This is a genomic window from Burkholderia sp. DN3021 (assembly GCF_049805555.1).
GTDB lineage: Bacteria > Pseudomonadota > Gammaproteobacteria > Burkholderiales > Burkholderiaceae > Burkholderia > Burkholderia pyrrocinia_C.
In genome coordinates, this window is record NZ_JBNCAB010000009.1 from 1 (window position 1) to 56,504 (window position 56,504).

Sequence of the window (56,504 nt, forward strand, 5' to 3'; positions counted from 1 at the left end):
ACACACGCATCCCCGCGTTGCGCAGCACGTCGAGCGCGGCGGCGGCACCGCCTGCGCGCGATGCCGGACGCGCGGCGGGCTCGGGCGGCGCAGCACGCGGCACCGGTTCGGCCGGCGCAGCCGATTCGTCGTTTCGTTGCGCAACGGCAGCAGCGGCAGGTGGCTCGGGTTCCTTGCGGGCCGGTGGCGGCATATCGCCGGCCGGCGCCGCTTGCGGCGCCGCATTCGCTTCCGGCTGCGGCGCCTCGACAATTTGTGCATCAACCGGAGCCGGCGCGGATGCCTGAGCTGCAGCCGGCTTCACGGCCGGCCGGCTCGCTTCGGCGCCGGACTGCGCCGGCGCTGAACGCACGACCGGCGCGACCGGCGCAACGGGGGCAGCCGGCGCGGCAGCCTGTGGACGCACTGCGTCGGCGGCGGCAGCCAATACCGGCTTCGCCGCAGCGGCCGAAGCCGCGGCAGCGCGCGGCCCCGGCACTGCACGCGGCACGGACGGCTGGCCGCCCGGCGCACTGCCGGCGGCAACGGCCGGCTCGAACGCGAGCATCCGCAGCAGCGTCATCGTGAAACCGGCGTACTCGTCCGGCGCGAGGCCGAGCTCCGCGCGGCCGACCGTCGCGATCTGGTAGAACAACTGCACCTGCTCGGGGCTCAGCGTCTCCGCGAAGCGGCGCAGATCGGCCGCTTCCGGCCATTCGTCGAGCACCGAGCCCGGCGCGAACTGCGCCCATGCGATCCGGTGCAGCAGGCTCGCGAGATCCTGCAGCGCGGTCGAGAACGACAGGCTGCGCAGAGACATCTCGTCGGCAATCGCGAGGATTTCCGGGCCGCCGCCGGCCGCGAGCGCGTCGAGCAGGCGCACCATGTAAGTCTGGTCGAGCGCGCCGAGCATGCCCGACACGGCCGACTCGGTCACTTCGTTCGCCGAATAGGCGATCGCCTGGTCGGTGAGCGACAGCGCGTCGCGCATGCTGCCCTGCGCGGCACGCGCGAGCAGGCGCAGCGCCTGCGGCTCGAACGTGATCCGCTCTTCGCCGAGGATGCGTTCGAGATGCGACACGATGTGCCCGGCCGGCATCTGCTTCAGGTTGAACTGCAGGCAGCGCGACAGCACGGTGACGGGAATTTTCTGCGGATCGGTCGTCGCGAGGATGAACTTGACGTGCGGCGGCGGCTCTTCGAGCGTCTTCAGCATCGCGTTGAACGCGTGGTTCGTCAGCATGTGCACTTCGTCGATCATGTAGACCTTGAAGCGCGCATCGACAGGCGCGTACACCGCGCGCTCGAGCAGCGCGGCCATTTCGTCGACGCCGCGGTTGCTCGCGGCATCCATCTCCACGTAATCGACGAAACGCCCCTCGTCGATCTCGCGACAGGCACGGCACACGCCGCACGGCTGCGACGTGACGCCGGTTTCACAGTTGAGTGCCTTCGCGAAGATCCGCGACAGCGTCGTCTTGCCGACACCGCGGGTTCCGGTAAACAGATAGGCGTGATGGAGACGCCCGCCGTCGAGCGCGTGCGTGAGCGCCCTGACGACGTGCTCCTGGCCGACGAGCGAAGCGAAATCCTTCGGACGCCACTTGCGTGCGAGAACTTGATAGGTCATCGGGAAATTGTATCAGTAACGCTGCGTTGCGCCGACACGCGAAACGGTGCGAAAGACGGGCAAAGTGCAGGTAAAACGGACTGTGACGCGGAAATAAAAAACGCCCTGCGAACGGGGCGAGAAGGAAGGTGACGAGCCCGACCCTCGGCACTGGCGGAAAACGATTGTGGCTGCTTCGTTCCCGACCTGACCAGGTTCACCGCCCCACCATGCGAGGAGGCCCGTCACGGCATATTCTATCACCGCTTGCGGATGAATGCGACCGTTTGTTCGCACCAATGCGAACAACCCTGCCAGCCGGCGCGTGTCCGGCGCCCCGAATCGCTACATATATGCCACCCCCTTGTAATTCGCGAGCCGGCCTCCACCTGCGGGGCACAACGGTCGAACGTCGCGTCGTACCCCTACTCGCGTAGCGGCTACTATCGCTGCCCGCAGCAGATAGCAATTTAGGCTAATATGACGCCCGAACGACCCGCGAGCCGCGGCATGCAGCGCTTACGCCCCCTCCTTTCCGGGAGCGGAGTGACCTGCCGCAGCGGCCGGCAGCCTACGGCGGCCGGTACGCCGCAACGCGCAAGCAGGCAGTCCCCGAACCGTAAGAGGTATTGACCCAATGAGCGAACAGATCAAACACATCAGCGACGCATCGTTCGAACAGGACGTCGTCAAGTCCGACAAGCCCGTGCTCGTCGATTTCTGGGCCGAATGGTGCGGCCCGTGCAAAATGATCGCCCCGATCCTCGACGAAGTCGCGAAGGACTACGGCGACAAGCTGCAGATCGCGAAGATCAACGTCGACGACAACCAGGCCACGCCCGCGAAGTTCGGCGTGCGCGGCATCCCGACGCTGATCCTGTTCAAGAACGGCGCGGCCGCCGCGCAGAAGGTCGGCGCGCTGTCGAAGTCGCAGCTCACCGCATTCCTGGACAGCCACCTGTAATACCGGCAGTTCCGCGGACGTGTTGTCAACCGGCAACACGTCCGTCGTCAAGCCGCCGATCGGCCGCTCAAGCGCGAATCGGCCTATGCTAGAATTAAAAAACGTCTACAAGACGCATTTAAGTCTCTGAGCGCTTCCGCTCGCCCTCCTCCCTTATTTCTTTCGTCGCTTCTCCTCCCTGGCGGGTTCTCCGTATGCATTTATCCGAGCTCAAGTCTCTGCACGTGTCCGAACTGATCGAAATGGCCAATGGCCTCGAGATCGAAAACGCGAACCGCCTGCGCAAGCAGGAGTTGATGTTCGCCATTCTTAAAAAGCGCGCCAAGACGGGAGAGACGATCTTCGGCGACGGTACGCTCGAAGTGCTGCCGGACGGCTTCGGCTTCCTGCGCTCGCCGGAAATGTCGTACCTCGCGAGCACCGACGACATCTATATCAGCCCGTCGCAGATCCGCCGCTTCAACCTGCACACCGGCGACACCATCGAAGGTGAAGTCCGCACGCCGAAGGACGGCGAGCGCTACTTCGCGCTGGTGAAGGTCGACAAAGTCAACGGGCAGCCGCCCGAGGCCTCGAAACACAAGATCATGTTCGAGAACCTCACGCCGCTGCACCCGAACAAGCCGCTGGCGCTCGAACGCGAGATGCGCGGCGAAGAGAACGTCACGGGCCGCATCATCGACATGATCGCGCCGATCGGCAAGGGCCAGCGCGGCCTGCTGGTCGCGTCGCCGAAGTCGGGCAAGACCGTGATGCTCCAGCACATCGCACACGCGATCAAGCAGAATCACCCGGACGTCGTCCTGTTCGTGCTGCTGATCGACGAGCGCCCCGAAGAAGTGACCGAAATGCAGCGCTCGGTCGCCGGCGAAGTCATCGCGTCGACGTTCGACGAACCGGCCACGCGTCACGTGCAGGTCGCCGAAATGGTGATCGAGAAGGCCAAGCGCCTCGTCGAAATGAAGCACGACGTCGTGATTCTGCTCGACTCGATCACGCGTCTCGCACGCGCATACAACACCGTGATCCCGGCATCGGGCAAGGTGCTGACGGGCGGTGTCGACGCGAACGCACTGCAGCGTCCGAAGCGCTTCTTCGGCGCGGCGCGCAACATCGAGGAAGGCGGCTCGCTGACGATCATCGGCACCGCGCTGATCGAAACCGGCAGCCGCATGGACGACGTGATCTACGAAGAGTTCAAGGGCACCGGCAACATGGAAGTGCACCTCGAGCGCCGCCTCGCGGAAAAGCGCGTCTATCCGTCGATCAACCTGAACAAGTCGGGCACGCGTCGCGAGGAAATGCTGATCAAGCCCGAGATCCTTCAAAAGATCTGGGTGCTGCGCAAGTTCATCCACGACATGGACGAAGTCGAGGCAATGGAATTCCTGCTCGACAAGATTCGCCAGACGAAGAGCAATTCCGAGTTCTTCGACCTGATGCGTCGCGGCGGCTGATCGCCCCGCCCCGCAACGAACGGCCGCCCGCGCATCCTGCCCGGCGGCCGTTTTTCGGCCCCAACCTGAACGTGAACGTACAGGTTGATCTATAATCGCGTCATCGCCCCGATCGAATCCCCCGCCTCCCGATGCCGAACGACGCCTCCACCCCGCTGCTGACCGTGAGCGACGCCGCGTCGCGGCTCGGCGTCACGCCGCGCACGCTGAAGTATTACGAAGAGCGCGGGCTCGTCACGCCGTCGCGCAGCGAAGGCCGCTACCGCCTCTACGACGAAGCCGACCTCGAACGCTTCGCGCGCATCCTGCGGCTGCGTGCGCTCGGCTTCTCGCTGCACGGCATCACCGAAATGCTGAAGCGCCCGCTGGAAGAAACGGGCGACGGACGACGCCGCTATTCGGATGCGTCGCTGCGCGACATCCGCACCGGCCTCGCCGAGCAGATCGACACGCTCGACCGGCGAATCGCGGCCGTCCAGCGCGAACTGAAGGAAGCCGTCGCGCTGCGCAAGGAACTGCAGCACGACATCGATTACGTCGAGCGGCGTCTCGCCGGCGAAAACCCCGATGCGCTGATCGCGCAGCGGCGGGCCGAAGCCGCCACGCGGCGCACTCGCAAGGATCGCGAATGAACGCGGTGCCCGGCCGCTCGCCGCTGTGGAGCCGCGCGAACCTGCGCGCGGACCTGTTCCCGTGGGCGCTCGCGCTCGTCACCGGCATCGACTACTTCGACAACGCGGCCTTCTCGTTCTTCGCGAGCTACATCGCGGGCGGCATCAACGCATCGCCCGACGAACTCGTGTGGTCGTCGAGCGCGTACGCGGTCACGGCCGTGCTCGGCATCCTGCAGCAGCAATGGTGGGTCGACCGGCTCGGGCATCGCCGCTACGTCGCGGGCTGCATGCTGATGTTCTCGTTCGGCGCGATCGCGGCCGCGCTCGCCGACACGTCGCTGGAACTCGCGTTCGCGCGAGGTTTCCAGGGCTACTTCATCGGCCCGATGATGGGCGCGTGCCGGATCATGATCCAGATCAGCTTCAAGCCGCGGGAACGGCCGCCCGCGACGCGCGCGTTCCTGATCATGATCCTGCTCGGCAGCGCGCTCGCGCCGATCGTCGGCGGGCTGCTCGTCGCGCATTCGACGTGGCGCGCGCTGTTCGCGTGCACGGCGCCCGCCGGCATCGCGTTCGCGATCCTCGCACTGCTCACGCTGCCCGATTCGGGCAGGACGCCCGACGACGAACGCGGCTCCGGGCACTTCTGGCCGTATGTCGTGTTCGCGCTCGCGCAAGGAGCGCTGCAGATCGTGCTGCAGCAGGTGCATTACCAGCTCTACAGCGGCTCGCCGACGCTGATCCTGCTGACGATCCTGGGGATCGGCGCACTCGCATGGTTCGCGTATCACCAGTGGCATCACCCGACGCCGCTCGTGCGGCTGCATGCGTTCCGCGAAAGGACGTTCCAGGTCGGGCTGCTGCTCTACATGTTCTATTACTACGAGACGACGGGCTTCAGTTACCTGACATCGCGGTTCCTCGAAGGCGGGCTCGGCTATCCGGTCGAGAACGCCGGGCGCCTGGTCGGCACGATGTCGCTGATCTCGGCCACCGCGCTGTTCGCGTACCTGCGCTACGCGAAATTCGTCACGCACAAGAAGTGGTTCGTCGTGCCGGGGTTCGCGATCGCCGTCACGGCCGCGCTGTGGATGACGCGGATGACGCCGCAGGTCGGCGAAGCCGCGTTGATCGTCCCGCTGCTGCTGCGCGGGCTGCTGCTGCTCTTCATCGTGCTGCCGGTGGCCAACCTGACGTTCCGGATCTTCGCGATCGACGAGTACACGCACGGCTACCGGCTGAAGAACATCGTGCGGCAACTGACGATCTCGTTCGCGACGTCGTCGGTGATCATCGTCGAGCAGCATCGCGTGGCCGTGCACCAGACGCGGCTCGTCGAGCGCGCGAACGTGTTCGACCCGATGTTCCAGCAGACCGTCGACGCCCTGACGCGCAGCTATGCGGCCGCCGGGCACGCGCTGAACGAAGCGCACGGCCTCGCGATCGCCGCCATCGCCCGCATGGTCGCGCAACAGGCATCGTTCCTCGCGTCGCTCGACGGCTTTTACTTCCTGGCGGGGGTCGCGCTCGTCGGCGGCCTCTTCGCGGCATGGCAAAAAGAGATCGATTGAGTTAAAAGACAGGCTTTGGATTTCCGTCCGCAGCCTCCATGCTCTCGAAACTGACCCGCTGGTTCGACGACCGCCGCCGCGACCGCGCGCTGCGCAGCCACCCGATCCCCGACGCGCTGTGGCAGGACACCGTCGCGCGCCTGCCGTTCCTCGCGACGCTGGCGCCCGACGCGCTCGGCCGGCTGCGCGAGCTGACGAGCCTGTTCATCGCGAAGAAATCGTTTTCGACCGCGCACGGGCTCGAACTGACCGACGCGATGATCGTCGCGATCGCCGCGCAAGCCTGCCTGCCGGTGCTGAATCTCGACCTGTCGCTGTACGACGGCTGGGTCGGCGTCGTCGTGTATCCGGGCGAATTCGTGATCCGCAAGACCGTGCAGGACGAGGACGGCGTCGTCCACGAAGTCGAACAGGATGCGAGCGGCGAGGCATGGGAAGGCGGCCCCGTGATCCTGTCGTGGGAAGACGCGCAGATGACGGACGGCCATGACGCGTACAACGTCGTGATCCACGAGTTCGCGCACAAGATCGACATGGTCAACGGCGCGGCCGACGGCTATCCGCCCCTTTTTCGCCGCTGGCACGCGCCGCACCTCGACGCGCAGGCGTGGGCCGACGTGTTCGAGCATGCGTACGACCAGTTCTGCGCACGCGTCGACGCGGTGCCGGACCGCGCGTGGGCGCGCTTCGAGCGGGAATCGCTGATCGATCCGTATGCGGCAGACCACCCGTCGGAATTCTTCGCGGTATGCAGCGAAGCGCTGTTCGTGCGGCCGAAAGCGTTCGAGTCCGAATTTCCGGAGCTGTACCGGCTGCTCGCCCGCTATTACCGGCAGGATCCGGCGGGCACCGGCGCGCTCGACGCACCGTGAAAATTATTCGTCAACCATCTGATTTTCTGGCATAATCGCCGTTTTTCGACCTTAGGCAAGTGGCTCGCGCCGGGCTTGGCGTCGTCCGGTATGCGCAATGTGCGCGCTCCGGCACGGCAAGCGGCGGGTTGGCTACCGCTCTCACCAAGGAAAGACCATGAAAGAAGGCATCCACCCGAACTACCGCGAAGTCGTCTTCCAAGACATGTCGAACGGCTTCAAGTTCATCACGCGCTCGACGATCCAGACGCGCGAAAACATCGAACTCGACGGCAAGACCTACCCGCTCGCCAAGATCGAAGTGTCGTCGGAATCGCACTCGTTCTACACGGGTCAGCAAAAGATCATGGACACGGCAGGCCGTGTCGAGAAGTTCAAGAACAAGTTCGGCGTACGCGCCAGCGGCAAGGCGAAGTAAGCTTCGCACCGCATCCGGTGGTTGCAACGCACCGGTATCGCACAAAAAGGGCAGCCCAGGCTGCCCTTTTTTGTCTCTGCTCGCCGGAAAAGCGCCGGCCGGCGTCCGGGCAACGACCTGACGCGCAACAGCCGGCGCGTCTACAATGCCGGATGCTCGAAACCGGCTCGACCGCGCGCACCCGCGCCGGCCGCCCGCCCATAACAAAACGCTCATCTGCATGAAGCCTGTCGTCCGTCTCACCGCCTCCGCCACGCGTGCGCTGCCGCGCTGGCTGCTGCTCACGCTCTGCTTCGTCTACGCCGCGTTCGGCCTGTTCGGCCGCGACCCGTGGAAAAACGAGGACGCGGCGGGCTTCGGCGTGATGTGGACGATGGCCAAGGGCGGCTGGCACGACTGGCTGCTGCCGAACCTGGTCGGCAAGTTCATCACGACCGACGGGCCGCTCGGCTACTGGCTCGGTGCGCTGTCGATCCGCGGCCTCGGCCCGTGGGTCGATGCGAGCAACGCGTCGCGCGTCGACACGGGCGTGCTGTTCTGCGTCGCATGCGCGTTCGTCTGGTACGCGGCCTACCTGCTCGGCCGGCGCGCCGAGGTCCAGCCGTTCAAGTACGCATTCGGCGGCGAGCCGGAACCGCGCGACTACGGCCGCACGCTCGCCGACGGCGCGCTGCTGGTCCTCGTCGCGTGCTTCGGCCTCGCGGAACGCGGGCACGAGACGACGCCGCAGCTCGCGCAGTTCGCGTGGATCGCGATGCTCGTCTATGGGATCGTGCGCGGCATCGACAAGCCGATGCAGGGCGCGCTGTGGTGGGGCCTCGCGATCGGCCTCGTCGCGCTGTCCGGCAACCCCGTGCTGGTCGTCGCGCTGCTCGCCGGCACCGCCGCGCTGTGGCTCGTCACGCCCGAGATGCGCAACCTGCGCCTGCCGCTGGTCGGCGTGCCGCTCGCGGCCGCGATCTTCGCGCTGTGGCCGCTTGCCGCGTTCGTCGCGGCGCCCGACGACGCCGCGTGGTTCTTCAACCAGTGGATCCACGGCAGCCTGATGCGCTTTTCGGGCCCGCCGACCGCCGTGCTCGCGTATGCGGCGAAGAACCTGCCGCTGTTCACGTGGCCCGCGTGGCCGCTCGCGATCTGGGCGTGGTGGAGCTGGGCCGGCATGCGCCGCCGCGCGCACATCGCGATTCCGCTGTCGGTCGCCGTGCCGCTCGTCGCGCTCGTGATCCTGCAGAGCCAGCAGTCGAACCGCATGTACATGCTGCTGCTGCCGCCGCTCGCGGTGCTCGCGACGTTCGCGCTGCCGACCCTCAAGCGCGGCGCAATCAACGCGTTCGACTGGTTCGCGGTGCTGAGCTTCACGATCCTCGGCACCTTCGTATGGCTCGTATGGCTCGCGTCGCTTACGGGTTTCCCGCATCCGCTCGCGCGCAACCTCGCGCGCCTCGTGCCGGGCTACGAACCGCATTTCAAGATCCTGTCGTTCATCTGCGCGGTGATCGTCACCGTGTGCTGGTGCGTGCTCGTGCGCTGGCGCGTCTCGCGGCAGCCGAAGGTGCTGTGGCGCAGCGTCGTGCTGTCGGGCGCCGGCACCACGCTGATGTGGGTGCTGCTGATGACGCTGTGGCTGCCGATCGTCAACTACGGCCGGACCTATCGCGATGTCGCGCAACAGATCGCGCTGCACCTGCCGTCCGACTACGAGTGCATCTCGCCGGTGCGGCTTGGCGATGCGCAGATCGCGACCTTCGCGTACTTCGGCAACATGCACTTCGATTTCTCAGGCGACTGCGACGTGATCCTGCGTCAGGACCGTTCCGACTTCGGCGAACCGAGCGCGATGTCGCAATACGTGTGGCGTCTCGTGTGGGAAGGCCGCCGCGTCGCCGACCGCGACGAACGTTTCCGCCTGTACGAGCGCATCGAACGGCCGAAGACGCCCGTCAAGCGGCGCCCGCCGCGCCGCCAGGCAGCCGATTGACGATGTTCGGCGACATCCGCCGGATCGTCGGTCTCGCGTGGCCGGTGCTGGTCGGCCAGCTCGCGATCATCGCGTTCGGCGTGATCGACACGGCGATGGTCGGCCGCTACTCGGCCACCGATCTCGCCGCGCTCGGGCTCGGCTCGTCGATCTACGTGTCGATCTACATCGGCCTGACAGGCATTCTGTCCGCACTGCAGCCGATCACCGGGCAACTGTACGGCGCGCGGCGCTATGCCGAGATCGGCGAGGAAGTCCGCCAGGCGCTGTGGCTCGCGCTGCTGCTCGCGGTACCCGGCTTCCTGCTGCTGCATTTTCCCGAGCCGCTGCTGCGCGTCGCGCACGCGCCCGCCGCGCTGCACGAGCGCACCGTCGACTACCTGCGCATCCTGTCGTACGGGCTGCCCGCCAGCCTCGTCTTCCGCATCTACAACGCGCTGACCAACGCGGCCGGCAAGCCGCGGCTCGCGATGACCCTGCAGATCGGCGCGCTGCTGCTCAAGTTTCCGCTCAACGTGTGGTTCATCTTCGGCGGGTTCGGCGTGCCGGCGCTCGGCGGCCCCGGCTGCGGGCTTGCCAGCACGCTGATCAACTGGGCGCTCGCGCTGATCGGCTATACGCTGCTCGCGAAGCTCGACGTGTTCGCGCCGCTCGCGATCTTCTCGCGCTTCTGCTGGCCCGTCTGGGAGCGCCAGAAGGCGATCCTGAAACTCGGCGTGCCGATGGGCCTGTCGTACCTGATCGAGGTCACGTCGTACACCTGCATGGCGCTGTTCATCGCGCAGTTCGGCACGACGACGCTCGCCGGCCACCAGATCGCCGGCAACATCGGCGCGGTGCTGTACATGACGCCGCTGTCGATCGGCGTGGCGGCCTCGACGCTGGTCGCGCGCGCGCTCGGCGCCGGACGCCCCGAGGAAGCACGGCTGCTCGGCCGGCACAGCATGATTTTCGCGTGCGGCGTTGCCGCGACATACGGCGTGCTCGTCTTTACGCTGCGCCCACTGATCGTCAGCGGCTATACGCCGAACCCGGCCGTCGCCGCGGCAGCGATGCCGCTCGTCGCGATCGTCGCGTGCTACCACGTGTTCGATGCGCTGCAGGTCACGTCGGCGTTCGTGCTGCGTGCGTACAAGGTCGCGATCGTGCCGACCGTGATCTATGCGGTCGCGCTGTGGGGCGTCGGGCTCAGCGGCGGCTACGTGCTCGGCTTCGACGTGGGCGGCATCGCGCCCGCATGGCTGACCGGCGCGCGCGGCTTCTGGTTCGCGAACACGGTCAGCCTGATGCTCGCGGGCGCCGGGCTCGTGTTCTACCTGCGCCACGTAAGCCGCGCACACGTATCGGCCCAGGCCTGACGCACCGCCCGCTACGCATCCGCCAGCACGTCGGCCGCGTGATAGGACGACCGCACGAGCGGACCGGCAACGACTTCCCTGAAACCGAGCGCCAGCGCCTCGTCGCGCCACGCGGCGAATGCGTCCGGGCTCACGTAGCGCCGCACCGGCAGATGGTGCTCGGACGGCGCCAGATACTGGCCGAGCGTCAGTACGTCGACTTCGTGCGCGCGCAGGTCGCGCAGCGTGTCGCGCACCTCGTCGTCGCGCTCGCCGAGCCCGAGCATCAGCCCCGACTTCGTCACGAGCGTCGGCCGCGCGGCCTTCGCCTGCACGAGCAGTTCGAGCGAGCCGCGATAGTCGGCGCCCGGCCGCGCCGCGCGATACAGCGACGGCACCGTCTCGATGTTGTGGTTGAACACGTCCGGCCAGGCCGACGACAGCGCGTCGAGCGCGCGCGCCACACGGCCGCGGAAGTCAGGCGTCAGCACTTCGACGCCGATACCCGGCGCGCTCGCGCGCACCGCCGCGATGCACGCGGCGAAATGCGCGGCGCCGCCGTCGCGCAGGTCGTCGCGGTCGACCGACGTGATCACGACGTAGCGCAGCCCGAGCGCCGCGGCCGCATCGGCCAGCCGCGCGGGCTCGTCGGGATCGAGCGGCTCGGGACGGCCGTGCGCGACGTCGCAGAACGGGCAGCGCCGCGTGCACAGCCCGCCCATGATCATGAAGGTCGCGGTGCGCTGCGCGAAGCATTCGCCGATGTTCGGGCACATCGCCTCCTCGCAGACGGAATGCAGCCGATGGTCGCGCAGCACGGCCGCCATGTCGGCCACCGCCGCGCTCATCATCGGCCGCGCGCGCAGCCACGGCGGCTTCGGCAGCGCCGCGCCGGCCGCGGGCTCGACGCGCACCGGAATGCGCGCGAGCTTGTCGCGGCTTCTCGCGCCCGGCTGGCCGAGCGCCGTGAGGCTGGGTCGTTCGAGCGCGGCGGCCATCGTCAGTCTCCGAGAAACGCGACGATCAGGCGGTTCACGTCGGCGGCCGCCTCCATCTGCACCATGTGCCCGCTGCCGGCGATCACCTCGGCGCGCACGCCGTCCGGCAAGCCCCGCGCGTGCTGCGCGGGGATCACCTGGTCGCGCTCGCCCCAGATCACGAGCGTGCGCGGCGCGAGCGACGCGAGCCGGTCGCGGAACACGCGCCGCTGCGCCGCGCCGTCGAACGCGGCGTTCGCGATTTTCTCCAGCGCGGCCTGCACGCCTTCGAGCCGCTTGTACTTGACGAGATCCTCGACGAGCTGCCGCGTCACGAGCGCGTTGTCCGCGAACAGCGCACCGAGGTGCGGCTTCAGCGTGTTGCGGCTGTTGCCGGCGACGAAGCCGTCGATATAGACGCGGTTGATGTCGGTGCCGAGCCCGGCGCTCGCGATCAGCGTCAGCGACGCGACGCGCTGCGGCGCGCGTTCGGCCGCGGCCATCGCGACCGCGCCGCCCATCGAATGGCCGATCAGGTGCGCGCGGTCGATGTGCTGCGCATCGAGCAGCGCGAGCACCGCGTCGGCCAGCTCGTCGAGGCTGCCCGTGTCGACCGCCTTGCCCGACTCGCCATGACCGGGCAAGTCGAGCGCCCATACGGGCCGGTGCGCGGCGAGATCCGCGTGATTGAACAGCCAGTTGTTCAGGTCGCCGCCGAAGCCGTGGATCAGCACGGCGGGCGTGCCCGCGCCGTCGCCGAGCTTCAGGAAGCGCACCGTACGGCCGCCGATCTGCGCCTTCTCGGGCTGCGGGCCCGCCGCTTCGTCTGATGCCGCGCTCGGCACGAAATCGCGCTGGAACTCGGCGATCGCCGCATCGATGTCGGCATCGCTCGCGTCGGCCGCCGCGACGACGCCGAGCAGCGCGCCGACCGGCAGCGTTTCGCCTTCCTGCGCGACCTGCCGGCGCAGCGTGCCGTCGAACGCGCATTCGACGCCCGACGAGATCTTGTCGGTCTCGACGTCGAGCACTTCGTCGCCCTTCGTCACGCGTTCGCCGATCGCCTTCAGCCAGCCGTTGACCTGCCCCTGCTCCATCGACAGCCCCCACTTGGGCATCGTGATCATGTGAATCGACATCGTGTCAGCTCCTCGTCTTCAGGACCGCCTGCGCAATCGCATCGGCGGACGGGATATACAGGTCTTCCAGCACGCTCGCGAACGGCGCGGGCGTATGCGGCGCGGTCACGAGCTCGATCGGCGCCTTGAGCGTTCGGAACGCGCGCTGTGCGACGAGCGCGGCGATGTCGGTCGCGATCGAGCAGCGCGGGTTCGCTTCGTCGACGACCACCACGCGCCCGGTGCGCGCCGCGCTTTCGAGAATCGTTTCCTCGTCGAGCGGCGACGTCGTGCGCAGGTCGATCACGTCGACCTGGATACCGTCCTTCGCGAGCTTCGCGGCCGCATCCATCGCGAGATGCACCATCCTGCCGTACGTGACGATGGTCGCGTCGTCGCCGTCGCGCATCACGTTCGCCTCGCCGAACGGAATCGCATAGGACTCCTCCGGCACGTCGCCCTCGCGCGTGTAAAGCAGCTTGTGCTCGAGGAAGATCACGGGATCGTCGTCGCGGATCGCCTGGATCAGCAGCCCCTTCGCGTCGTACGGCGTCGACGGGCACACGACCTTCAGCCCCGGGATGTGCGTGAACAGCGACGTGAGCATCTGCGAGTGCTGCGCAGCCGCGCGCAGCCCGGCGCCGTACATCGCGCGGATCACGACCGGCGTCACCGCCTTGCCGCCGAACATGTAGCGGAATTTCGCGGCCTGGTTGAAGATCTGGTCGAAGCACACGCCCATGAAATCGATGAACATCAGTTCCGCGACGGGCCGCATCCCGCACGCGGCCGCGCCGACCGCCGCGCCGATGTAGCCGCCTTCGGACAGCGGCGTATCGAGCACGCGCCCTGGAAACTTGTGGAACAGCCCCTTCGTCACGCCGAGCACGCCGCCCCACGCGTCGTCGTCGCCCGGCGCACCCGCGCCGCCCGCATTGTCCTCGCCCATCACGATCACGCTGTCGTCGCGCGCCATCTCCTGCGCGAGCGCCTCGTTGATCGCTTGCGAATAAGTGATCTTCCTTGCCATGTCTGTCTCCTGGAATGTTCGGTTCGCCGTGCCGGTTGCGGTGTCAGGCCGCGCTCACGGGTACGACACGTAGACGTCGGTCAGCAGGTCGGCCGCGTCGGGCAGCGGTGCGGCCTTCGCCTGCGCGACCGCATCGTCGATCAGCGCCTTCACCTGGGCGTCGACCGCGCGCAGATCGTCGGTCGTCAGCGCTTCGGCGCGCACGACGCGCGTCTCGAAATGCTTCAGGCAGTCCTTCTCGTCGCGCAGCTTCTGCACCTCGCCGGGTGCGCGATAGGTCTGCGCATCGCCCTCGAAATGCCCGAAATAGCGCGTGAACTTCACCTCGACGAGCGTCGGGCCGCCGCCGTTGCGCGCACGCTCGACGGCCTCGCCGAGCGCTTCGTGCACCGCGAAGAAGTCGAAGCCGTCGACGATCACGCCCGGCATCCCGAACCCGTTCGCGCGATCGGCGATGTTGTCGGTCGCGACCGACCAGCTCGACGACGTCGCTTCCGCATAGCCGTTGTTTTCGGCGACGAAGATCGCGGGCAGCCGCCACACCGACGCGAGGTTCATCGATTCGAAGATCACGCCCTGGTTCGACGCACCGTCGCCGAAGAAGCACACGCCGACGCCGCCGGTCTTCCGGTGCTTCGCCGCGAGCGCCGCGCCGCACACGAGCGGACCGCCCGCGCCGACGATTCCGTTCGCGCCGAGCATCCCCATCGACAGGTCGGCGATGTGCATCGAGCCGCCCTTGCCGTGGCAGACGCCGGTCTTCTTGCCGTAGATCTCGGCCATCATCCCGCGCACGTCGACGCCCTTCGCGATGCAATGGCCGTGGCCGCGGTGCGTGGTCGCGACGTAGTCGGCGAGGCCGAGGTGCAGCATCGTGCCGACCGCGGACGCCTCCTCGCCCGCGTACAGGTGAACGAAGCCGGGGATTTCTCCGGTCGCGAATTCGACGTGCAGGCGCTCCTCGAATTCGCGGATCGTGCGCATCAGCCGGTATGCGTCCAGCAGCTTGTCCCTGCTGAGCTGGGTCGAAACGGTCATGTGTGTCTCCTGGGTAGGTCTGACTGCGAATGCCGCCGCGGCCGTGCCGTGGCGACGGATTGCACGGCCCGCGGCCGTCAGTGGAACGTGAAGCTGCCGTCGGCGGCCTGCGTGACGTCGACCTTCGCGACCGCCGCCCGGCGGCCGAGCGCGCGTACCTCGCTCGCAGCGGCATCGAGCGCGTCGTCGAGCAGGTCGGCCAGCAGGATGTCGGCGCCCGCGCCGGCGAGTGTCAGCACAATGCCGCGGCCGATGCCGCGCGCGCCGCCCGTGACAATGGCGACCTGTCCTTCGAGTGGGGCTGTCATGGCAATGTCTCCTTGATGTTCGTTATGGATGTCGAAATGTCGTTCGGAAAAACGGAGGCTCAGTCGCGCCATGCGCCGGCATCGCGCAGCAATTGCCGCGAAGACGCGTAGCGCAGCGTGCGGCCGACATCGACCGTCAGCGGCCCGCGCCAGTCGAGCGAAATCTCGTAGCGATCGCCGCGCGCAACCTCGATCTCGCGCTCGCCGTCGAACGCCAGCGTGCCGCGCTCGAACGGGATCGTCTGCCACGCGCCCGGTTCGAGCCGCTCGCAGCTGCGCATCACGACGCGGTCGACGCGGCCCGGCGCAATCGGCGCGACGAGCGGCGTGCCGGCCGTCGTGCCTTCGTCCGCGAAGCGCATCGCGAGCCCGTGCGGCGCGCTGCGCTCGAGCGGCGCCCACGCGCCGCCGAGCGCGGACAGGCCGATGCCGTCCGGTTCCGCGAACGTCAGGTAGAGCGAGTCGATGTCGTCGGGCCCCGAAATCGCGCGGGCGCCGATGAAGCGCTGTCGCGCCGCGCACACGTCGACGAGCGCAATCTCTTCGCGCCCTGGCTGTGCACCCGCCACGCAGCGCACGACGAGCCGCTTGTTGCGCGTGAACGCAACCTCGGCCGGCACGGCGCCGGTCGCGGCGAGTCCGGCCGCGACGCCTGCGACGGTCGCCTCGCGATGCTCGGGAAAGGCGTTGTTGGTGCCGGTGGACAGCGCGACGAGCGGCGTCGCGCCGCAAAACGCGGCAACCGCGCGATGGGTGCCGTCGCCGCCGAGCACGACGATCAGCGCCACTTCCATCCGGTGCAGGTACGCGGCGCCGGCCTGCGTGTCGGCGACGGTATCGGTGATCGGCAGGTCGACGAACTCGACCTCGGGCCAGCGCTCGTGCGGCGCGACCGCGCGATGCGTGTCGAGCGCGCGCAGCAGCAGCGTCGCGATGCCCGTCCGGTCGCGCAGCGTCAGCACGCGCTCGACGCCCATCGCGCCGAGGCCGGCCAGCAGGCGCACGATCATGTTCGCCTTCTCCGCCGTCGGAAACACGGATGCATGCGTCGTGAGGCGGCGAATGTCGCGCCCCGATGCGGGGTTCGCGATCACACCGACGGTAACGGGCGTCGTCACGGGTTTGTCTCCATCCAGTTGACCGGCACCGGCGCATTGGCGCCCGCTCCGGCCCTGCCTGTTTCGTCCGCTGCCATCGACGGGCTGCGGATCGTCGTCGCCGACGCGACTGCGCCGAACTTGCCCGTGATCTCTGCAAGCGGCGTGCCATCGTGTATGCAATGACCGCGAAACCCGCGCGCACGCTGGCGCGGCGGGCATGCACGTGTTCTGGATTCGCGACTGCGACAAAGCAGCGCGCGCCCAATCCGCCTCCGCGTCTCACGTCGTCGTCGCGACGACGCGCTCGTCGCGGCGCCTGCGCAAGCGTGCCGCGCTGCCTGCAAACCCTGCGTTGATGCGGCGTGGCGCATGCCGCGACAAGCCGGACGACCGCTGCGCGCCACGCATGCGGGCGTCTCAACCGCGCGAGACCGGGCGAGAGACACATGAGACGAACGTCTCACGCGTGCTGCGTGCTGCGATGCAATGTGATCCGCCGGACCGGATGTGCTACAAGAACATCGAATTCCCCGCCGTACGGAACCGGAGTCGACCATGCCCTACGCCGTCCCCCAGGCCCAGCACGCCGACCGTGTACTCGGCGCGCTCGCCGGACGCCTGCCCGCGCCGGCCGATTCCGCGCGCCTCGTGTCGTCGTGGCAACGTTCGCTGGAGCGCTACTGTCTCGATCCCGCTTCGTCGATCGGCCCGCGCGTGCTGACCGCGTCCGAGCTGCGCGAAGTGCGCGACAAGGAGGAAGCTTTCCTGCGCGCGTCGGGCCAATGCCTGACGCGGCTGCACGACATGATCCGCGTCGCCGACTACTGCGTGATGCTGACCGACGCGCACGGCGTGACGATCGACTACCGGATCGACCGCGAGCGCCGCAACGACTTCCGCCATGCCGGGCTGCACATCGGCTCGTGCTGGTCGGAAAGCGAGGAAGGAACGTGCGGCGTCGCGAGCGTGCTGACCGATCTCGCGCCGATCACCGTGCACAAGACCGATCACTTTCGCGCGGCGTTCACGACACTCACCTGCAGTGCAGCGCCGATCTTCTCGCCGGGCGGCGAACTGATCGGCGTGCTCGACGCGTCGGCCGTCCATTCGCCCGACGGCCGCGACAGCCAGCGCCTCGTCTACCAGCTCGTGCGGCAAAGCGCGGCGCTGATCGAGGACGGCTACTTCGTGCACAGCACCGCGCAGCACTGGATATTGTTCGGGCATCCGAACCGTCACTACGTCGAAGCGCAACCCGAGTGGCTGATCGCGTTCGACGAATGCGGCAATATCGTCGCCGCGAACCGGCAGGCCCGCGACGCGCTGCCGGCGCTGCGCGAACCGCGCCATATCGACGAGATCTTCGACGCAACCGAGATGCCGCTGCGCGATGCCGCGCGGCTCGACACGATCGTCGCGCTGCGGCTGCGCGCGACCGGCGCACCGCTCTATGCGCGGCTGCGTGCGCCGCTACGACGCGCCGGCCGCGAGCCCGGCACGGTATCGCGGCGCGCGGGCACCGCGCCACGCCACGTCGGCGCGCTGACGCCGTTCCTGCACAGCAGCGACGCGCACATCGCGCAACAGGCGGAGCTCGTGCTGCGGGTCGCGAGCAAGCGGCTGCCGATTCTCGTGCTCGGCGAGACCGGTGCGGGCAAGGAAGTATTCGCGCGCGCGATCCACGACGCCGGTGCGCGGCGCGCGCGGCCGTTCGTCGCCGTCAACTGCGGCGCGCTGCCGGAAGCGCTGATCGAGAGCGAACTGTTCGGCTATGCGGCCGGCGCGTTCACCGGCGCACGCAAGCACGGCGCGCGCGGCAAGATCGCGCTTGCCGACGGCGGCACCCTGTTTCTCGACGAAATCGGCGACATGCCGCTCGCGCTGCAGACACGGCTGTTGCGCGTGCTCGCCGGCGGCGAGGTCGTGCCGCTCGGCAGCGACACGCCCGTGCGCGTCGACCTCGACGTGATCTGCGCGACGCACCGCGATCTCGCGCGCATGGTGGCCGACGGCACGTTCCGCGAAGATCTGTATTACCGGCTGAGCGGCGCGACGTTCGAACTGCCGCCGCTGCGCGAGCGCGCAGACGTGCGCGACGTGATTGCCGCCGTGTTCGCCGAGGAAGCGCAGGCGACCGGCCACGTACTCACGCTCGACGCGACGCTCGCCGAACAGCTCGCCGCCTATCCGTGGCCCGGCAACGTACGGCAGCTGCGCAACGTGCTGCGCTATGCGTGCGCGGTGTGCGACACAGCGCGCGTGACGCGGCGCGACCTGCCGGCCGACCTCGCCGCACAGCTCGGCGGCGCCCCGGCCGGCGCACTGCCCGACGACGAGCGCGGCCGCATCGTCGCGGCGCTCACCGCGCACCGCTGGCGGCCCGACGCGGCCGCGCAGGCGCTCGGCATCTCGCGCGCGACGCTGTACCGGCGGATCGCGAAACACCGGATCGTCGCGCCGCACCGCGCTTGACGCGCGGGCGCGACCGGCATCATGCCGCGTGCGCGGCCGCTTCGCTTGCGTTCCCGGCCCCACCGGCCGCTTCGTCGCGCCGCGCGAACACCTCGTGCGCGGCGAACAGCGCGTTGAGCGCGGCCGGGAAACCGGCGTAGACGGCCATCTGCATGAACACCTCGACGATCTCGTCGCGCGTGCAGCCAACGTTCAGCGCGGCCTCGATATGCACCTTCAACTGCGGCTGCGCATTGCCGAGCGCGGCCAGCGCCGCGATCGTCGCGATCTCGCGCGCTTTCAGATCGAGCTGCGGCCGGCTATAGATGTCGCCGAAACCGAACTCGACCAGGAGCCGCCCGAAATCCGGCGCGATCGGTGCAAGCGCCGCGATCACGCGTTCGCCCACTTCGCCGTCGATTTCCTTCAGTTTGTTCCAGCCGCGCGTATAACGATCTTCAACGAGTTGTTCCATCGTGTCCGTCCTGTTCCGATTGAGAGTGAGAAGGTGTCGCCCGTCGTTCCGTATCGCGTTCCCGCGCCTCGTAGTACGCGATCTTGTCGCCGATCGCGTCGAGGCTCGCCTGCAGTTCCGCGATATGCACCCGCACCGCGTCGCGATGCGCAACCAGCAACCGGCGCCGCGCACCGAACGTCGGCTCGCCTTGCGCGCGCAGCGCCGCGAACTGCTGCATCTGCGCGATCGGCATGCCGGTCGCCTTCAGGCGCATCACGAACGCCAGCCAGTCAAGGTCGGCCGGCGCATAGAGCCGGTGCCCGGCCGCCGTGCGCGAAATCGCGCGCAGCAGGCCGGCCTGCTCGTAATACCGCAGCGTATGCGTCGACACGCCGGTCAGCTCGGCGACTTGCCCGATCGTCAGCGGACCGGCGGCGGAAGGTTTGGATACGGTTTTCGACATGGCAGGAACAAGGTTAGGAGTTAGAGTTCACTCTAAGTCAAGCCCTGTCGAACAGCCAGCGTCGCGATAACCCGCGATTCCCCCTCGACACCGTAAAGAATGGTCAAAAACGCCGCCCGGCGCGGCTCTCGGCCTTTACAGCGACGCAAGCCTTCAGCAAGATTCGGTCAGCCTGTCTTAAAAAGGGCACGCATTTGTCCTATGCTTAACGGCGACGCCCGGCCAGGTCTCGCCCCGCCGTCCGTTGCAACAGCCACCATCCGTCAGAACCAGGGAGCCTTTGCCATGCTGAAAAAGCTGCTGATGCTGTTCGTCGCGCTATCGCTGTCGCTCGCCGCAGGCTTTGCCGCGGCCGTCGAAGTCAACACGGCCGACCAGGCCGCGCTCGAAGCCGTGAAGGGTCTCGGGCCCGTCAAGTCGAAGGCGATCATCGACGAACGCACCAAGAACGGCCCATTCAAGGACGCCGACGATCTCGCAAATCGGGTAAAGGGCCTCGGCACGAAATCGGTCGGGCATCTCGAGGAAAACGGCCTGACGATCGGCGGCTCGTCGACGCCGCCGAAAGGCGTGAAGCTGTCGAAGCCGGCCGCGACGACGTCGGCCACCACATCGGCAACGACGTCGGCAGGCACCGCATCGACGTCCACGACCGCGACCGCCGGCACGGCGGCTACGGCGCCGGCCCCGGCGGCAAGCGCGCCGGAAGCGGCAACGAAGCCGGCGAAGACCAAGCGCGCGTCGAAGAAGGAAAAGGCGGCAGCGGCCGCAGCGGCATCCGCCGACGCGGGTGCGAGCGCACCGGCCGCAGCGTCGTCCGCGAAGGCGGCGAAGGGTTCGAAGAAAAAGAGCAAGAAGGACAAGGCAGCCTCCGCCGCCGCGGCGTCGGGCGCCTGATGTGCGCCGCGCGCGCGACGGCGTGCGCGCGGCATTCGTTCAACGGGCGCCCTTATTGCGGCGCCCTTATCGGTAAAGGTGAAGAACCATGGGTCTCCTCGACATCGTAGGCGGTCTGATCGGCGGCCAGGCCGGCGGCAACTCGCAAAGCGCGCTCATCGCGACCGCGCTCGAATTCATCAACAACCAGCCGGGCGGCCTAAACGGCCTGATCGAGAAGTTCAAGGCAGGCGGCGCCGGCGACATCATCGGCTCGTGGGTCGGCACCGGCCAGAACCAGCCGATCTCGCCGGACGCGCTGCAGAACGTGCTCGGCTCGGACGCGATCGGCGCGCTGGCAAGCAAGTTCGGCGTCGACCCGTCGATGGCATCGACCGTCCTCGCGCAGGTGCTGCCGCACGTCGTCAACCACGCGACGCCGGACGGCGCGGTGCCGGCCGATGGCCAGGCCCAGGTCGACCCGTCGAACGTACTCGGCTCGCTGTCGCAGCTCGCGGGCATGTTCGGCGGCAACAAGCAGGGCTGAAGCAGCACCGCTTCACGGCCCAATCGGGCCGCTCCATATGCAAACACCCCGCCGAGGCGGGGTGTTTGTTTTTGCGCGCCCGGCGCGAACCGGGCGTGCGGCCAGTGGCCGGCGTTCAGTGAACGACGCGGTCGAACACGAACTTGCCGTCGTTGATGTCGACCGGAATCACGTCCTTCGGACCGAAGCGGCCCGCGAGGATGAGCTTCGCGACCGGGTTCTCGATCTCCTGCTGGATCGCGCGCTTCAGCGGCCGCGCGCCGAACAGCGGATCGTAGCCGACCTTCGCGATCTGCTCGAGCGCCGCTTCCGACACGTCGAGCGCCATGTCGAGCTTCGCGAGCCGGTCGTGCAGGCGCGCCAGCTGGATCTTCGCGATCGACTCGATGTTGCTGCGGTCGAGCGCATGGAACACGACGACGTCGTCGATCCGGTTCAGGAACTCGGGGCGGAAATGCTGCTTCACCTCGAGCCACACCGCGTCCTTGATCTCGTCCTGCGGCGCACCGGTCATCGCCTGGATCACCTGCGAGCCGAGGTTCGACGTCATCACGATCACCGTGTTCTTGAAGTCGACCGTGCGCCCCTGCCCGTCCGTCATGCGGCCGTCGTCGAGCACCTGCAGCAGCACGTTGAACACGTCCGGATGCGCCTTCTCGATCTCGTCGAGCAGGATCACGCTGTACGGCTTGCGGCGCACGGCTTCCGTCAGGTAGCCGCCTTCCTCGTAGCCGACATAACCCGGCGGCGCGCCGATCAGCCGCGCGACGCTGTGCTTCTCCATGAACTCGCTCATGTCGATGCGGATCAGGTGCTCTTCCGAATCGAACAGGAACGACGCCAGCGCCTTGCACAGCTCCGTCTTGCCGACACCCGTCGGGCCGAGGAACAGGAACGAGCCGTACGGACGGTTCGGATCGGCGAGACCCGCGCGCGAACGGCGGATCGCATCGGCCACCGCGCTGATCGCCTCGTCCTGGCCGACCACGCGCTCGTGCAGCTTTTCCTCGATGTGCAGCAGCTTCTCGCGTTCGCCCTGCATCATCCGCGACACGGGAATTCCCGTCGAACGCGACACGACTTCCGCGATTTCCTCGGCGCCGACCTGCGTGCGCAGCAGGCGCGGACGCGTCGGGTTGTGCTGCTCCTGCTCTTCGGCCTGCGTGACCTGCTTCAGTTGTGCCTCGAGCTGCGGCAGCTTGCCGTACTGCAGCTCCGCGACCTTCTCCAGCTTGCCTTCACGCTGCAGCCGCGCGATGTCCGCCCGCGCCTTCTCGATCTCTTCCTTGAGCTGCGCGCTGCCCTGCACCGCGGCCTTCTCGGCGGTCCAGATTTCCTCGAGATCCGAATACTCGCGACCGAGCCGCTCGATCTCTTCCTCGATCAGCTGCAGGCGCTTCTGCGACGCTTCGTCCTGCTCCTTCTTCACGGCTTCGCGCTCGATCTTCAGCTGGATCAGCCGGCGGTCGAGCTTGTCCATCTCTTCGGGCTTCGAATCGATTTCCATCTTGATCTTCGAAGCGGCTTCGTCGATCAGGTCGATCGCCTTGTCGGGCAGGAAGCGGTCGGTGATGTAGCGGTGCGACAGCTCGGCCGCGGCAACGATCGCCGGGTCGGTGATGTCGACGCCGTGGTGCAGTTCGTACTTCTCCTGCAGCCCGCGCAGGATCGCGATCGTCGCCTCGACGCTCGGCTCGTCGACGAGCACCTTCTGGAAACGGCGCTCGAGCGCGGCATCCTTCTCGATGTACTTGCGGTATTCGTCGAGCGTGGTCGCGCCGATGCAGTGCAGCTCGCCGCGCGACAGCGCCGGCTTCAGCATGTTGCCCGCATCCATCGCGCCTTCGGCCTTGCCCGCGCCGACCATCGTGTGGATCTCGTCGATGAAGACGATCGTCTGGCCTTCGTCCTTCGCGATGTCGTTGAGCACGGCCTTCAGGCGCTCCTCGAACTCGCCGCGGTACTTCGCGCCGGCGAGCAGCGCGGCCATGTCGAGCGACAGCACGCGCTTGCCCTTCAGCGTCTCGGGCACTTCGCCGTTGACGATCCGCTGCGCGAGCCCTTCGACGATCGCCGTCTTGCCGACGCCCGGCTCGCCGATCAGCACCGGGTTGTTCTTCGTGCGGCGCTGCAGGATCTGGATCGAGCGGCGGATTTCGTCGTCGCGGCCGATCACCGGATCGAGCTTGCCCGAACGGGCGCGCTCGGTCAGGTCGACCGTGTACTTCTTCAGCGCCTCGCGCTGGCTTTCGGCATCCTGGCTGTGCACCTGCGAGCCGCCGCGCACCGCCGCGATCGCGGCTTCGAGCGCCTTGCGCGTGAGGCCGTGCTGACGCGCGAGCTTGCCGGCGTCGCCCTTGTCGTCGGACACGGCGAGCAGGAACATCTCGCTCGCGATGAACGTGTCGTTGAGCTTCTGCGCTTCCCTGTCGGCCTGGTTCAGCAGCCCGGCCAACTCGCGGCCGATCTGGATGTCGCCGCCCGTGCCCGTGACTTGCGGCAGGCGCGAGATCGCTTCGTTCAGCGCGCCTTGCAGCGCCTGCACATGAACACCCGCGCGCGACATCAGCGAACGGGCGGAACCGTCGTGCTGCGCGACCAGCGCCGCCAGTACGTGAACGGGTTCGATGTATTGATTGTCGCGGCCTGCCGCAAGGCTTTGCGCGTCCGAGAGTGCTTCCTGGAACTTGGTGGTGAGCTTGTCGATTCTCATTTTGTCGAGACCTCCAATTTTCGATTAACACCAAGATGAGGATGGTTATGCGGCTTTCAAGCGAAATTCGGGTTGATTCAGCGCAAAAATCGCTGGATGGCAATGCCGCGGCCCAGAGGCGGGACGCGGCCGGATCGCGGGACGCGGTGCTCGCGTGTCAGCCGGCCGTCGACGGCGGCTCGACGGGCGCAGGCGATTCGTCCGGTGACGGTGCGGTGCGCACGAGCGCGACCGGGCGGATGCCGAGCAACGCAGCAAGCGGCGACGCGGGTTCGACCAGTTCGCCGAGCGTGTGACGATCGAGCTCGGCGAAGAACGCATCGCGCGCGGCCGCCAGCACCCCCTTCAGGCGACACTGCGGCTCGATCACGCAGCCGCGCGACTCGCTGCCGTCGGTCGAAAAACAGCCGACCAGCGCGAAGTCGTTCTCGGTCGCGCGCACGACCTGGCCGACCGTCAGCAGCAGCGATTCGGGGAACAGCCGCAGCCCGCCGTTGCGGCCGCGGACCGTGTCGACCCATCCCAACTCGCCGAGCTGCTGCACGACTTTCATCAGATGGTTCTTCGAGATGCCGTAGGCGTCCGAGATCTCCTGGATCGTCGCGAGCCCCTCGCCGCGCACGGCAAGGTACAGCATCACGCGCAGCGAATAATCGGTGTAGTCGGTGAGTCTCATGGGCGAATACGGAAAAGATCGATCGTGCCCCGATTGCGCGGGCCGGGCCGGCCGGGACGCGCGCCGGGCCGGCTGACGGTCCCGTTCCGCGGCCCCGGGTTGCCCGGATGGCGCGAGCACAATAAGATGCGTTGCATCCGCACGTTTTCCAGGGGTTGTTGGACGCTATTTTGCGTCAAAATCCTGCCGGCGTCCTGCGCGTTGCCCGCGCCGCCGCTTCGTCGTTGCCTCGATCTCCCGGCCCTTTTTGCCATGACCGCCCTGCCTGCCTCGCCCGAAACCGCCCCGGCCCGCCCTCGCGATGCCGAGCCGACCGAAGACAACATCCGCGATCTCGTCTACGCGTTCTACGACCGCGTGCGCGCCGATCCGCTGCTCGGGCCCGTGTTCGACGCGAAGCTGGCCGGCCGCTGGGACGACCATTTGCCGAAGATGGTCACGTTCTGGTCGAGCCTCGTGCTCGGCACCAAGGGCTATCGCGGCAACGTGCAGCAGGCGCACCAGCCGCTCGACGGGATCGAGCCGGCCCATTTCAGCCGCTGGCTGTCGCTGTTCCTGAAGACCGTCGAGGCGCGCTACGCGCCGCCTGCGGCGATCCGCTTCATGGAACCCGCGCTGCGGATCGCGCAAAGCCTGCAGTTGAGCCGGTTCGGCTGGGATTACCGGATTCCGCCCGAGCAGCAGGCGCTGCTCGATGCGATCGCGCCGCGCCGCCGCGACGCGGGCGACGATCCGCACGCATTGCCGTCGCGTGCCCGCGGCGAACCGTTTCCGACGAAGATCATCGGGCGCAGCGCCGATCCGGACGCGTAACGCGCACACATCGCGCGCGACGTTTGCGCACATGCGGCACATCGCCGCACCGCGCGGACGCCGCGCTCAGCGCGGCGTGTTGCCCGATTCGACGCCCCAGCGCGCGAGCGCCGCATCGTCGGTGCTGCGCGCATCGACCCAGCGCTCGCCGTCAGGCGTCGTTTCCTTCTTCCAGAACGGCGCTTCGGTCTTCAGGTAGTCCATCACGAATTCGCACGACGCGAACGCATCGCCGCGATGCGCGGCGACCGTCGCCACCATCACGATCTGGTCGAGCGGCAGGAGCCTACCGACCCGATGCACGATTGCGACGTCGACGCCCGGCCAGCGCCGGCAGGCCTCGGCGGCGATCTTCTCGAGCGCCTTCTCGGTCATCCCCGGATAGTGCTCGAGCTCCATCGCGGCGACCGAATCGCCTTCGTTCAGGTCGCGCACGGTGCCGACGAAGCACGCGATCGCGCCGATCTTCGGATTGCGCGCGCGTAATGCCGCGACTTCGGCGTTCAGATCGAAGTCGTCGGTCTGGATTCGTATCGTTGCCATCACACGCTCCGGTCCCATGCCAAGCTCAACCGCCCGTCACCGGCGGAAAGAACGCGACCTCGCAGCCCTCGGTGAGCCGCGTGTCGGGATCGGTCATCTCGTGGTTGCACGCCATGCGCAATGCGCGCCCTTCGGCGAGCGTCTCGGCCCACGCACCGCCGCGCACGCGCAGCCACGCGCGCACGTCGCCGACGGTCGTTACGCTGTCCGGCACGTCGGCCTGCTCGTCGGCGACGCCCAGCGCTTCTCGTACGCTTGCAAAAAATTTCAGCTGAATCTTCATGGTTCGGGAAGCCGCCGCGTTACGACAGCAATTCGGAAAACGGAATGAAACGAACGGTCTCGCCTGCGCTGATCGCGTGCTGCGGCGGATTGTCGATCAGGCCGTCGCCCCAGACCGTCGACGTCAGCACCGCCGAGCTCTGGTTCGGGAACAGATCGAGGCCGCCGGCCGCATTGACGCGTGCGCGCAGGAATTCGTTGCGCCGGTCGCCCTTGCCTTGCGAAAAGTCGGCGCGCAGCGACAGCGCGCGCGGCGCGACGTCGCGCACGCCGGACAGGCGCAGCAGGAACGGCCGCACGAACAGCAGGAACGTGACGAAGCTCGATACGGGGTTGCCGGGCAGCCCGATGAAGTGCGCATCGGGGCGATCGTCGCCGCGCCGCACCGCGCCGTACGCGAGCGGCTTGCCGGGCTTCATCGCGATCTGCCACAGCGCGAGCCGCCCTTCGGACTCGACGGCCGGCTTCACGTGATCCTCGTCGCCGACCGATACGCCGCCGCTCGTCAGGATCACGTCGTGATCGCGCGCGGCCTCGCGCAGCGTGTCGCGCGTCGCGGCGAGCGAGTCGGGCACGATCCCGTAGTCGGTCACGTGGCAGCCGAGCCGCTCCAGCAGCCCGCGCAGCGTGAAGCGGTTCGAGTTGTAGATCGCGCCGGGCTTCAGCGGCTCGCCCGGCATCGTCAGCTCGTCGCCGGTAAAGAACACCGCGACGCGAATCCGCCGTGCGACCGACAGTTGCGCGCAGCCGACCGATGCGGCAAGGCCGAGCGCCTGCGGCGTGAGCCGCGTGCCGGCCGGCAGGATCACCGCGCCCTGCCGGATGTCCGCGCCCTGCGCGGTGATCCATTCACCGGCCTTCGGCGTATGCAGGATCTCGACCGCATCGCCGTCGGCCGACGTCTGCTCCTGCATCACGACGGCGTCGGCGCCCGGCGGCACCGTCGCGCCGGTGAAGATCCGCGCGGCCGTCCCGGCCGCGAGCGGCACGGCCGGATGACCGGCCGGAATCCGCTGCGATACCGGCAGACGCCGCTCGCCGTGCAGCAGGTCGGCGACGCGCACCGCATAACCGTCCATCGCGCTCGTATGCATCGGCGGCACGTCGAGCGGCGAGCTCACGTCGGCCGCCAGCACGCGGCCGAGCGCGTCGAGCGTGGCGACGGTTTCGGTGCCGGGCAGCGGCTTCGCGGCATCGAGCAGCGCGGCGAGCGCCTCGGCGGTCGACAGCATCGGCGCGCGCGGCGCCGCGGGATTCGGGTTCGACATCGATGGAATCGGGGAACGTTGGAGTCAATACCTCATTGTAGCGACGCCGTCGCGCGGGCGCGCGATATGGCGGACATGCGAGAACTGTGATCGTCGCGAACGCGCGGGTCTGGCACCTGTTTCGCGCGACGTTCGGCTGCAGACGCGCGGCGGGCTGCCGAACGCCTGCATATCGCAGTACCGCTGCACCGCATCGCCAAACGAAACGGCCGGAACCCCGATCCGTTCGACGAATCAGCATTCCGGCCGTCCTGCGCAGCCGGGCCCGCGGGCCCGGCCGTGCGTCATGCGCCCGTGTGCGCGGCGATGAAGTCCTTCACCTGCTGCGCGTCGGCCTTCACGACCTCGAAGCGCTGCGGCAGCGCCTCGAGCCCGTCGAATGCGGCCGGCCGCTCGGCTTCGCGATCGAGCGCTTCACGGATCGTCTCGCCGAACTTGATCGGTTGCGCCGTCTCGAGCACGACCATCGGCACGCCTGCGTCGAGATGTTCGCGCGCAACCTTCACGCCGTCGGCCGTGTGCGTATCGATCATCGTGTCGTAGCGCGAGAACACGTCGCGGATCGTCGCGATGCGGTCCGTGTGGCTGCTGCGGCCCGACACGAAGCCGAACTCCGCGACGCGCGCGAAATCGCCGCTCGCCGCGAGGTCGAAGCCGCCCTTCTCCTCGACATCGCGGAACAGCTGCATCACGCGCGCCGGATCGCGGCCGAGCAGGTCGAACACGAAGCGCTCGAAGTTCGACGCCTTCGAGATGTCCATGCTCGGGCTGCTCGTGTGATACGTGTTCTCGGCGCTGCGCACGCGATACGCGCCCGTGCGGAAGAACTCGTCGAGCACGTCGTTCTCGTTGGTCGCGACCACGAGCTTCGCGATCGGCAGCCCCATCATCCGCGCGATGTGGCCTGCGCATACGTTGCCGAAGTTGCCGGACGGCACCGTGAACGACACGCGCTCGTCGTTGGACTGCGTCGCCGCGAAATAGCCCTTGAAGTAGTACACGACCTGCGCGACGACGCGCGCCCAGTTGATCGAGTTGACCGTGCCGATCTTCTGCTGCGCCTTGAACACGTGATCGTTCGACACGGCCTTCACGATGTCCTGGCAGTCGTCGAACACGCCTTCGACCGCGAGGTTGAAGATGTTCGGATCCTGCAGGCTGAACATCTGGGCCGTCTGGAACGCGCTCATCTTCTTGTGCGGCGACAGCATGAACACGCGCACGCCGGCCTTGCCGCGCATCGCGTATTCGGCCGCGCTGCCCGTGTCGCCCGACGTCGCGCCGAGAATGTTCAGCGCTTCGCCGTGCTTCGCGAGCGTGTACTCGAACAGGTTGCCGAGCAGCTGCATCGCCATGTCCTTGAACGCGAGCGTCGGGCCGTTCGACAGTTCGAGCAGCGAGATCGGCGCACCGTTCTCGGTGCCGAGCGTCTTCAGCGGCGTGATGTCGGCCGCGTTCTCGCCGTGGCGCGTGTTGCTGTATACGTCGGCCGTATACGTGCGGCGCGTGATCGCGCGCAGATCGTCGGCCGGCACGTCGTCGCAGAACTTCGACAGGATCTCGAACGCGAGATCCGCGTACGGCAGCGCGCGCCAGCGCGCGAGCTCGTCGGTGGACACCTTCGGATACTCGGCCGGCAGGTAGAGCCCGCCGTCCTTCGCGAGACCGCCGAGCAGGATGTCGGAGAACGTATGGCGCTCGCCGATGCCGGCGCCGCGCGTGGAGATGTAGTTCATGTCGCCCTCAGTCCTCAATTCAGCGCTTCCATGCGCAGCTTCGTCACCTTCGACACGACCGTCGCGAGGCTTTCGATTTGCGCGATCGCTGCGTTGACGTTCTTCTCGAGCGTCTCGTGGGTAATCAGGATGATGTCGGTTTCGCCGTTCGCGCCGTCGACCTGCTCCGATTCCTTCTGCAGCAGCGCGTCGATCGAAATGCCCGATTCGGCGAGGATGCGCGTGATGTTGGCGAGCACGCCGGTCTGGTCGGCCACCCGCAGGCGCAGGTAGTAGCCGCTCGTGACTTCCTCGATCGGCAAAATCGGCGTGTTCGACAGGCTATCGGGCTGGAACGCGAGGTGCGGCACGCGATGCTCGGGGTCGGCCGTATGCAGGCGCGTGACGTCGACGAGATCCGCGACCACCGCCGACGCGGTCGGCTCCGCGCCCGCGCCCTTGCCGTAGTACAGCGTGGTACCCACCGCGTCGCCGTGCACGACGACCGCGTTCATCGCGCCTTCGACGTTCGCGAGCAGGCGCTTTTCCGGGATCAGCGTCGGGTGCACGCGCAGCTCGATGCCGCTTTCGGCGCGGCGCGCGATGCCGAGCAGCTTGATCCGGTAGCCGAGTTCTTCCGCGTAGCGGATGTCGGTTGCGTCGAGCTTGCTGATGCCCTCGACATACGCGCGATCGAACTGCACCGGCACGCCGAACGCGATCGCGCTCATGATCGTCGCCTTGTGCGCGGCGTCGATGCCTTCGATGTCGAAGGTCGGATCGGCTTCCGCGTAGCCGAGCTCCTGCGCGGCCTTCAGCGCGGTCGCGAAGTCGAGCCCGCGGTCGCGCATTTCCGACAGGATGTAGTTCGTCGTGCCGTTGATGATGCCCGCGATGTACTGGATGCGGTTCGCGGTCAGGCCTTCGCGCAGCGCCTTGATGATCGGGATGCCGCCGGCGACGGCCGCCTCGAACGCGACCATCACGCCCTTCGCGCGCGCGGCCTCGAAGATCTCGGTGCCGTGCACCGCGAGCAGCGCCTTGTTCGCCGTCACGACGTGCTTGCCGTTCGCGATCGCGCGCAGCACGAGCTCGCGCGCGATGCCCGTGCCACCGATCATCTCGGCGATGATCGCGATCGACGGATCGTCGACGACCGAATTGAAATCGTCGGTGATCTGCGCGGCGCCGGCATCGCCGCCGAGCGCAGCCTGCGCCTTGGCAGGGTTGCGCACGGCAATGCGCGTCACCTCGATGCCGCGCCCCGCGCGTCGCTTGATTTCTTCCTGGTTGCGGCGCAGCACCGTGAAGGTGCCGCTGCCCACCGTGCCGAAGCCCAACAGGCCAACTTTGATCGGTTCCATGCTGCGTGTGATCGATGAGTAAGAAGTAATGGGTTCCGTGTGGTCCTGTCCGCTCAGACCGAATGGCGCTTGCGGTAGCCGTCGAGGAAGCGTGCGATCCGGTTGATCGAATCGGTCAGGTCGTCGAGGTTCGGCAGGAAGACCACGCGGAAGTGGTCCGGCGTCGCCCAGTTGAAACCCGTGCCCTGCACGAGCAGCACGCGCTCTTCGAGCAGCAGGTCGAGTATGAACTGCTGATCGTTCTGGATCGGATAGATTTTCGGATCGAGGCGCGGAAACATGTACAGCGCGGCCTGCGGCTTCACGCAGGTCACGCCCGGAATCGACGTGAGCATGTCGTAAGCGAGCTCGCGCTGCTTGTACAGGCGCCCGCTCGGCACGATCAGCTCGTTGATGCTCTGGTAGCCGCCGAGCGCCGTCTGGATCGCGAACTGCCCCGGCACGTTCGCGCACAGGCGCATCGACGACAGGATGCCGAGCCCTTCGAGGTAATCCTTCGCGCGCCGGCGGTTGTCGCCGCCGAGGCCCGACACGGCCATCCAGCCCGCGCGGTAGCCGCACGAGCGATAGCTCTTCGACAGGCTGTTGAACGTGACGGTGATCACGTCCTCCGACAGCGAGCCCATCGCCGTGTGCTCGAGGCCGTCGTAGACGATCTTGTCGTAGACCTCGTCGGCAAACACGATCAGCCCGTGCTGGCGCGCGATCTCGAGCAGCTCCAGCAGCAATTCGTCGGAATAAAGCGCGCCCGTCGGGTTGTTCGGGTTGATCACGACGATCGCCTTCGTGTTCGGCGTGATCTTGCGGCGGATGTCGTCGAGATCGGGCATCCACGCGTTCTGCTCGTCGCACATGTAGTGCACGGGCGTGCCGCCCGACAGGCTCACCGCCGCCGTCCACAGCGGGTAGTCGGGCGCAGGCAGCAGCACTTCGTCGCCGTCGTTCAGCAACGCCTGGGTCGCCATCACGATCAGCTCGGACGCGCCGTTGCCGATGTAGATGTCGTCGAGGCCGACGCCCACGACGCCCTTTTCCTGCGTGTAGTGCATCACGGCCTTGCGGGCCGAGAACACGCCTTTCGAATCCGAATAGCCCGACGACGCCGGCAGGTTGCGGATCATGTCCTGGATGATCTCGTCCGGTGCGTCGAAGCCGAACGGCGCGAGGTTGCCGATGTTCAGCTTGATGATGCGGTGGCCTTCTTCCTCGAGGCGCTTCGCGTGCTCGAGCACCGGGCCACGGATGTCGTAGCAGACGTTGAGCAGCTTGTTCGACTTCTGAATCGGTTTCACGACGACACGGTTCCTGGGTTGGCCTTGCGGCCGGGGGGCGGGATCAAAACTGGAAAGCGGCCGGTCTGTGCGCGCTGTCTAGACTGGGAAAAAGCGGGCGATCGGGCGCGGCTTGTGGCAGCGCGCGATGCAAGTGGCGCCCGTGGGCGACCAAAAAGTTATAATTTAGCGGATTTTGGCCGACTTTCGCAATGCACCATAGCCGCGCCGGGCCCGCGCCGTCAGGCGTCCCGCGTGCACAGGCGCGCGAAACCGGCCGCCCCGGGCCCGTGCGGCCCTGCAACACATTCCCCTACGGAACCGCGGAATACCGATTTGAAACTGCACCAGGACGCGAGCGGCGCGCTCAACACCGTCACCGGCTACGGCCCCGATTATGTCGACGTCAATCTCGAACGCCATGAAACGAGCGTCATCGTGCTGCCCGGCGCGCCGGTCCAGGCATGGCCCGTGTCGTCGTTCGACGCGCTCGCGCCCGAGCATTTCGCGATGCTGCTCGACCCGACGCCCGAACTCGTGATCTTCGGCAGCGGCGCGCGGCTGCGCTTCCCGCACCCGCGGCTGGTCGCCGCGCTCACGGCCAGGCGGATCGGCGTCGAGACGATGGATTTCCAGGCCGCGTGCCGCACCTACAACATCCTGATGGCCGAGGGCCGCAAGGTCGCCGCTGCGCTCTTAATTGAACGTTAATCCCCGATGCGGTAAAACTCGGGCCGGCGCAGCGGGTCGATCCCCGGATCGGCCCGGCCAGGCCGCCCGCCCCCGGCGCAATCCGCCGGCGGCCCGTCACAACAACCAACAGGCTGAAAACCCATGAACGATACGCCGTCGAGGCTACCGCTCAATCGCATCACGCTCGTCCTCCTGCTCGTCGCGCTCGCGATCGTCTGGTTCGCGCCGCTCGGGCTGCGCCACCTGATCCCGAGCGACGAAGGCCGCTACGCGGAGATGGCGCGCGAGATGTTCGTCACCGGCGACTGGATCACGCCGCGCTACAACGGCTACAAGTACTTCGAGAAGCCGCCGCTGCAGACCTGGCTGAACGCGCTGACGTTCGCGTGGTTCGGCATCGGCGAATGGCAGGCGCGCCTCTACACGGCCGTCGTGAGCTTCGCCGGCGTGCTGCTCGTCGGCTTCACCGGCGCGCGCCTGTTCAACCCGCTGTCGGGCTTCCTCGCCGCCGTCGTGCTCGCGAGCTCGCCGTACTGGAACCTGATGGGCCACTTCAACGCGCTCGACATGGGGCTCGCGTTCTGGATGGCGCTGTCGCTGTGCTCGCTGCTGCTCGCGCAGCGGCCCGGGCTGCGCCCGGCCGCAGTGCGCGGCTGGATGTGGGCGTGCTGGGCCGCGATGGCGTTCGCGGTGCTGTCCAAGGGCCTCGTCGGGCTGATCCTGCCCGGCGCCGTGCTCGTGCTCTACACGCTGATCGCGCGCGACTGGGCGCTGTGGAAGCGCCTGTATCTCGTCAGCGGCCTCGTGATCTTCTTCGCGATCGTCACGCCGTGGTTCGTGCTCGTCCAGCAGCGCAACCCCGAGTTCTTCAACTTCTTCTTCATCGTCCAGCAGTTCCGCCGCTACCTGACCCCGGAGCAGAACCGCCCGGGGCCGCTGTACTACTTCGTGCCGGTGCTGCTGGTCGGCTTCCTGCCGTGGCTGTCGGTCGCGTGGCAGAGCATCCGCCATGCGCTGCGGATGCCGCGCCAGCCGAACGGCTTCTCGCCGATGCTCGTGCTGCTGATCTGGAGCGCGTTCATCTTCCTGTTCTTCAGCGCGTCGCATTCGAAGCTGATCTCGTACGTGCTGCCGATCGCGCCGGCGCTCGCGCTGATCGTCGGCGCGTACCTGCCGCTGGTGTCGGCCGACCGGTTCCGCCGCCACCTGCTCGGCTACCTCGTGTTCTTCGTCGCCGCGGCATTCGGGATCATCTTCCTCGCGTACCAGGGCGATGCCCGCACGCCGAACGCGCTGTACCGCGCGTTCCAGATGTGGCTGTACGCGGGCCTCGCGATCGCGGCCGCGCTGACGCTCGCGGCCGCGTGGCTGAACCGCCGCGCGGGCGTGGCCGCCGCGATCGCCGCGTTCGGCGCCGCCTGGCTCGCGTTCGGCACGATCGGCGGCACCGGGCACGACGAGTTCGGCCGCTACAGCTCGGGCGCGCAACTCGCGCCCGCCGTGCGCGCCGAACTGGCAAAGCTGCCGCCCGACACGCCGTTCTACTCGATCGAGATGCTCGATCACACGTTCCCGTTCTATATGGGCCACACGACGATCATGGTTCAGCGCCAGGACGAACTCGCGTTCGGGATCTCGGTGGAGCCGAACAAATGGATTCCGACCGTCGACGAATGGATCACGCGCTGGAAACAGGAAACCCATGCGCTCGCGATCATGCCACCCGGCCAGTACGACGCGCTGGTCAAGCAAGGCGTGCCGATGCGCGTGATCGCGCGCGACAACCGCCGCGTGATCGTCGAGAAACCGCAATCGTAAGGACGCCCGCCGCATGAATCCCGTTTCGTTCGTCTGCATCATCACCGGCGTGATGCTCAACGCCTGTGCGCAACTTCTGCTGAAAGCCGGCGTCAACGCCGTTGGACACTTCGAATTCAGCCGTGCGAACATCATCCCGGTCGGCCTGAAGATCGCGACCCAGTTGCCGATCATCGGCGGCCTGAGCTGCTACGTGCTGAGCGTCGTCGTCTGGATCCTCGGGTTGTCGCGGGTCGACGTGTCGATCGCGTACCCGATGCTGTCGCTCGGCTACGTCGTCAATGCATTCGCGGCCTGGTACCTGTTCGGCGAGGTGCTGTCGGTCCAACGGCTCGTCGGCATCGGCATCATCCTGATCGGGGTGCTCGTGCTTGCACGAAGCTGAGCATGCCTCGCGGCGTTAAGCGTCTGCCTACAAAAAATCACGGTACGAATCCGCCAACCGGTGTTTAATGCCGGTTTCGGACGGGATTGCCCGACCCTTTTATTACACGCCATTACAGGCCAAAGCGTTCATGAGCCAGACTACCGCTCCGTTTCTGCCGTTCACCCGCCCCGAGATCGATGAGGAAACCATCCAGGGCGTCGTCGAAGTGCTGCGCTCGGGCTGGATCACCACCGGCCCGCAGTGCCAGAAATTCGAAGCGGCGCTGTCCGAATACTGCGGCGGCCGTCCGGTCCGCGCGTTCAACTCGGGCACCTGCACGCTCGAGATCGGCCTGCGCATCGCGGGCGTCGGCGCCGGCGACGAGGTGATCACGACGCCGGCGTCGTGGGTCTCGACCAGCAACGTGATCCTCGAGACGGGCGCGACGCCCGTGTTCGCCGACATCGATCCCGTCACGCGCAACATCGACCTCGACAAGCTCGAGCAGGCGATCACGCCGCGCACGAAGGCGATCATCCCCGTCTACCTGGCCGGCCTGCCGGTCGACATGGACCGCCTGTACGCGATCGCGCGCGCGCACAACCTGCGCGTGATCGAAGACGCGGCGCAGGCGCTCGGCTCGACGTGGAACGGCAAGCGCATCGGCGCGATCGGCGACATCGTGTCGTTCAGCTTCCACGCGAACAAGAACCTGACGACGATCGAAGGCGGCGCGCTCGTGCTGAACAACGAGGACGAGGCGACGCTCGCGCAGAAGTACCGGCTGCAGGGCATCACGCGCACGGGCTTCGACGGGATGGACTGCGACGTGCTCGGCGGCAAGTACAACCTGACCGACGTCGCCGCGCGCGTCGGCCTCGGCCAGCTGCCGCACCTCGAGCGCTTCACCGCGCAGCGCCGTGCGCTCGCGCGCGCGTATTTCGCCGCGTTCGACGGTAGCCCGGCCGCGAAGCTCGGCGTCGGCCTGCCGGTCGCCGAATTCGAGAACGGCAACTGGCACATGTTCCAGATCACGCTGCCGCTCGAGCGGCTGTCGATCCCGCGCGCCGAGTTCATGGCGCAGATGAAGGAACGCGGCATCGGCACGGGCGTCCACTACCCGGCGATCCATCTTTTCACGCTGTACCGTGCGCGCGGCTTCAAGGAGGGCATGTTCCCCCACGCCGAACGGTACGGCGCGTCGACCGTCACGCTGCCGCTGTTCACGCAGATGACGGAGGGCGACGTGCGTCGCGTGGTCGACGCCATCAACCAGATTTGCGAACAATACGGAAAATAAGCGTACATGAGTCACCTAGAAGCACGCGCCGGGCATCCGGGCGCCGGGCAACCGGAAGTATCGGTCATCATCCCCGTGTACAACGAGGAAGACGGCCTCGCCGCGCTGTTCGCGCGGCTGTATCCGGCGCTCGACGCACTCGACACGTCATACGAAGTGATCCTGATCAACGACGGCAGCCGCGACCGCTCGGCCGCGATGCTCGCCGACCAGTTCCACGTGCGCCCCGACACGACTCGCGTCGTGCTGCTCAACGGCAACTACGGCCAGCACATGGCGATCCTCGCGGGCTTCGCGCAGTCGCGCGGCGAGATCGTCATCACGCTCGACGCCGACCTGCAGAACCCGCCCGAGGAAATCGGCAAGCTGATCGCGAAGATGCGCGAGGGCTACGACTACGTCGGCTCGATCCGCAAGCAGCGCCAGGACAGCCTGTGGCGACGCAAGGCGTCGCAGATGATGAACCGGCTGCGCGAGCGCATCACGCGCATCAAGATGACCGACCAGGGCTGCATGCTGCGCGCGTACAGCCGCCGCATCATCGACACGATCAACGTGTGCGGCGAAGTCAACACGTTCATCCCGGCGCTTGCCTATACGTTCGCGCAGAAGCCGACCGAAATCGAGGTCGCGCACGAGGAGCGCTTCGCGGGCGAGTCGAAGTACTCGCTGTACAGCCTGATCCGGCTGAACTTCGACCTCGTGACGGGCTTCTCGGTCGTGCCGCTGCAGTGGCTGTCGTTCATCGGCGTGATCCTGTCGCTCGGCTCCGCCGCGCTGTTCGTGCTGCTGCTCGTGCGGCGCTTCATCGTCGGCGCGGAAGTGCAAGGCGTGTTCACGCTGTTCGCGATCACGTTCTTCCTGCTCGGCGTGATCATCTTCGCGCTCGGCCTGCTCGGCGAATACGTCGGCCGCATCTACCAGCAGGTGCGCGCACGGCCGCGCTACCTGATCCAGGCCGTGCTCGAGCAGCACGACGGCATGCCGGCGGTGCCGGCCGGCGAGAACCGCGCAGGAGCCGCGCAATGAAGCCGCGCGCGGTCGTCTTCGCGTATCACAACGTCGGCGTGCGGTGCCTGCAGGTGCTGCTCGCGCGCGGCGTCGACGTCGCGCTCGTCGTCACGCACGAGGACAACCCGAACGAGAACATCTGGTTCGGCAGCGTCGCGTCCGTCGCGGCCGAGCACGGCATTCCGGTCGTCACGCCGGCCGATCCCGCCGATCCGGCGCTGCGCCGCGCGGTATCGGACGCGCAGCCGGATTTCATCTTCTCGTTCTACTATCGGCACATGCTGCCGGCGGACCTGCTCGCGATCGCGCCGCGCGGCGCGTACAACATGCACGGTTCGCTGCTGCCGAAATACCGGGGTCGGGTACCGACCAACTGGGCCGTGCTGAACGGCGAGACCGAAACCGGCGCGACGCTGCACGAAATGGCCGCGAAACCCGACGCGGGCGCGATCATCGGCCAGACCGCGGTGCCGATCCTGCCGGACGACACGGCCACGCAGGTGTTCGACAAGGTCACGGTGGCCGCCGAGCAGACGCTCTGGCGCGTGCTGCCCGCGCTGCTCGCGGGCGAGGCGGCGCACCTGCCGAACGATCTCGCGACCGGCAGCTACTTCGGCGGGCGCAAGCCCGAGGACGGCCGCGTCGACTGGTCGAAGCCGGCAGCGCAGGTCTACAATCTGGTGCGTGCGGTCGCGCCGCCGTATCCGGGCGCGTTCACGGACGTCGGCGGCACGCGTTTCGTGATCGCGCGCGCGCGCCTCGCGGCGCCCGGCAGCGCGGCAGCGGCCGCCGCGGCAGATTTGCCGCCCGGCCTGCACGTAAGCGATAATGCGCTATTCGGCGTCTGCGGCGACAGCCGCGCCCTATCCATTCTCGAGCTGTGGCAGCAGCGCGACGGCAGCGAAACCGTCGTGACGCCCGCGGAATTCGCGCAGTTCATTCATTCTTCCCGTCATTCATGAAAGCAAAAAAAGTCCTGATCCTGGGTGTGAACGGCTTCATCGGCCATCACCTGTCGAAGCGCATTCTTGAAACCACCGATTGGGAAGTGTTCGGCATGGACATGCAGACCGATCGGCTTGGCGACCTCGTCAACCACGAGCGGATGCATTTCTTCGAAGGCGACATCACGATCAACAAGGAGTGGGTCGAGTATCACGTGAAGAAGTGCGACGTGATCCTGCCGCTCGTCGCGATCGCGACGCCCGCCACCTACGTCCAGCAGCCGCTGCGCGTGTTCGAGCTCGACTTCGAGGCGAACCTGCCGATCGTGCGTTCGGCCGTCAAGTACGGCAAGCACCTCGTGTTCCCGTCGACCTCCGAGGTCTACGGCATGTGCTCGGACGAGCAGTTCGACCCGGACGCATCGGCCCTCACCTACGGCCCGATCAACAAGCCGCGCTGGATCTACGCGTGCTCGAAGCAGCTGATGGACCGCGTGATCTGGGGCTACGGGATGGAAGGCCTGAACTTCACGCTGTTCCGCCCGTTCAACTGGATCGGCCCGGGCCTCGACTCGATCTACACGCCGAAGGAAGGCAGCTCGCGCGTCGTCACGCAGTTCCTCGGCCACATCGTGCGCGGCGAGAACATCAGCCTCGTCGACGGCGGCTCGCAGAAGCGCGCGTTCACCGACATCGGCGACGGCATCAGCGCGCTGATGAAGATCATCGAGAACAAGAACGGCGTCGCATCGGGCAAGATCTACAACATCGGGAATCCGAAGAACAACTTCTCGGTTCGCGAGCTCGCGCACAAGATGCTCGAACTGGCGGCGGAATTCCCCGAGTACGCCGATTCGGCCAAGCAGGTGAAGCTCGTCGAAACGACGTCCGGCGCCTACTACGGCAACGGCTACCAGGACGTGCAGAACCGCGTGCCGAAGATCGACAACACGATGCAGGAACTCGACTGGGCGCCGCAAGCGACGTTCGACGACGCGCTGCGCAACATCTTCGAAGCGTATCGCGGCCACGTCGCCGACGCGCGCGCGCTCGTCGAACAGCAAGGCTGACCGGGACGCTCGCTTGGCTCGCATCGTCCTCAAGATCGACGTCGACACGCTGCGCGGCACGCGCGAAGGCGTGCCGAACCTCGCGCGCATCTTCGACCGCTTCAGTGCGCGCGCGACCTTCCTCTTCAGCCTCGGGCCCGATCACACGGGCTGGGCGCTGCGGCGCGTGTTCCGCCCCGGCTTCCTGAAGAAAGTGTCGCGCACGTCGGTGGTCGAGCACTACGGCGTGAAGCAGCTGATGTACGGCGTGCTGCTGCCGGGCCCCGACATCGGCCGCCGTGCGATCTCCAACATGCGCGCGATCCACGAGGCCGGCTTCGAATGCGGGATCCACACGTGGGATCACGTGTACTGGCAGGACAACGTCCGCGTGCGCGATCGCGACTGGACCGCGCGTGAAATGCAGAAGAGCCATGCGCGCTTCATCGAGATCTTCGGCACGCCGCCCGTCACGCACGGCGCGGCCGGCTGGCAGATGAACGACTCCGCGTTCGAGCAGATCGATGCATGGGGGATGCGCTACGCATCCGACGGCCGCGGCCATTCGCCGTACCTGCCCGTCGTCGGCGGCCGCACGCTATCGCACGTGCAGATGCCGACGACGCTGCCCACGCTCGACGAAGTGCTCGGCATCGACGGCGTCGACACGCATAACGTCGCCGCGCACATCCTCAGGTTCACCGAAACCAATCCGCACGACCAGGTGTTCACGCTGCACGCGGAACTGGAAGGCCAGAAGCTCGCGCCCGTGTTCGAGCAACTGCTCGCCGGCTGGCGCGCGCAAGGCCACACGTTTGCGACGATGGGCGACTACCACGCGACGCTGGACCGCGACTCGCTGCCATCGTACCCTGTCACGTGGGGCGAAATCCCCGGCCGCTCCGGCGAACTGATCGTCCAGCCCGACTGAGTTCGCACGCGAGCCGGCGTCGCCCGCCGCGCCCTTGCGGCGCGCTGCCGCGGCGCCCCGCCGAACCGCGCCGCAGCGGCGCCTTTCCATAACAACAGGAGAAACACGTGTCTGTCGAAGTTGACCGTCAAGTTCCCGATTTCACCGCACCGGCCACGGGCGGCGACATTTCGCTGTCCGACCTGAAGGGCAAGAAGCTCGTGCTGTACTTCTATCCGAAGGACAACACGCCGGGCTGCACGACCGAAGGGCTGCAGTTCCGCGATCTCTATCCGAAGTTCAAGAAAGCCGGTGCGGAAGTCATCGGCGTGTCGCGCGACAGCCTGCGCTCGCATGACAATTTCAAGGCAAAGCTCGAACTGCCGTTCCCGCTGATCTCCGATGCCGACGAAGCGCTGTGCGCGCTGTTCGATGTCATCAAGATGAAGAAGATGTATGGCAAGGAAGTGCGCGGAATCGAGCGCTCGACGTTCCTGATCGACGCCGACGGCGTACTCCGTCAGGCATGGCGCGGCATCAAGGTGCCGGGTCATGTGGACGACGTGCTAAGTGCTGTACAAGCGCTTTGAGGCGCGTTATATTGGGCCGCAATGAATGCCAGTTCGCCCCATATTTCTCGTAGCTGCGCCGGTGCTCGATGCGATGCTTCCCGGCACCTGACGCGCATCACGACGGTATCAGCCGAGCCGCATGCCCCTGTCGACGGGGCAGCGGCTTTTTTTATGGATTGCGCGCCGGCCCTCGGTCCGGCCCTCACCCCGTCAAGGAGCTGATCGACACTTAGGCGAACCGGCTAGACGAAATTCCTGTGCGCCACCGCGCGCAAACTGCATGCGTCTACGTCACGCAGGATGCGATCAGCGGCGCACGCCTTGCGACACGATTCCTCCCGAGGGACACCATGCCTTTGCCTACTCCCCCCAGCAAGCTCGGCAGCCTTCTGCCGCCCGACGAATACAAGGCGAAAGCGCGGCCCGCGAAAGCCGCGAAGAAATCCGCCGAAGGGGACGCATCCACAGCCGGTGACTATGGTCCGGCCAGCGTGGCCCAACCGATGATCGAAGCCGCGAACACGGCCGCGCCGCTGCGCGCCGTCGCGTCTTCGGCGCAAGATGCCGCGAGCGCACCCGCCCGCGGCCGCAAGACCAGGCAGACGGCCGCACTGTTGCAGCCGATGCCGGCGCCCGCCGCCCCCGCGGCGCCGGTCGTCGCGCGCCACGACAAACCGGCCGCCGACAAGCCGGCCGCGGCTCCCGCGCGCGATGCCGGCGCGGCGACGAAATCGCGCGGCCGCAAGCCCGCCGACGCCGAACTGCAGAAGCTGTTCGTGCTCGACACCAACGTGCTGATGCACGACCCGAGCAGCCTCTTCCGCTTCGAGGAACACGACGTCTATCTGCCGATGATGACGCTCGAGGAACTCGACAACCACAAGAAGGGGATGTCCGAAGTCGCGCGCAACGCACGCCAGGTTAGCCGCACGCTCGACGCGCTCGTCGCCGATGCAGGCGCGATCACGGCCGGCATCCCGCTGTCGCGCCTCGGCAGCCGCGAGGCGCTCGGCCGCCTGTACTTCCAGACGAAGCTCGCCGACATCGCGCCAATCGAAGGCTTGCCCGCAGGCAAGGCCGACAACCAGATCCTCGGCGTCGTGCGCGCGCTGCAGCGCGACCGGCCCGACCGCCAGGTCGTGCTGGTGTCGAAAGACATCAACATGCGGATCAAGGCGCACGCGCTCGGCCTGCCGGCGGAAGACTACTTCAACGACCAGGTGCTGGAGGACTCGGATCTCCTCTACAACGGCGTGCGCGAACTGCCGCAGGACTTCTGGACCAAGCACGCGAAGGGCATGGAGAGCTGGCAGGACACGAAGACGGGCACCACGTACTACCGCGTGACGGGCCCGCTCGTCGCGTCGATGCTCGTCAACGAGTTCGTCTATCTCGAGCCGCAGAACGGCGAACCGACGTTCCACGCGATCGTCCGCGAGCTGAACGGCAAGACGGCGCTGCTGCAGACGCTGCGCGACTACAGCCACCACAAGAACAACGTGTGGGGCATCACCGCGCGCAATCGCGAGCAGAACTTCGCGCTGAACCTGCTGATGAACCCCGAGATCGACTTCGTCACGCTGCTCGGCCAGGCCGGCACCGGCAAGACGCTCGTCGCGCTCGCGGCCGGCCTCGCGCAGGTGCTCGACGACAAGCGCTACAACGAGATCATCGTGACGCGCGCGACCGTGCCCGTCGGCGAGGACATCGGTTTCCTGCCCGGTACCGAGGAAGAGAAGATGCAGCCGTGGATGGGCGCATTCGACGACAACCTCGAAGTGCTGCAGAAGACCGACGATGCCGCCGGCGAATGGGGCCGTGCCGCGACGCAGGAACTGATCCGTTCGCGCCTGAAGGTGAAGAGCATGAACTTCATGCGCGGCCGCACGTTCGTCGACAAGTACCTGATCATCGACGAGGCGCAGAACCTGACGCCGAAGCAGATGAAGACGCTCGTCACGCGCGCGGGCCCCGGCACGAAGATCGTGTGCCTCGGCAACATCGCGCAGATCGACACGCCTTACCTGACCGAAGGCAGTTCGGGCCTGACCTACGTCGTCGACCGCTTCAAGGGCTGGGGCCACAGCGGCCACGTGACGCTCGCGCGCGGCGAACGCTCGCGGCTCGCCGACTACGCGTCGGACATCCTGTAACGCGGCAGGCCGGCTTTCGACGCATCGCGGCGCTCCGTTTCCGGAGCGCCGTTTTTATTTGGGGTCGAAAACGCAGGTAACACATCGTCACGCAACAGCTCCATTTACGCGCGAAACTTCAAGTAAATTCTCAAGAATGGTTGCTTAAGCCCCGCCGGAGCGTCTACCATCGGGTCTGTCTGTTGTCATACGATTCGCGAGTGCGCCGCGCTCGCCCGCCTTGCCATGCTTCGAATCTGGGTCCCCGTCGCCGTCGTTTCGCTGCTTGCGGCCTGCTCCAGCGTGCCGCCGCAGTCGGCATCGCGCGAGCCGGGAATGAAGATCACGACGCCGCGCGCGTTCCCGGCTCCCGCCAATTTCCCGAAATTCGTCGATCACAGCGTCGGCCAGGAAGAAATCTCGATCCAGGCGATGAGCCTGGTCGGCGTCCCGTATCGCTGGGGCGGCAATACGCCGACGAGCGGCTTCGACTGCAGCGGGCTCGTGCGCTACGTGATCGGCCGCGCGGCCGACGTGAACCTGCCGCGCACGACCGCCGACATGAGCGGCCGCGGCGTGTCGATCGAGCCCGATCAGGTCGCGCCGGGCGACCTGATCTTCTTCAATACGACCGGGCGGCCGCATTCGCACGTCGGCATCTATGTCGGCAAGCTGCGCTTCGTCAACGCGCCGTCGACGGGCGGCACCGTGCGGCTCGACTACCTGACGAACCCGTACTGGGCCAAGCGTTTCGACGGCATTCGCCGCGTTGCGCCGCCGCGCGCGACGCCCGCGCCGTTCGACGCGCCGACCTACGAGGCGAAGCGCGACGAGCCGCGCAACCCGCCGGCGGTTGCGCCCGCCCCTGTCGTGACTGCCGCCGCGGCGCGGCAGCCTGCCTATGCGTCGTCGCAAGCCGGAGCGACGCAGTCGCCCGCTCCGGTCATGCCGGCCGTGACGACCGCGGCAGTGGCGCCTGCGGCCGCACCCGCCGATCCGTACGAACCGCCGCCGACGCGCGTGCAGGCAGCCCGGCAGCAGGCAACATCGGCGATTGGCGATGGCGGCCTGACCGCAATGACGGCGAACGCAGCGCCGGCCGGCCCGGTAGAAGCCGGCACGCAGATTCCGACGACGGCACTGACGGCCGCCCAGGCTGCCGCATTCGATGCGGAGCCGCCACCGGCAGCAGCCGCGACGTCGCCGCGCGGCACCGAGCCCGCGGCCGTGCAGGTGCTGCGTGCGTCGACGCAATCCGCGCCCGTTAGCCCGCGCACCGGCACCGCAGACGATCCGATTGCCCGGTTCGCGAACGGAAGCTACTAGCCCGTTGCTCAAACGCCGACGGTAACCTCGGCGGCATCCGCCGCAGCCCCGCCGTTCGTCGCAAACTTCCTCGCCTCCAAAGAAAATGCGCCGCAGCCTTTCGGCTTGCGGCGCATTTCATGTCGATCCGGCAGCGTCGGCGATCAGAAGATCCGGTGCCCGAGCCACCATCCGCCGGCCGCGATCAACGCGGATGCCGGAATCGTCAGCACCCACGCCCACACGATGTTGCCGGCAACGCCCCAGCGCACGGCCGACAGCTTCTGCGTCGCGCCGACGCCGACGATCGCGCCGGTGATCGTATGCGTGGTCGAGACCGGGATGCCGAGGAACGACGCGATGAACAGCGTGATCGCCCCGCCGCTTTCGGCACAGAAACCGCCGACCGGCTTGAGCTTCGTGATCTTCTGGCCCATCGTGCGCACGATGCGCCAGCCGCCGAACAGCGTGCCGAGGCCCATCGACAGGTAGCACGCGCCGATCACCCACGCGGGCGGCGCCGCGGACGTCGCCGACGCATAGCCCGACGCGATCAGCAGCATCCAGATGATGCCGATCGTCTTCTGCGCGTCGTTGCCGCCGTGGCCGAGGCTGTACAGGCCGGCCGACAGCAGCTGGAGCCTGCGGAACCGCCGGTCGACCTTGCTGGGTGCGGTACGGAAATACAGCCACGACACGCCGAGCATGAACAGCGAACCGAGGATGAAGCCGAGCAGCGGCGAAATGAAGATGAACGCGACGGTCTTCATCAGCCCGTCGATGTTCAGCGAGCTCCAGCCCGACTTCGCGAGTGCCGAGCCGACGAGGCCGCCGATCAGCGCGTGCGACGAGCTCGACGGAATCCCGTAGTACCAGGTGATCACGTTCCAGCCGATCGCGCCGACCAGCGCGCCGAACACGACGTAGTGGTCGACGATCTCGGGATCGATCGTGCCTTTACCGACGGTCTGCGCGACTTTCAGGTGGAAGATGAAATACGCGATGACGTTGAACGCTGCCGCGAACACCACGGCCTGCTGGGGTTTCAGCACCCCGGTGGACACGACGGTGGCGATCGAGTTCGCCGCGTCGTGGAAGCCGTTCATGAAGTCGAATACGAGCGCGACCAGCACCAGCGTCGCGACCATCCATAGGGCGAGTTGTATCGAATGCATCGTGGTCCGCTCAGGCGTTTTCCAGCACGATGCCTTCGATGATGTTCGCAACGTCCTCGCACTTGTCGGTGATCTCTTCGAGCAGCTCGTAGATCGCCTTCAGCTTGATGAGCGTCTTCACGTCGTCTTCTTCGCGGAACAGCTTCGACATCGCGGCGCGCAGCACGCGGTCGGCCTCCGACTCCCAGCGGTCGATCTCCTCGCACTGCTTGAGGATCTGCGCCGACTGCTTCATGTCGGACAGCATCCCGACCGCCTGCTGCACGTGCTGCGCCGACTGCGTGACGATGTGCGCGAGCTGGCTCGCCTCGGACGTGACGGCCTGCACGTCGTACAGCGACACGGCCGTCGCGACGTCTTCCATCAGGTCGAGGATGTCGTCCATCGTCGTGATCAGCTTGTGGATCTCGTCGCGATCGAGCGGCGTGATGAAAGTCTTGTGCAGCAGATCGATCGCTTCGTGCGTGAGCTTGTCGGCGGCCTTCTCGGCCGTCTGCACGTTTTGCTTGTGAATCTCGGCGTCGGCGAGATTGTCGATCAGCAGTTCGAGTTCGCGTCCGCCGGCAACGATGTGCTTCGCGTGCGCGTTGAAGAGTTCAAAGAACTTGCCCTCGGTGGGCATGAATCGACCGAACATGGGATTCCTGAGAGATTGTCAAACTACTGTCACGAAAACGGGCGACATTGTACCGTTTTCGGTCGCGCCGCGACGCGCGCATATGCGCACGCCGGGATTGGATACAACGCTTGGCGAAATAAGAGTTTACATCCGGCGCTACTCGCCGTAGAAGTTCTGCGCCCCGGCAAAGTTGTCGAACTTCGTGTATTGGCCCAGGAACGTGAGTCGAACGGGACCGATCGGGCCGTTACGCTGCTTGCCGATGATGATTTCGGCCGTGCCCTTGTCCGGGCTGTCCGGGTTGTAAACTTCGTCGCGGTAAATGAACAGGATCACGTCCGCGTCCTGTTCGATAGCGCCCGATTCGCGCAAATCGGACATCACCGGACGCTTGTTCGGACGCTGTTCGAGGCCGCGGTTCAGCTGCGACAGCGCGATCACCGGCACGTCGAGTTCCTTCGCGAGGCTCTTCAGCGATCGCGAGATTTCCGAGATTTCGGTCGCACGGTTCTCGCCCTGCGACGAACCCGACATCAGCTGCAGGTAGTCGACGATGATCAGGCCGAGCTTGCCGCATTGCCGCGAGAGACGCCGCGCGCGCGAGCGCAATTCCATCGGGTTCAGGCCGCCCGTCTCGTCGATGAAAAGCTGCGCCTCGCTCATCTTCTGCACCGCGTGCGTCAGTTTCGGCCAATCCTCGTCCGTCAGGCGGCCCGTACGCATCCGATGCTGGTCGAGCCGGCCGATCGAGCCGAGCATACGCATCACGAGCTGGGTGCCCGGCATTTCCATCGAGAACACCGCGACCGGCAGCCCATACTCGACCGCGACGTATTCGCCGATGTTCATCGAAAATGCGGTTTTACCCATCGACGGTCTTCCCGCCACGATGATCAGTTCGCCGCCGTGCATCCCGGACGTCATCCGGTCGAGGTCGACGAAGCCCGTCGGCGTGCCGGTAACGTCGCTCGGGTTCGCGGTGTGGTAAAGCGTGTCGATGCGCTCGACGACCTGCGTGAGCAGCGGGCCGATCTCGAGGAAGCCCTGGTTGCCGCGCGCGCCCTCTTCGGCGATCGAGAATACCTTCGACTCGGCTTCGTCGAGCAGCTGGCGGACTTCCTTGCCCTGCGGATTGAACGCGTCGGCCGAGATTTCGTCGGCGACCGACACGAGCCGGCGCAGCACCGCACGGTCGCGCACGATTTCCGCATAACGGCGGATGTTCGCCGCGCTCGGCGTGTTCTGCGCGAGTGCGTTCAGGTACGCGAGCCCGCCGACGTCGTCGGCCTTGCCGGACGTGGTCAGCGCTTCGTACACGGTCACGACGTCGGCCGGGCGCGTCGACGCGATCAGCCGGCCGATGTGCTCGTAGATGATCCGGTGGTCGTAGCGATAGAAATCGCCCTGCGACAGGAAGTCGGCAATCCGGTCCCAGGCCGCGTTGTCGAGCAACAGGCCGCCGAGCACCGACTGTTCGGCTTCGACCGAATGCGGCGGGACTTTCAGCGATTCGATTTGAGGATCTTGCGGCGCGTTCATGGGTTGGGATTATCGCGAATTACACAGGACGACGCCATACCGGCCGCCAGTGATGCGGCAATAAAAAAGGCAGGCCCCGGTTGCCCGGGCGCCTGCCCTTGTCCGGACAGCGGAGGCCGCCCGGAAAGCTTGCGTACGCTTACGCGTGGTCGCCGATCACGTTGACCGTGACGTCGACGACGACGTCCGTGTGCAGCGCGACCTGGACGTTGTGCTCGCCGATCATCTTCAGCGGGCCTTCCGGCATGCGAACTTGCAGCTTCTCGACTTCGAAACCTGCCTTCTTCAGCAGTTCCGCGACGTCGCCGTTCGTGACCGAGCCGAACAGACGGCCGTCAACGCCCGACTTCTGCGTGATTTCGAACGTCTGGCCGTTCAGCTTCTCGCCGACTGCCTGCGAGGCTGCCAGCTTTTCAGCGGCGATCTTTTCGAGTTCAGCGCGGCGCACTTCGAATTCGGCGATCGCTTCCTTCGTTGCACGGCGAGCCTTGCGGTTCGGGATCAGGAAGTTGCGAGCGTAACCGTCCTTGACCTTGACGATGTCGCCGAGGTTACCCAGATTGGCGACTTTTTCCAACAGAATGATTTGCATTCGAATTCTCCTTATGGCGTCGCCGAGTTACGCCTTGTGCTGATCGGTGTACGGCAGCAGCGCGAGGAAACGCGCACGCTTGATTGCCGTGTCGAGCTGACGCTGATAGTGCGACTTCGTACCCGTCAGGCGAGCCGGCGTGATCTTGCCGTTTTCGCCGATGAAGTCCTTCAGCGTTTCCGTGTCCTTGTAGTCGATCTGATCGACGCCGGCGGCCGTGAAACGGCAGAACTTCTTGCGCTTGAAGAGCGGGTTTTGTTGCTGACGACGCTTGTCGAATTTTTTACCAGTCGGGCGGGCCATGATTTCAGTCCTTTCCAATGTCCTGCAATGCAGTGATGTGAAACACCAAGGTTCTCGCGTTGCGGCTTTTCTTTGCCAGGAAGCCCGTGAACAGCGTCTCGACGCCCATTTCACGGCTTTCCAGCCTGCCGCTCGCCTCACCGGCCGCCACCGCCTCGATCGTCATTTCGACCTGACGGGGAATGCCTGCTTCGACGACTTCCGTGCGGTGATGCAATGTGGCGCTTGCGATCGGAACACCTGCCGGCGTATATCGCACCGGTGCGCGTTCGACGACGCTCGCCGTCAATTGCAACCTGTTCACGTGAGTGGCGCGCTCCTTGATGGCTTAATGAATGACGAACTTAAGCCTGCGCTTCGGTCGGCTGAGCTGCAGCCGCCTTCTTGGCTTCTTCGCGCTGAACTTCCTTCATCATCGGCGACGGGCCGGTTTCGGCCTTCTTCATCTTGACGATGAGGTGGCGCAGCACGGCGTCGTTGAACTTGAACGCGTGTTCGAGTTCGTCGAGCGTCGTCTGGTCGCACTCGATGTTCATGCAGACGTAGTGAGCCTTCGCGAGTTTCTCGATCATGTAGGCCAGTTGGCGACGGCCCCAGTCTTCGACGCGGTGGATCTGACCGCCGTGCGACGTGATCGTGGACTTGTAACGCTCGATCATCGCGGGCACTTGCTCGCTTTGATCGGGGTGCACGATGAATACGATTTCGTAATGACGCATTACACACTCCTTGTGGATTAAAGCCACCCGGGCGTCTGAACCGGTGTGGCAAGTGAGAAGCCGAAGATTCTAACCCGGATACGGGGCGCATGCAAGGCCAATCAACGATTCGCGACCGGATTCGGCCGTGTTTTCAAAGACTTGAAGGGCTGGGCCTGCGTAATCGGCAGCCCGTCGCCCTTTTTGCGATAGGGGTCGGGACACAAGCGAAGCGCACCGGGCCGCGGCCCGGTGCGCCGTCACTCGCTGTGCGTGCCGGCGAGCCGCGCGTCGAGCGCCGTCCTGAACGCCGCGAGGGCCGACGGCTCCGCGTCGGTCACCGCCCACCACGTCATCCCGGCCGCGTCCCAGCGGTCGAGCGCATAGCCCTGCGACACGGTCGTGTACGGGGCCGCCGGCCCTTCGCCGGCCGGCCGCACATAGACGTCGATCACGTGCTGCCGGTAACGGTAGACGAGCACCGCGACGCGGCGCCGCCCGACATAGTCGAGCCGGCCGCCGACCAGTGCGAAGCCGCTCGCCGCGAGATCCTCGACCGGCGGCGCATAGTCGAGCCGGCCGTTGAACCATGGCTTGACCGTATGCCGGTCGGTCGAGATCACGTCGATGGCGCGCGCCGACAGGTCGGCCCGCACGTGGCTCGCGACGAGTTCATCGACCGTGCGGTCGGTGTCGGCGTGGCGCGCGGACAGCGCCATCCCGGCCGCCGCGGCAAGCGCCACCAGCAGCGCCACGCCCCAGCCAAGCCCGGGCAGCGCGGCGACGCGCGGCCCCGGGCCCGCCGGCGCCGGGCGTGCCGATACACCGCCGCCCACCCAGGAAAACCACCGACGGCCGCGCGGCCGCGGCTGCGATCGCCGCTCGGGCTCGGGTTCCGCCCGGGATTGCCCGCGGGCGCGCCCGTCCCCGGCTGCCGGCAGGCTCGCAAGGATGCTCGCCCGCAGCGCATCCGGCGCGCGGTGATAGTCGGCCTGCCGCACGGCCTGCACCAGCGTGACGATCCGCGCGCGATCGCGGCGGCACGCGTCGCACCCGTCGACATGCTGCTGGACCCGCAACGCATCGGGCGCCGACAGCTCGCGGTCGACGTCCGCGTCCAGCAATGCTCGCGCTTCGTTACAGTCCATCGATAGCCTCCGATGCGGTTCCGCCTGCCGGCGTATGGCCCGGCCTGCCTTTGGCCGCCGGCGTGGTGTCGCCGCCCAGCAGCACGGCAAGCCTGCGACGGCCGCGCGCGAGCCGCGACATCACCGTGCCGACCGGCACGTCCGCGATCGCCGCGATCTCGCGGTAACTCAGGTCCTCCATCTCGCGCAGCACGAGCACCTCGCGGTATTCGGGCGGCAGCTTCGCAAGCGCCGCATTCACGAGCCGTACGTTCTCGCCGCGCAGCAGTTGCGCGAGCGGATCCTCGGTCGCCGGTTGCCAGTCGTCGGGAACGTCGGTGTCGTCGAGCGTGTCGGGCAGCGCGACCTCGTGCGCGTGCGTACGGCGCCGCCATTCGGTGTACCAGGTGTGGCGCACGATCGTCAGCAGCCACGGCCGCGCGTTGTCGCCGCGACACGAATCGATGAAGCGCAGCGCCCGCATGCACGCGTCCTGGACAACGTCGTCCGCATCGCCGGCGTTGCCGCTCAGCCAGCGCGCGAGGTTGTACGCGGCGTCGAGATGCGGCAGCACGAGCGTACGAAACCGCTCGCCGCGCGCTACCGCGTCGTCCGCCGCCCGCTCATCGACCGCCTGTCCGGCTTGCCCCACATGGCCTCCCTGGTCCCGGCGGCCGAAACCGCGCCCGTTCCGCGCATGGCGCCCGGACAGACCGGCAACGTGCGCGCTCGATGACCTTACCGTCGCTGCGTCGAGTTTATTCCCGCGCAACGCACACGAAGCGTAAAAAAATCCATGGTCAGCCCTGTGGCCGTGCCGCCCGCCGCCGTTACGGCGTGGTGCTCCAGTAGCCGGGGCGCGCGTACGCGTCGCGCAGGTAGTCGATGAAATAGCGCACGCGTGCCGGCACGTAGCGCTGTTGCGGGTAGACGGCGAGGATGTCGTAGTCGGGCAGTGCATACTCGTCGAGCACGGTCTCGAGCTCGCCCGTTTCGAGCTGCGCGGCGATTTCCCACGTCGAGCGCCAGCCGAGCCCGAGGCCTTCGGCCACCCAGCGGTGCAGCAACTCGCCGTCGTTGCAGTCGAGATTGCCCGCGACGCGCATCGTCGCGATCTTGCCGTGGCGCTGGAAATACCAGCCGCGGTTCTGCCCGCCCTGCAGGTTGAACGCGAGGCAGTTGTGCTTCAGCAGGTCGTCGAGCGACTTCGGCCGGCCGTGCCGGCGGAAATAGTCGGGCGTGCCGCACACGACGCGCCGGTTCGATGCGAGCTTCACCGCGACGAAGTTCGGGTCGACGGCGCCACCGATCCGGATCGACAGGTCGTAGCCTTCGCGCACGAGATCGACGACACGGTCGGTCAGGTTGAACGACAGCTGCATCTCGGGTTTGTCGGCCAGAAAGCCGGGCGCGTGCGGCGCGACGTGCTTGCGCCCGAACGCGGCCGGCGCGGACACGATCAGGTGCCCGCTGACCGCGCGCCGCCCGGCGGCCAGCTCGTTCTCGGCCTGGTCCCACTCGGACAGCAGCCCGCGGCAGCGTTCGAGGAACGCGGCGCCCTCCTCGCTGACCACCAGCCGCCGCGTCGAGCGGTACATCAGCTTCACGCCGAGGCGCTTTTCGAGCGCGTCGATGCGCCGCCCGAGCACCACCGGCGACACGCCTTCCTCGAGCGCCGCCGCCGCGAGGCTGCCGGCGTCGGCAACCCGCACGAACGTCTCGATCTGCTTGAAGCGATCCATCTGCCGTCTCCGTTGCGACACCGACGGGAAGCCCCGTCCGGCCGTCATTCCATACTTTTAGTTTCGAAATAAGCGACTTCGGCTGATCTTATCAAACCTTTCCTGCATCCCTAAAGTGTTCCCAACAGACCGATTCGCACGATCCGCCACATTCAAGGAGACATTCATGGCCAAGATGAGAGCCGTCGACGCAGCAGTGCTCGTGCTCGAGAAGGAAGGCATCCAGACCGCGTTCGGCGTGCCGGGCGCAGCCATCAACCCGTTCTACTCCGCGATGCGCAAGTCGGGTGGCATCAGCCACGTGCTGGCCCGCCACGTCGAGGGCGCCTCGCACATGGCCGAAGGCTTCACGCGTGCCGCGCCGGGCAACATCGGCGTGTGCATCGGCACGTCGGGCCCCGCCGGCACCGACATGATCACGGGCCTCTACTCCGCATCGGCCGACTCGATTCCGATCCTCGCGATCACGGGCCAGGCACCGCGTGCACGCCTGTACAAGGAAGACTTCCAGGCCGTCGACATCGAGTCGATCGCGAAGCCGGTCACCAAGTGGGCCGTCACCGTGCGCGAGCCGGCGCTCGTGCCGCGCGTGTTCCAGCAGGCATTCCACCTGATGCGCTCGGGCCGTCCGGGCCCGGTGCTGGTCGACCTGCCGATCGACGTGCAGCTCGCCGAAATCGAGTTCGACATCGACACGTACGAACCGCTGCCGGTCTACAAGCCCGCGGCCAGCCGCGCACAGATCGAGAAGGCGCTCGCGATGCTCAACGACGCGGACAAGCCGCTGATCGTGTCGGGCGGCGGCGTGCTCAACGCGGCGGCCGAAGACCTGCTCGTCCAGTTCGCCGAAACGATCGGCGTGCCGGTGATCCCGACGCTGATGTCGTGGGGCGCGATTCCGGACGACCACCCGCTGATGGCCGGCATGGTCGGCCTGCAGACGTCGCACCGCTACGGCAACGCGACGATGCTCGCGTCCGACTTCGTGCTCGGCATCGGCAACCGCTGGGCGAACCGCCACACGGGCAGCGTCGAGGTCTACACGAAGGGCCGCAAGTTCGTGCACGTCGACATCGAGCCGACGCAGATCGGCCGCGTGTTCGGCCCGGATCTCGGCATCGTGTCGGACGCCAAGGCCGCGCTGGAACTGTTCGTCGCCGTCGCGCAGGAATGGAAGGCCGCCGGCAAGCTGAAGGACCGCAGCGCATGGGTCGCGGATTGCCAGCAACGCAAGCGCACGCTGCAGCGCAAGACGCACTTCGACAACGTGCCGGTCAAGCCGCAGCGCGTGTACGAAGAGATGAACAAGGTGTTCGGCCGAGATACGTGCTACGTCAGCACGATCGGCCTGTCGCAGATCGCCGCCGCGCAGTTCCTGCACGTGTTCAAGGCACGCAACTGGATCAACTGCGGCCAGGCCGGCCCGCTCGGCTGGACGATCCCCGCCGCGCTCGGCGTGCGTGCGGCCGACCCGAGCCGCCCGATCGTCGCGCTGTCCGGCGACTACGACTTCCAGTTCATGATCGAGGAACTTGCGGCCGGCGCGCAATTCAAGCTGCCGTACGTGCACGTCGTCGTGAACAACTCGTACCTCGGGCTGATCCGCCAGGCACAGCGTGCGTTCGACATGGACTACTGCGTGCAGCTCGCGTTCGACAACGTGAACGCACCGGAACTGAACGGCTATGGCGTCGATCACGTGGCCGTTGCCGAAGGCCTCGGCTGCAAGGCGCTGCGCGTGTTCAAGCCGGAAGAGATCGAGCCGGCGCTGCGGCAGGCGCAATCGCTCGCGGAAGAGTTCAGCGTGCCGGTGGTCGTCGAAGTGATCCTCGAGCGCGTGACGAACATCTCGATGGGCACCGAAATCGACGCGATCAACGAATTCGAGGATCTCGCCGAAAAGGCCGAGCACGCACCGACCGCAATCTCGATGCTCGACTGATCCGCAGGACATTCTTGACTGACCGACCGAAGAGGCTTAGCTCATGCCGAAGTTTGCTGCAAACCTGACCATGCTGTTCAACGAAGTGCCGTTCCTCGACCGCTTCAAGGCGGCTGCGGACGCGGGCTTCGACGCCGTCGAGTTCCTGTTCCCGTATCCGTACGCGAAAGAGGAACTCGCCGAGCGGCTCGAAACGCACCGCCTGCGCCTCGTGCTGCACAACCTGCCCGCCGGCAACTGGGACCAGGGCGAGCGCGGCATCGCGTGCCTGCCCGATCGCGTCGGCGAGTTCCAGGAAGGCGTCGGCCGTGCGATCGAGTACGCGAAGGCACTGAAGGTGCCGCAACTGAACTGCCTCGTCGGCATCCCGTCGGCCAGCACGGCGCGCGACAAGACGTTCGTCACGATCGTCGACAACCTGCGCTTCGCGGCCGACGCACTGAAGCGCGAAGGCATCCGCCTGCTCGTCGAGCCGTGCAACAGCTTCGACATCCCGGGCTTCGCGCTGAACCGCTCGGCCGAAGGGCTCGACGTGATCCGCGCGGTCGGCTCGGACAACCTGTTCCTGCAGTACGACATCTATCACATGCAACGCATGGAAGGCGAACTGGCCGCGACGATCGAACGCAACCTCGCATCGATCGGCCACGTCCAGCTCGCGGACAACCCGGGCCGCAACGAGCCGGGCACGGGCGAGATCAACTACGCGTTCCTGTTCGCACTGCTCGACCGGCTCGGCTACAACGGCCACATCGGCTGCGAATACAAGCCTCGTACCACCACGACGGAAGGCCTCGGCTGGCTGCAAAGCGTCGCCGGCTGCGCGCCGGGCTCGGCGCGCCGCGCCGCCTGAGATCCGCCCTTCCCGCTTTCGCCCCTCTAGGAGACTTTCACATGGCAACCATCGGTTTCATCGGCCTCGGCATCATGGGCGCGCACATGGCGCGCAACCTGCTCAAGGGCGATCATCAGCTCGTCGTGAACGGTGCGTTCCCGATCCCGGACGACCTGCGCGCGAGCGCGAAGATCGTCGCGAATTCGACCGAAGTCGCAAGGAATGCGGACATCGTCATCTCGATGGTGCCGGACACGCCCGACGTGCGTAACGTGCTGTTCGCCGACGACGGCGTCGCAAAAGGCCTGACGGCCGGCAAGCTCGTGATCGACATGAGCTCGATCTCGCCGCTCGACACGCAGGAATTCGCGAAGCAGATCAACGCGCTCGGCTGCGACTACCTCGACGCGCCGGTGTCCGGCGGCGAAGTCGGCGCACGCGAAGCGACGCTGACGATCATGGTCGGCGGCCCGGAACAGGCCTTCGAGCGCGCGAAGCCGCTGTTCGAGAAGATGGGCAAGAACATCACGCTCGTCGGCGACAACGGCGCGGGCCAGACCTGCAAGGTCGCGAACCAGATCATCGTCGCGCTGAACATCGAGGCCGTCGGCGAAGCACTGCTGTTCGCCGCACGCTCGGGCGCCGATCCGGAGCGCGTTCGCCAGGCACTGATGGGCGGCTTCGCCGCGTCGCGCATCCTCGAAGTGCACGGCGCGCGGATGACGAAGCGCACGTTCGATCCGGGCTTCCGCATCGAGCTGCACCAGAAGGACCTGAACCTCGCGCTCGACGGCGCACGCAAGCTCGGCCTCGCACTGCCGCACACCGCGAGCGCGCAGCAGCTGTTCAGCGTGTGCGCATCGCACGGCGGCAAGGCGTGGGATCACTCGGCACTCGTGCGCGCGCTCGAGATCATGTCGAACTTCGAGATCGGCCAGACGCCGGCCGCGTAACGCGGACGCAAAAACGCGCGGTTCCGCTGCAATGGCGGACGCGCGCGAAGAACACGCGCGATCCGGCCGCGGCCGGTCGCATCGGTGCGCGACGCACGCGCGCATCACGGTGGGGCGCCCCGCCGCGCATCGCCAACCGCATGCGCGACGGGGCGAAAAACGCCGCTCTGGGCTGAGAGCGGCGTGGTGGGGTCCGCAGCGGCACCCGGCGGCGCCGGGGAAGCCTTGGTCGGTCAGACGTCGTCGTCGGGTGTCCGCCTGTCGGATTTCGCGTATTACATTTCTTTACGTTCAAGCGTGCGATTTTTCATGCAATCGTCGCGCTGAACGCCTACACTTTCGCCACGCCTTTCGAGAAAACCGCCGCGCTTGCGTTCACTCCGATGAATGCGCCCAGCGCGGTGTTTTTTTCGCCACTTCACGGCGCGTTTTCTTTTCAACCACCTAAGGAGTGCAGCGATGGGTCTTCTTTCGTTTATCAAAGAGGCGGGTGAAAAACTGCTGGGTCATGCCGACGCGCAAGCGGCGGAAGATCCGAATGCCGCGAACCAGACCGCGGCCGATGCGATCAAGAACTACATCAGCACGCAGGGTCTCGACACGTCGAACCTGACGGTCGCGTTCGACGGCGCATCGCGCACCGTCACGCTGTCGGGCAGCGTCGCCGATCTCGACACGAAGGCCAAGGTCAAGGTCGCGGCCGGCAACGTGCAGGGCGTCGCGGGCGTCAACGACGACGATCTGCAGCCGGACGATCCGGAAGTGCAGTACCACGACGTGAAGCCGGGCGACACGCTGTCGGCGATCGCCAAGGAAGTGTATGGCGACGCGAACAAGTACCCGGCGATCTTCGAGGCGAACAAGCCGATGCTGTCGAGCCCGGACAAGATCTATCCGGGCCAGAAGCTCGTGATTCCGCCGCAGTCCTGAGCATCCGTGCAGGATTGAAAAACGGAAAAGGCAGGCCATCGGGCCTGCCTTTTTCTTTGGCGATGCCGCGCCGCGCGAGCGGCGGGCGGACATCGGTCAGAACGTATCGAATACGCGCTGCAGTTCGTCGCGCGCGCTG

The 56,504-nt window shown here is 66.9% G+C and carries 54 protein-coding genes, 1 other RNA gene and 2 pseudogenes (1 of these 57 running past the window's edge); 27 read left to right on the forward strand and 30 right to left on the reverse strand.

All coding sequences use genetic code 11. The features are described from left to right. Together dnaX and ffs are read right to left on the reverse strand one after the other, a co-directional pair. Nucleotides 1-1,609 (reverse strand): DNA polymerase III subunit gamma/tau (dnaX, locus tag ACPUER_RS07270; RefSeq protein ID WP_425130749.1); only part of this gene is annotated, 1,609 nt, incomplete at its 3' end. A gap of 127 nt (nt 1,610-1,736) precedes the next feature. Beyond that, nucleotides 1,737-1,835: signal recognition particle sRNA small type (gene ffs / locus ACPUER_RS07275), an RNA gene on the reverse strand. 390 nt (nt 1,836-2,225) lie between these two features. On the opposite strand from ffs, the gene trxA reads away from it, so the two are divergent. The 8 genes from trxA to ACPUER_RS07315 all read left to right on the forward strand — a co-directional run bounded on the left by trxA (nt 2,226) and on the right by ACPUER_RS07315 (nt 10,820). After that, the gene (gene trxA, locus ACPUER_RS07280) at nt 2,226-2,552 is read left to right on the forward strand and encodes a thioredoxin TrxA (RefSeq protein ID WP_006402348.1); all 327 of its coding nucleotides are present in this window, start codon (nt 2,226-2,228) and stop codon (nt 2,550-2,552) included. 194 nt (nt 2,553-2,746) lie between these two features. Continuing rightward, nucleotides 2,747-4,009 carry a transcription termination factor Rho gene (gene rho, locus ACPUER_RS07285; protein WP_006753675.1) on the forward strand — a complete coding sequence of 421 codons (1,263 nt, stop codon included), beginning with the start codon at nt 2,747-2,749 and terminating at the stop codon, nt 4,007-4,009. Between the two features lie 131 nt (nt 4,010-4,140). Beyond that, a complete protein-coding gene (locus tag ACPUER_RS07290) occupies nt 4,141-4,641 on the forward strand; it encodes a MerR family transcriptional regulator (protein ID WP_425130750.1) in 501 nt (166 codons plus the stop codon). Then, complete coding sequence (locus tag ACPUER_RS07295; RefSeq protein WP_425130751.1) at nt 4,638-6,194, forward strand: MFS transporter; 1,557 nt, start codon at nt 4,638-4,640, stop codon at nt 6,192-6,194. Before ACPUER_RS07290 ends, ACPUER_RS07295 begins: the two co-directional genes overlap by 4 nt. A gap of 38 nt (nt 6,195-6,232) precedes the next feature. After that, the gene (locus tag ACPUER_RS07300; protein ID WP_175960916.1) at nt 6,233-7,066 is read left to right on the forward strand and encodes a zinc-dependent peptidase; all 834 of its coding nucleotides are present in this window, start codon (nt 6,233-6,235) and stop codon (nt 7,064-7,066) included. 157 nt (nt 7,067-7,223) lie between these two features. Continuing rightward, entirely contained in the window at nt 7,224-7,484 is a 261-nt protein-coding gene (locus ACPUER_RS07305; RefSeq protein ID WP_006753671.1) for a type B 50S ribosomal protein L31, read from the forward strand. 145 nt (nt 7,485-7,629) lie between these two features. Then, nucleotides 7,630-9,462, forward strand: a complete 1,833-nt coding sequence (locus ACPUER_RS07310) for an ArnT family glycosyltransferase (protein WP_175960917.1) — start codon at nt 7,630-7,632, stop codon at nt 9,460-9,462. 2 nt (nt 9,463-9,464) lie between these two features. Continuing rightward, on the forward strand, nt 9,465-10,820 hold the full coding sequence (locus tag ACPUER_RS07315; protein ID WP_425130752.1) for an MATE family efflux transporter: 1,356 nt from the start codon (nt 9,465-9,467) through the stop codon (nt 10,818-10,820). A gap of 11 nt (nt 10,821-10,831) precedes the next feature. On the opposite strand, the gene lipA is transcribed toward ACPUER_RS07315, so the two are convergent. From lipA to ACPUER_RS07345, 6 genes and pseudogenes are all read right to left on the reverse strand, one after another. Further along, complete coding sequence (gene lipA, locus ACPUER_RS07320; RefSeq protein WP_425130753.1) at nt 10,832-11,797, reverse strand: lipoyl synthase; 966 nt, start codon at nt 11,795-11,797, stop codon at nt 10,832-10,834. Between the two features lie 2 nt (nt 11,798-11,799). Further along, a complete protein-coding gene (locus tag ACPUER_RS07325; RefSeq protein WP_175960920.1) occupies nt 11,800-12,915 on the reverse strand; it encodes an acetoin dehydrogenase dihydrolipoyllysine-residue acetyltransferase subunit in 1,116 nt (371 codons plus the stop codon). A gap of 4 nt (nt 12,916-12,919) precedes the next feature. Then, entirely contained in the window at nt 12,920-13,924 is a 1,005-nt protein-coding gene (locus ACPUER_RS07330) for an alpha-ketoacid dehydrogenase subunit beta (protein ID WP_310141357.1), read from the reverse strand. A gap of 54 nt (nt 13,925-13,978) precedes the next feature. Further along, complete coding sequence (locus tag ACPUER_RS07335) at nt 13,979-14,962, reverse strand: thiamine pyrophosphate-dependent dehydrogenase E1 component subunit alpha (RefSeq protein WP_072437215.1); 984 nt, start codon at nt 14,960-14,962, stop codon at nt 13,979-13,981. 101 nt (nt 14,963-15,063) lie between these two features. Further along, a pseudogene (locus ACPUER_RS07340) lies at nt 15,064-15,270 on the reverse strand (SDR family NAD(P)-dependent oxidoreductase); the annotation flags it as partial. 59 nt (nt 15,271-15,329) lie between these two features. Next, a complete protein-coding gene (locus ACPUER_RS07345) occupies nt 15,330-16,388 on the reverse strand; it encodes an ATP-NAD kinase family protein (protein ID WP_425130754.1) in 1,059 nt (352 codons plus the stop codon). A gap of 537 nt (nt 16,389-16,925) precedes the next feature. Here ACPUER_RS07345 and ACPUER_RS07350 point away from each other — a divergent pair. Then, nucleotides 16,926-18,842 (forward strand): sigma-54-dependent Fis family transcriptional regulator, encoded by a 1,917-nt coding sequence (locus ACPUER_RS07350; protein ID WP_425130755.1) that lies wholly within the window; start codon nt 16,926-16,928, stop codon nt 18,840-18,842. Nucleotides 18,843-18,861: 19 nt separating this feature from the next. On the opposite strand, the gene ACPUER_RS07355 is transcribed toward ACPUER_RS07350, so the two are convergent. Continuing rightward, nucleotides 18,862-19,296, reverse strand: a complete 435-nt coding sequence (locus tag ACPUER_RS07355) for a carboxymuconolactone decarboxylase family protein (protein ID WP_175960926.1) — start codon at nt 19,294-19,296, stop codon at nt 18,862-18,864. Beyond that, nucleotides 19,280-19,741 carry a MerR family transcriptional regulator gene (locus ACPUER_RS07360; protein WP_175960928.1) on the reverse strand — a complete coding sequence of 154 codons (462 nt, stop codon included), beginning with the start codon at nt 19,739-19,741 and terminating at the stop codon, nt 19,280-19,282. Before ACPUER_RS07360 ends, ACPUER_RS07355 begins: the two co-directional genes overlap by 17 nt. 285 nt (nt 19,742-20,026) lie before the next feature. Between ACPUER_RS07360 and ACPUER_RS07365 the strand changes: the two genes are divergently transcribed. Next, a complete protein-coding gene (locus ACPUER_RS07365; RefSeq protein ID WP_425130756.1) occupies nt 20,027-20,638 on the forward strand; it encodes a ComEA family DNA-binding protein in 612 nt (203 codons plus the stop codon). Between the two features lie 88 nt (nt 20,639-20,726). After that, complete coding sequence (locus ACPUER_RS07370) at nt 20,727-21,164, forward strand: YidB family protein (protein ID WP_425130757.1); 438 nt, start codon at nt 20,727-20,729, stop codon at nt 21,162-21,164. 115 nt (nt 21,165-21,279) lie between these two features. On the opposite strand, the gene clpB is transcribed toward ACPUER_RS07370, so the two are convergent. Both clpB and ACPUER_RS07380 read right to left on the reverse strand, forming a co-directional pair. Continuing rightward, the gene (gene clpB, locus ACPUER_RS07375) at nt 21,280-23,877 is read right to left on the reverse strand and encodes an ATP-dependent chaperone ClpB (RefSeq protein ID WP_425130758.1); all 2,598 of its coding nucleotides are present in this window, start codon (nt 23,875-23,877) and stop codon (nt 21,280-21,282) included. A gap of 157 nt (nt 23,878-24,034) precedes the next feature. Next, entirely contained in the window at nt 24,035-24,553 is a 519-nt protein-coding gene (locus ACPUER_RS07380) for an Rrf2 family transcriptional regulator (RefSeq protein WP_310141339.1), read from the reverse strand. A gap of 252 nt (nt 24,554-24,805) precedes the next feature. On the opposite strand from ACPUER_RS07380, the gene ACPUER_RS07385 reads away from it, so the two are divergent. Continuing rightward, complete coding sequence (locus ACPUER_RS07385; protein ID WP_072437207.1) at nt 24,806-25,366, forward strand: group III truncated hemoglobin; 561 nt, start codon at nt 24,806-24,808, stop codon at nt 25,364-25,366. A 66-nt stretch (nt 25,367-25,432) separates the two neighbouring features. Here the strand turns inward: ACPUER_RS07385 and moaE are convergent, their stop codons facing one another. From moaE to ACPUER_RS07415, 6 genes are all read right to left on the reverse strand, one after another. Continuing rightward, nucleotides 25,433-25,909, reverse strand: coding sequence for a molybdopterin synthase catalytic subunit MoaE (gene moaE, locus ACPUER_RS07390; protein ID WP_310141335.1), 477 nt, complete (start codon nt 25,907-25,909; stop codon nt 25,433-25,435). Nucleotides 25,910-25,934: 25 nt separating this feature from the next. Continuing rightward, on the reverse strand, nt 25,935-26,192 hold the full coding sequence (moaD, locus tag ACPUER_RS07395) for a molybdopterin converting factor subunit 1 (protein WP_011352296.1): 258 nt from the start codon (nt 26,190-26,192) through the stop codon (nt 25,935-25,937). 19 nt (nt 26,193-26,211) lie between these two features. Continuing rightward, on the reverse strand, nt 26,212-27,459 hold the full coding sequence (gene glp / locus ACPUER_RS07400) for a gephyrin-like molybdotransferase Glp (RefSeq protein ID WP_105392289.1): 1,248 nt from the start codon (nt 27,457-27,459) through the stop codon (nt 26,212-26,214). Between the two features lie 284 nt (nt 27,460-27,743). Continuing rightward, nucleotides 27,744-29,195, reverse strand: coding sequence for a threonine synthase (gene thrC, locus ACPUER_RS07405; RefSeq protein ID WP_175960936.1), 1,452 nt, complete (start codon nt 29,193-29,195; stop codon nt 27,744-27,746). A gap of 14 nt (nt 29,196-29,209) precedes the next feature. Continuing rightward, entirely contained in the window at nt 29,210-30,538 is a 1,329-nt protein-coding gene (locus tag ACPUER_RS07410) for a homoserine dehydrogenase (protein WP_425130759.1), read from the reverse strand. Nucleotides 30,539-30,591: 53 nt separating this feature from the next. Beyond that, nucleotides 30,592-31,830 carry a pyridoxal phosphate-dependent aminotransferase gene (locus tag ACPUER_RS07415; protein ID WP_425130760.1) on the reverse strand — a complete coding sequence of 413 codons (1,239 nt, stop codon included), beginning with the start codon at nt 31,828-31,830 and terminating at the stop codon, nt 30,592-30,594. A gap of 315 nt (nt 31,831-32,145) precedes the next feature. Here ACPUER_RS07415 and ACPUER_RS07420 point away from each other — a divergent pair, with 315 nt between their 5' ends. The 9 genes from ACPUER_RS07420 to ACPUER_RS07460 all read left to right on the forward strand — a co-directional run bounded on the left by ACPUER_RS07420 (nt 32,146) and on the right by ACPUER_RS07460 (nt 40,491). After that, complete coding sequence (locus ACPUER_RS07420) at nt 32,146-32,520, forward strand: Mth938-like domain-containing protein (RefSeq protein WP_034181247.1); 375 nt, start codon at nt 32,146-32,148, stop codon at nt 32,518-32,520. Between the two features lie 123 nt (nt 32,521-32,643). Then, the gene (locus ACPUER_RS07425) at nt 32,644-34,320 is read left to right on the forward strand and encodes a glycosyltransferase family 39 protein (protein WP_347064008.1); all 1,677 of its coding nucleotides are present in this window, start codon (nt 32,644-32,646) and stop codon (nt 34,318-34,320) included. Nucleotides 34,321-34,333: 13 nt separating this feature from the next. Continuing rightward, the gene (locus ACPUER_RS07430) at nt 34,334-34,705 is read left to right on the forward strand and encodes an SMR family transporter (protein WP_034181245.1); all 372 of its coding nucleotides are present in this window, start codon (nt 34,334-34,336) and stop codon (nt 34,703-34,705) included. A gap of 130 nt (nt 34,706-34,835) precedes the next feature. Further along, nucleotides 34,836-35,987 (forward strand): DegT/DnrJ/EryC1/StrS family aminotransferase, encoded by a 1,152-nt coding sequence (locus tag ACPUER_RS07435; RefSeq protein ID WP_175960942.1) that lies wholly within the window; start codon nt 34,836-34,838, stop codon nt 35,985-35,987. A gap of 6 nt (nt 35,988-35,993) precedes the next feature. Further along, nucleotides 35,994-37,016 (forward strand): glycosyltransferase, encoded by a 1,023-nt coding sequence (locus tag ACPUER_RS07440; protein ID WP_072437199.1) that lies wholly within the window; start codon nt 35,994-35,996, stop codon nt 37,014-37,016. Further along, on the forward strand, nt 37,013-37,960 hold the full coding sequence (locus tag ACPUER_RS07445) for a formyltransferase (protein WP_425130761.1): 948 nt from the start codon (nt 37,013-37,015) through the stop codon (nt 37,958-37,960). Before ACPUER_RS07440 ends, ACPUER_RS07445 begins: the two co-directional genes overlap by 4 nt. Then, the gene (locus tag ACPUER_RS07450) at nt 37,957-39,012 is read left to right on the forward strand and encodes a bifunctional UDP-4-keto-pentose/UDP-xylose synthase (protein WP_425130762.1); all 1,056 of its coding nucleotides are present in this window, start codon (nt 37,957-37,959) and stop codon (nt 39,010-39,012) included. Before ACPUER_RS07445 ends, ACPUER_RS07450 begins: the two co-directional genes overlap by 4 nt. Nucleotides 39,013-39,025: 13 nt before the next feature. After that, nucleotides 39,026-39,922 (forward strand): polysaccharide deacetylase family protein, encoded by an 897-nt coding sequence (locus ACPUER_RS07455; protein ID WP_175960945.1) that lies wholly within the window; start codon nt 39,026-39,028, stop codon nt 39,920-39,922. Between the two features lie 107 nt (nt 39,923-40,029). Beyond that, the gene (locus ACPUER_RS07460) at nt 40,030-40,491 is read left to right on the forward strand and encodes a peroxiredoxin (RefSeq protein ID WP_006756046.1); all 462 of its coding nucleotides are present in this window, start codon (nt 40,030-40,032) and stop codon (nt 40,489-40,491) included. A 192-nt stretch (nt 40,492-40,683) separates the two neighbouring features. Here the strand turns inward: ACPUER_RS07460 and ACPUER_RS07465 are convergent. Continuing rightward, nucleotides 40,684-40,928 (reverse strand): annotated as a pseudogene (locus ACPUER_RS07465) (hypothetical protein); the annotation flags it as partial. On the opposite strand from ACPUER_RS07465, the gene ACPUER_RS07470 reads away from it, so the two are divergent. Together ACPUER_RS07470 and ACPUER_RS07475 are read left to right on the forward strand one after the other, a co-directional pair. Further along, entirely contained in the window at nt 40,824-42,626 is a 1,803-nt protein-coding gene (locus tag ACPUER_RS07470) for a PhoH family protein (RefSeq protein WP_425130763.1), read from the forward strand. The pseudogene ACPUER_RS07465 and the gene ACPUER_RS07470 sit on opposite strands and share 105 nt — an antisense overlap. 225 nt (nt 42,627-42,851) lie before the next feature. Next, nucleotides 42,852-43,931, forward strand: a complete 1,080-nt coding sequence (locus tag ACPUER_RS07475) for a C40 family peptidase (RefSeq protein WP_425130764.1) — start codon at nt 42,852-42,854, stop codon at nt 43,929-43,931. 143 nt (nt 43,932-44,074) lie between these two features. Here ACPUER_RS07475 and ACPUER_RS07480 read toward each other — a convergent pair whose 3' ends face one another. From ACPUER_RS07480 to ACPUER_RS07525, 10 genes are all read right to left on the reverse strand, one after another. Further along, nucleotides 44,075-45,085, reverse strand: a complete 1,011-nt coding sequence (locus ACPUER_RS07480; RefSeq protein ID WP_111016862.1) for an inorganic phosphate transporter — start codon at nt 45,083-45,085, stop codon at nt 44,075-44,077. Nucleotides 45,086-45,095: 10 nt separating this feature from the next. Beyond that, nucleotides 45,096-45,722 (reverse strand): DUF47 domain-containing protein, encoded by a 627-nt coding sequence (locus tag ACPUER_RS07485; RefSeq protein ID WP_034181237.1) that lies wholly within the window; start codon nt 45,720-45,722, stop codon nt 45,096-45,098. Nucleotides 45,723-45,860: 138 nt separating this feature from the next. Continuing rightward, nucleotides 45,861-47,243, reverse strand: coding sequence for a replicative DNA helicase (locus ACPUER_RS07490; RefSeq protein ID WP_175960953.1), 1,383 nt, complete (start codon nt 47,241-47,243; stop codon nt 45,861-45,863). Between the two features lie 139 nt (nt 47,244-47,382). Continuing rightward, complete coding sequence (gene rplI / locus ACPUER_RS07495) at nt 47,383-47,835, reverse strand: 50S ribosomal protein L9 (protein ID WP_096471102.1); 453 nt, start codon at nt 47,833-47,835, stop codon at nt 47,383-47,385. Nucleotides 47,836-47,862: 27 nt separating this feature from the next. Further along, entirely contained in the window at nt 47,863-48,138 is a 276-nt protein-coding gene (gene rpsR / locus ACPUER_RS07500) for a 30S ribosomal protein S18 (protein ID WP_034181234.1), read from the reverse strand. Nucleotides 48,139-48,142: 4 nt separating this feature from the next. Next, complete coding sequence (gene priB / locus ACPUER_RS07505) at nt 48,143-48,442, reverse strand: primosomal replication protein N (protein WP_011657069.1); 300 nt, start codon at nt 48,440-48,442, stop codon at nt 48,143-48,145. 40 nt (nt 48,443-48,482) lie between these two features. Further along, the gene (gene rpsF / locus ACPUER_RS07510; protein WP_004193673.1) at nt 48,483-48,857 is read right to left on the reverse strand and encodes a 30S ribosomal protein S6; all 375 of its coding nucleotides are present in this window, start codon (nt 48,855-48,857) and stop codon (nt 48,483-48,485) included. Nucleotides 48,858-49,096: 239 nt separating this feature from the next. Beyond that, nucleotides 49,097-49,984: an anti-sigma factor family protein gene (locus ACPUER_RS07515; protein ID WP_425130765.1), complete on the reverse strand. Its 888-nt coding sequence runs from the start codon at nt 49,982-49,984 to the stop codon at nt 49,097-49,099. Further along, nucleotides 49,974-50,615 carry an RNA polymerase sigma factor gene (locus ACPUER_RS07520; RefSeq protein WP_175960955.1) on the reverse strand — a complete coding sequence of 214 codons (642 nt, stop codon included), beginning with the start codon at nt 50,613-50,615 and terminating at the stop codon, nt 49,974-49,976. The genes ACPUER_RS07515 and ACPUER_RS07520 overlap by 11 nt, the downstream gene beginning before the upstream one ends. A gap of 178 nt (nt 50,616-50,793) precedes the next feature. Further along, a complete protein-coding gene (locus tag ACPUER_RS07525; RefSeq protein ID WP_034181231.1) occupies nt 50,794-51,705 on the reverse strand; it encodes a LysR family transcriptional regulator in 912 nt (303 codons plus the stop codon). 166 nt (nt 51,706-51,871) lie between these two features. Here ACPUER_RS07525 and gcl point away from each other — a divergent pair, with 166 nt between their 5' ends. The 4 genes from gcl (at nt 51,872) to lysM (ending at nt 56,365) form a co-directional block, all read left to right on the forward strand. Next, complete coding sequence (gene gcl, locus ACPUER_RS07530; protein WP_072437189.1) at nt 51,872-53,647, forward strand: glyoxylate carboligase; 1,776 nt, start codon at nt 51,872-51,874, stop codon at nt 53,645-53,647. 43 nt (nt 53,648-53,690) lie between these two features. After that, complete coding sequence (gene hyi, locus ACPUER_RS07535; protein WP_175960957.1) at nt 53,691-54,500, forward strand: hydroxypyruvate isomerase; 810 nt, start codon at nt 53,691-53,693, stop codon at nt 54,498-54,500. A 41-nt stretch (nt 54,501-54,541) separates the two neighbouring features. Next, complete coding sequence (locus ACPUER_RS07540; RefSeq protein ID WP_175960958.1) at nt 54,542-55,435, forward strand: 2-hydroxy-3-oxopropionate reductase; 894 nt, start codon at nt 54,542-54,544, stop codon at nt 55,433-55,435. 459 nt (nt 55,436-55,894) lie between these two features. Further along, nucleotides 55,895-56,365, forward strand: a complete 471-nt coding sequence (gene lysM / locus ACPUER_RS07545) for a peptidoglycan-binding protein LysM (protein WP_047900890.1) — start codon at nt 55,895-55,897, stop codon at nt 56,363-56,365. A gap of 96 nt (nt 56,366-56,461) precedes the next feature. Here lysM and ACPUER_RS07550 read toward each other — a convergent pair whose 3' ends face one another. Then, nucleotides 56,462-56,504, reverse strand: partial view of an asparaginase gene (locus ACPUER_RS07550; protein ID WP_425130766.1) — the 3' portion only. It continues 980 nt past the right edge of the window; only the last 43 of its 1,023 coding nucleotides appear in the window; the start codon falls outside the window, past its right edge — the gene reads right to left on this strand; its stop codon occupies nt 56,462-56,464.

Coding starts and splice junctions, on each gene's coding strand:
- trxA (WP_006402348.1), top strand. CDS start 2,226: ATGAGCGAACAGATCAAACACATCAGCGACGCATCGTTCGAACAGGAC.
- rho (WP_006753675.1), top strand. CDS start 2,747: ATGCATTTATCCGAGCTCAAGTCTCTGCACGTGTCCGAACTGATCGAA.
- ACPUER_RS07290 (WP_425130750.1), top strand. CDS start 4,141: ATGCCGAACGACGCCTCCACCCCGCTGCTGACCGTGAGCGACGCCGCG.
- ACPUER_RS07295 (WP_425130751.1), top strand. CDS start 4,638: ATGAACGCGGTGCCCGGCCGCTCGCCGCTGTGGAGCCGCGCGAACCTG.
- ACPUER_RS07300 (WP_175960916.1), top strand. CDS start 6,233: ATGCTCTCGAAACTGACCCGCTGGTTCGACGACCGCCGCCGCGACCGC.
- ACPUER_RS07305 (WP_006753671.1), top strand. CDS start 7,224: ATGAAAGAAGGCATCCACCCGAACTACCGCGAAGTCGTCTTCCAAGAC.
- ACPUER_RS07310 (WP_175960917.1), top strand. CDS start 7,630: ATGCCGGATGCTCGAAACCGGCTCGACCGCGCGCACCCGCGCCGGCCG.
- ACPUER_RS07315 (WP_425130752.1), top strand. CDS start 9,465: ATGTTCGGCGACATCCGCCGGATCGTCGGTCTCGCGTGGCCGGTGCTG.
- lipA (WP_425130753.1), bottom strand. CDS start 11,797: ATGGCCGCCGCGCTCGAACGACCCAGCCTCACGGCGCTCGGCCAGCCG.
- ACPUER_RS07325 (WP_175960920.1), bottom strand. CDS start 12,915: ATGTCGATTCACATGATCACGATGCCCAAGTGGGGGCTGTCGATGGAG.
- ACPUER_RS07330 (WP_310141357.1), bottom strand. CDS start 13,924: ATGGCAAGGAAGATCACTTATTCGCAAGCGATCAACGAGGCGCTCGCG.
- ACPUER_RS07335 (WP_072437215.1), bottom strand. CDS start 14,962: ATGACCGTTTCGACCCAGCTCAGCAGGGACAAGCTGCTGGACGCATAC.
- ACPUER_RS07350 (WP_425130755.1), top strand. CDS start 16,926: ATGCCCTACGCCGTCCCCCAGGCCCAGCACGCCGACCGTGTACTCGGC.
- ACPUER_RS07355 (WP_175960926.1), bottom strand. CDS start 19,296: ATGGAACAACTCGTTGAAGATCGTTATACGCGCGGCTGGAACAAACTG.
- ACPUER_RS07360 (WP_175960928.1), bottom strand. CDS start 19,741: ATGTCGAAAACCGTATCCAAACCTTCCGCCGCCGGTCCGCTGACGATC.
- ACPUER_RS07365 (WP_425130756.1), top strand. CDS start 20,027: ATGCTGAAAAAGCTGCTGATGCTGTTCGTCGCGCTATCGCTGTCGCTC.
- ACPUER_RS07370 (WP_425130757.1), top strand. CDS start 20,727: ATGGGTCTCCTCGACATCGTAGGCGGTCTGATCGGCGGCCAGGCCGGC.
- clpB (WP_425130758.1), bottom strand. CDS start 23,877: ATGAGAATCGACAAGCTCACCACCAAGTTCCAGGAAGCACTCTCGGAC.
- ACPUER_RS07380 (WP_310141339.1), bottom strand. CDS start 24,553: ATGAGACTCACCGACTACACCGATTATTCGCTGCGCGTGATGCTGTAC.
- ACPUER_RS07385 (WP_072437207.1), top strand. CDS start 24,806: ATGACCGCCCTGCCTGCCTCGCCCGAAACCGCCCCGGCCCGCCCTCGC.
- moaE (WP_310141335.1), bottom strand. CDS start 25,909: ATGGCAACGATACGAATCCAGACCGACGACTTCGATCTGAACGCCGAA.
- moaD (WP_011352296.1), bottom strand. CDS start 26,192: ATGAAGATTCAGCTGAAATTTTTTGCAAGCGTACGAGAAGCGCTGGGC.
- glp (WP_105392289.1), bottom strand. CDS start 27,459: ATGTCGAACCCGAATCCCGCGGCGCCGCGCGCGCCGATGCTGTCGACC.
- thrC (WP_175960936.1), bottom strand. CDS start 29,195: ATGAACTACATCTCCACGCGCGGCGCCGGCATCGGCGAGCGCCATACG.
- ACPUER_RS07410 (WP_425130759.1), bottom strand. CDS start 30,538: ATGGAACCGATCAAAGTTGGCCTGTTGGGCTTCGGCACGGTGGGCAGC.
- ACPUER_RS07425 (WP_347064008.1), top strand. CDS start 32,644: ATGAACGATACGCCGTCGAGGCTACCGCTCAATCGCATCACGCTCGTC.
- ACPUER_RS07430 (WP_034181245.1), top strand. CDS start 34,334: ATGAATCCCGTTTCGTTCGTCTGCATCATCACCGGCGTGATGCTCAAC.
- ACPUER_RS07435 (WP_175960942.1), top strand. CDS start 34,836: ATGAGCCAGACTACCGCTCCGTTTCTGCCGTTCACCCGCCCCGAGATC.
- ACPUER_RS07440 (WP_072437199.1), top strand. CDS start 35,994: ATGAGTCACCTAGAAGCACGCGCCGGGCATCCGGGCGCCGGGCAACCG.
- ACPUER_RS07445 (WP_425130761.1), top strand. CDS start 37,013: ATGAAGCCGCGCGCGGTCGTCTTCGCGTATCACAACGTCGGCGTGCGG.
- ACPUER_RS07450 (WP_425130762.1), top strand. CDS start 37,957: ATGAAAGCAAAAAAAGTCCTGATCCTGGGTGTGAACGGCTTCATCGGC.
- ACPUER_RS07470 (WP_425130763.1), top strand. CDS start 40,824: ATGCCTTTGCCTACTCCCCCCAGCAAGCTCGGCAGCCTTCTGCCGCCC.
- ACPUER_RS07475 (WP_425130764.1), top strand. CDS start 42,852: ATGCTTCGAATCTGGGTCCCCGTCGCCGTCGTTTCGCTGCTTGCGGCC.
- ACPUER_RS07480 (WP_111016862.1), bottom strand. CDS start 45,085: ATGCATTCGATACAACTCGCCCTATGGATGGTCGCGACGCTGGTGCTG.
- ACPUER_RS07485 (WP_034181237.1), bottom strand. CDS start 45,722: ATGTTCGGTCGATTCATGCCCACCGAGGGCAAGTTCTTTGAACTCTTC.
- ACPUER_RS07490 (WP_175960953.1), bottom strand. CDS start 47,243: ATGAACGCGCCGCAAGATCCTCAAATCGAATCGCTGAAAGTCCCGCCG.
- rplI (WP_096471102.1), bottom strand. CDS start 47,835: ATGCAAATCATTCTGTTGGAAAAAGTCGCCAATCTGGGTAACCTCGGC.
- rpsR (WP_034181234.1), bottom strand. CDS start 48,138: ATGGCCCGCCCGACTGGTAAAAAATTCGACAAGCGTCGTCAGCAACAA.
- rpsF (WP_004193673.1), bottom strand. CDS start 48,857: ATGCGTCATTACGAAATCGTATTCATCGTGCACCCCGATCAAAGCGAG.
- ACPUER_RS07515 (WP_425130765.1), bottom strand. CDS start 49,984: ATGGACTGTAACGAAGCGCGAGCATTGCTGGACGCGGACGTCGACCGC.
- ACPUER_RS07525 (WP_034181231.1), bottom strand. CDS start 51,705: ATGGATCGCTTCAAGCAGATCGAGACGTTCGTGCGGGTTGCCGACGCC.
- gcl (WP_072437189.1), top strand. CDS start 51,872: ATGGCCAAGATGAGAGCCGTCGACGCAGCAGTGCTCGTGCTCGAGAAG.
- hyi (WP_175960957.1), top strand. CDS start 53,691: ATGCCGAAGTTTGCTGCAAACCTGACCATGCTGTTCAACGAAGTGCCG.
- ACPUER_RS07540 (WP_175960958.1), top strand. CDS start 54,542: ATGGCAACCATCGGTTTCATCGGCCTCGGCATCATGGGCGCGCACATG.
- lysM (WP_047900890.1), top strand. CDS start 55,895: ATGGGTCTTCTTTCGTTTATCAAAGAGGCGGGTGAAAAACTGCTGGGT.